The sequence below is a fragment of the Bacillus manliponensis genome, assembly GCF_000712595.1.
Taxonomy (GTDB): domain Bacteria; phylum Bacillota; class Bacilli; order Bacillales; family Bacillaceae_G; genus Bacillus_A; species Bacillus_A manliponensis.
This window is the reverse complement of sequence record NZ_JOTN01000007.1, coordinates 115,344-173,014: the sequence shown is the minus strand read 5'-3', so window position 1 is coordinate 173,014 and position 57,671 is coordinate 115,344. Positions and strand designations below refer to the sequence as shown.

Here is a 57,671-nt window from a genome sequence, read left to right as displayed (position 1 = left end):
AAATGACTCCAAGAACGAGCAACATCTCTAGTAAAGTAAATCCCTCTTCTTTCACGATTCGCCTTCTACCTCAACAAGGCCAGTATCAGGATGGATTGAAATCGTTCTCCCATCTGGACAAGCATCTTTTGTAATATATTTTTTCTCATGCAACTCTTGTACAGTTGGAATTGTATCATGCTCTAATCTATACGTTTCAACTTGTGTTTCTACAGATTTCACAAATGCATCGCATCCTTTTCCTTGAACAGAATCTTTTTGTTTAATCACATTTGGAATAATAAGAAGTAACAAAACAGAAATAACAAGCATAACAAGTAACATTTCTAATAAGGTGAACCCTTTTTCATTTTTCATATTTCATCCTCCTTACATCGTATCCATCATTTGAAACATCGGCATAATCATCGCCAAATACATAAGTACTACTGTAAGACCGATACATGCAAATAAAATTGGCTGTATAATAAACAACGTCTTATTCATTTTTTCTTCTGTTTTTTCCACAATCATTTCACTATAGTCCCTTAGTTCCGCTGCTAAATTTCCATTCGCCTGCCCATGAGTCATAATAAAAGAAAGTTCAAGCTCATAATAACGACGGTTCATCAAAATACAATCCAATTGTTCTCCTTTTGTCAGTAAATCTTTTATATAAATCGCCTCATATTGAAAAAACGGTTGATGCTTCTGTTCACTCATTAACGTTAACGCTTCTAAAACTGAAAGTCCCCCTTGTAACAATGCACTAAGCTGCGTAGCAAAATAATGAGAATTCATCAAACGTAAAAATGAATTTATCATTGGCAACCGCATAAACATATCCATCCTTTTAACAGAGTGCATTTGTTTTATATAGAAAATATAGATAAACACAGCTATGCCCAACAAACTAAGAAACCCACCGATTACATATGGCAAAAGCTCTATACATGTTAAAATCGTATCTGTAAAGGAAGATGTTTCAGTTTGTAATGACTTGTATAATGTTGAAAACTGGGGTAAAAGAACAAGATTAAAAACAAGAAGAATCGCTAATAAAAATACAGATAAAAATAGAGGATAACGTAGCACTTTCATAATATCTTTTTGCCGTTTATCCTTGTGCTGAAGCAATACACTTCCTTGCTGCAATGCAAAAGCTATATCACCATGTTTCTCTGCGTAAAACAAATAACTTAATAAATCGGCGTGAAATGTTAACTGCTGAAATACATCATGTAAACTACGTCCTTTTTTCAACTCTTCAATTACACTGCAAAGCTGCTTTTTCTTTTCTGCCTGCAAGTGTAATTGAAGAAATTCGAGAGCATGTAACAAAGAGTATCCTTTTGTTAATAATTCACCAAGGCGCTTCATTAATAATGCTTGCTCATGCAAACGCCACTTCATTTTGTTAAACATACATATCCTCTTCTAAAAAACCTAAAGCTTTTCCTTTTCGGATACAATCTTGCAAAGTCATATAACAATACGTTACATTTTCCCCTTGTGCCTCACGAATTACTTTTTTCAGCTCATTTCTATATAACACCTCATAAATGCTAGCACGACGCACTTTCCTCATTTTCTTACATAAAGGAGAACATCTCTTTTGACAAAACGGACATTTCAACTCAACAAGCCTTTGCGCAGCAACTGCCAACAATGCTTGTTCAATTTCTTGAAGTGTAACACCGAAATCTAACAGGCGTAGCACTGCTCCCTTTGCATCGTTCGTATGCAACGTCGTTAATACTAAATGACCTGTTAAACTTGCTCGAATTGCTATTTTAGCGGTTTCCTCATCTCTAATTTCTCCAACTAAAATAATATCTGGATCATGTCGTAAAATAGCCTTTAATCCTGCTGCATACGTAATTCCTGCTTTTTCATTAATTTGAATCTGTAATAAACCTTCTTTTCTTTTCTCTACTGGATCTTCGAGGGTTACAATACGGCGTAATCCTTGCTTCTTTGCTACTTCTAATAAAGAATAAATCGTTGTTGTTTTACCAGAACCAGTTGGGCCTGTAAATATTAATAAACCGTGGGAATGATGTAAAAAGGAGAGAAGTTTTGTAGCGGTATTTGGAAATAATGAAAGATGAGAGAGGTGCTCCGTTGAGCCTTGAAGATGAATTCGAATAACAAGACTTTCATAATAAATAGTTGGTAACGTTGATAATCGTAAATACACATCTGCTTCTTTTATTTGCATCTGTAGTGCCCCATTTTGTGGTTTTCTTCTTTCTCCAATATCCATTGAAGCTAGAAATTTAAAATGTGACACAAGGCGTTCTCCAAATTCCTTTGCGATGTAATACTTTGTTACTAAATCTCTGTCAATTCTGAACTGCACAACTGCATCTTCATGACGCGGAATAATATGGATATCTGATGCTCGTAACATACATGCTTCTTTCACTAAATTATCTGCAAACCGTTCGACACTCTTCATGTTTTATCGCCTCCTCACTATGTATATATCATGAGGGCTGTAAAAAGAAAAATCATGATTTTTTCGTTTTCCCAGATAAATTCTATCGCTTTACATATAAAAAAACACCATTAAGTTTGTGAAATTATGAACAATTAATGAACCATTACAGAAAACCATTATTATACAGCTTTATCTATATTATAATGTTAGTATTCTTGATAATGTAAAAAAGGTGGCGATTGTAATGGAACAAACTTTAAAAATAACAGGCGTATTATCCGATCCAACACGCTATTACATTTATAAATATATTTCACAAAAACATAGTGACGTAACAGTACAAGAAATTGCAGATGAATTCAATATTCACCCAAACGTAGCTCGCCTACATCTCTCAAAATTAGAGGATGTAAATATGTTAACATCCGAAACAAAGAAAACAGGAAAAGGCGGAAGACCGAGTCGATTATATGCATTATCTGAAGATGTCATTCAGCTACAATTCCCATTTCGTGACTACCGCACGCTTGCTCAAATCGCATGTAACTCGTTACTAAGCCTCGGAAAAATCGGAGAAGAGGCACTTTATGAAACAGGCAAGCAATTCGGAAAAGAGATTATGACACAACATTTGCATCGTTTAAATATAGATGAAACAGAATTAACAATTGAACAAAAAGTACAAATTGCAAAAGAAGTTTTATCAACAGCTGGCTTATCTCCGGCTTTCGAGTTGAATATAAAAGATGGAAAAGTTTTTTATGAAGTACACAATTGTCCATTTAAAGAAGTAGCCGTTCAACATCCAAAAGAAATGTGCGCAATGCATGGGAATATGATGAAAGGGATATTTGAAGTTTTATTTTCCAATATAGAATTAACAAGACAAGATAACATATTAGACGGTTGCAAATCTTGTAACTATCGACTTTCTATATAAAGTGGAACTTCACTCAGTGGGTTCTTCATCCTCCACTGAGTGTTAGCCTGACCAATCGGGCTTTTGCGGGATAAAAATTAGTTCTCTTTCCTAACGCACAACAACGAAACAATGCAAAATAAAAATAAGAAGTCAGCATAATCCGGCTTCTTATTTTGTAAATGTTTACAATAGTTAGAAAAGTGAATTATAATTAAGGAGAGACTTTAAGTTCATACAAAAAGGGGGGAATCGTATGGATCGTATGTTTCGCGTTCTCGGCTTTTGGACTGGTATTTTTGCGGTCATGTTTTATGTAGGGGATATGGAAGCTGTTTCGTTATTATTTTTAGGACAAACAGGATTTTTCGTACTTTTAAGTTATTTAAAATTAACAGAGCGCATGTATCTTTATGTATTTGGTGCGTATTTAACAGTCTTCTTCATCGGTTTTACATACTACACCACATTCCTTTTCACACCTAGCGTTGGACATTAAAAGCATCTTTATTGCAGGATGAAGTCTTATCGTTAGGCTTCGTCCTTTCTTAATTTATACACTTGCCATAAACATGTAACTTACAACAGCAGAATATATTAGAAACAAAAACAGAAAGACTTCTATCCTTACGTAAGGAGGGAATGAATAATGTATATATTCATTGGCATTTGTTTGTTTCTCATTGTCCTCTCTTTTCTATTCGCACAAAAATTTGCTCCAAACTCCGCCATGATGGTAAGTTTTCAAGGAAAAAAACTAAAAGTACTCCTAACATGGATTACCATCGCAGCAATCCTCACCTTTTCATATGGTATCTACCATAAAGTAACATACCAACTTTCTTATATTGACATCGAAGTGAATAACAACAATTATACGGTATTCGGAAACATCGGAGAATTAGGGTACTATTCTGATTCACTTGTGAAGCAAGGGAAGGAAACAACTATTATGCTTGTTTCTTGGAAAGAAATTAATCACACTAATACTGAATTTCATATTCAATATCCAACTGGAAAAGAAACGGTATGGAAGCCACATATGTCAAAGCTTCATAATGAATCCATACAAGATGTAAAAAGAGCATTTCAAATTAAAAGCATATATGAACTCCCTCCTTATACATTTCAAGAAGCAGGACGTACAAAAATAACTTTAAAAAACGGAAAAGAAAATATCGGAAAGATGACAATTGACGTAAAGAAAGACAAATAACGAAACCACTTTTAATTCCAACCGTCACACTATGTTTTTCTCAATTCAATTATTTTTTCACAAATGCGGTTATCTGTTTATGCTAAAGCAGTTAGCCGCACTTTATTCATTGAGATAAATTTTTCCACATTTTTTAATTCCCTAGTTGACTTATAGGTTTTATTGAAATATATTTGATGTAACAGCTCGGAAAGAGGGGAAACAACATGGACACATTGTTAATCGTGGCTAATATTGCTATTATGCTTGTTTTAGTCGGCGTATTATATTACATGCAGCGTAAATATGTTTCATTTAATAAACGTGTATTTACAGCGCTTGGAATCGGAATTTCTTACGGACTTATTTTACAATTCTTTTATGATCCGACTTCAGATGTTATCGTACAATCAAATAACTGGTTTAATCTAATCGGAAGTGGTTATGTAAAACTACTACAAATGATTGTTATGCCACTTATTGTCGTATCAATTCTTTCAGCATTTACAAAATTAAAACTAACAAATAACCTTGGAAAAATTAGTGGTTTTATTATCGGCATTTTACTTTTAACAACTGCTATTTCAGCTGCTGTCGGAATTGCAGCAAGTGCTGGATTTAACATTGAAGCAACAGATTTACAACAAGGAACTGCGGAAACAGAGCGCCTAAAAGTAGTAGAAGAACGCTTTACATCAGTTGAAGGAGCATCAATCCCACAACAAATACTAGAATTATTACCTGCAAATCCATTTCTAGATTTAACAGGAGCTCGCCCTACATCAACGATTTCTGTCGTTATTTTTACAGCGTTTATTGGAATTGCCTTTTTAGGCGTAAGACGCAAGCATCCAGAACAAGCAGAAGTATTCAAGAAGGGTCTCGATGCTGTGTATGCAATTGTAATGCGTATGGTAACATTAATTTTACGCCTTACTCCATACGGTGTGCTTGCACTTATGACAAAAATGGTATCTAGCAGTGACTTAAATTCCATCTTAAAGCTAGGAAACTTTGTGCTAGCATCTTATGTTGCAATGATTACCATGTTTATCATTCATTTACTACTCATTTCATTAACAGGATTAAATCCTATCCAGTTTGTGAAAAAAGTATTCCCGGTGTTAACATTTGCATTTACATCTCGTTCAAGTGCAGGTGCACTGCCATTAAATATTAAAACACAAAAGGAACAGCTTGGTATTTCTGAAGGGATTTCAAACTTCTCAGCATCATTTGGCGTATCGATTGGTCAAAATGGATGCGCAGGTATTTATCCAGCAATGCTTGCAATGATGGTTGCTCCAACAGTTGGTATCAATCCGTTAGATCCAAAATTTATGCTAACATTAATTGCTGTTATCGCGATTAGCTCATTTGGTGTAGCTGGTGTTGGTGGTGGTGCAACATTCGCAGCACTTATCGTCCTATCTACAATGAATCTGCCAATCGAGATTGTTGCTCTATTAATCTCTGTTGAACCATTAATTGATATGGGGCGTACTGCATTAAACGTAAGTGGATCTATGACAGCTGGGCTTGTTTCTAGTAAATGGCTTGGTGAATTAGATGAAGAAACATATAACAAAGAAAATACCCAATCAGAAGTGGTAGCATAACAAATCCCCCTGGACGTAATCCAGGGGGATTTGTTATATCCGGTCTTTTTAACAATATCCGTTTTGTTCACACCAATCATGAAATTGGCGGACATCAACATCAACTAAAATGATATCTTTTAATTCAACATCAATATCGATATTATTAATGACAATTTTATATATGCTCGTTTGCTCCGAACCAATTCGTTTTATAACTCCCATTTGATTTCGGTATGGCCCATCATTTACATATGCTTTTTGTCCTGTAATATCAAAGTTCATCTCCTTCACCTCTTTTTTCGAACAATAAGACCCCCACTTTACTAAGCTACAGTGGAGGAGCAACTTTATATCATTTCTGTATATATATGATAAAAATATAAAAATGCTACTAAAAACAAACTCGTAAAATGAAAAAGAAAGACCATCACAGTATTATTGTGATGGTCTTTCTTTTTCATTTTATATTCATTTTTGATTTCACTGCTAAACCAGTTACACTTTCTAACAAGTCTATAGCTTCCTCTAACGTCATATGAAAAATAGTTTTGTCTCCTTCTACGTAAGGAAACATTTTAAATCGCTTCTCTATTTGCTTTACAACTTCCGAGGAAAATAATGCACTCTTTACACCAAACTCTGTTTCTAATAATACAATCCAATCTAAAACATGGAATCCTAGGCCATCTAAAAATGAAATTAACTTTCCTTCCGGATTCGCAACAGATAGGACATGACGTTCTAAAGTATAAAAAAGATCTTCTCCTAAAATATCTTCTATCTCCTCATCGTGTTCACGGTTCACAATTTCTTCATAACCGTAATCATCAACAAGCTCCTCTACTTCTTCACCATCTTGAAACAATAGTTGCTGTAATGAAGCGCCTTTCTTAAATTCACTTTGCTGAACTACTTCTAAAAAGCTCGTTTGCCATCCTTGCTCTAATTTCATATATAAACTCCTTTAATTCTTTTTTATCTTTAAATACATATTTTCACGAAAACGTGCTTTTGCTATTCCATTACACTCTCTCACATATAAAGATAAACTAGAAGCACTTTTTATTTCACCATCTATATAAACAGAAGGATCAACAATTCGTTCTTTTCCGCCTCCATAGCAAATATCATACTCATCTTTATTTTCTTCAATCTGAACATTGCCCTGCAGAAGTGTTAATAACTCATGTGTTTTTTCATCTTCACAGCTTTGTAGCCTTTTTATGATTTCCCAATCATCTGTTAAGAAATCTTCTATTTGTATAATTCTTTTTTCTAACGCTCTCTTTAATATACTTATTAATAATGAATAACCATACGCATTTAATGGGTGTAAAAAGAAATCTAATGTTTCTTTATAATACACTTTAACGAACCATTCTGCTGCATAAAGAGAAGAAACACAAATTTGATTCTCCTTCACAATTAACGATGGTAAAAACTGATTTATATCCTCTTTTGAAATCATTCCATATGTATACAAATCTCGAAGTGTATAATCAATTCGATCGGCACAAAGTAAAGGAAGTGGTCGCTCTAACAACGTCCATTTTTCCCATTCCTGAAGTAAAGTATAAGTATAACCATACTTTTTTAATACAGCAGGAATTTCTGAATTTTGAATGACATCTTGAAATATTTCCTCATGATAATTTTCTTCGTCTGTATGTAATACGTGATCAATAACATGTGAAAAAGCTGTATGTGATACATCATGCAGTAAAGCTGCAATTTGTTCTTCTACTGTTCCGCCTAACATTTTCACAAGTAACATAACGCCAATTGAGTGTTCATAACGTGGAACATTCCACTTAGGATTAACAAGAAAACTTGCTCCACCTTGATGAATATTTTTCAAGCGCTGCATTGCTTTCGTTTGAATCAGTTCTTCTAACACACCATCTATTTCGTACTCACCGTATATAGAATCACAGATTTTCATACCTATTCTTCCTTCCTCAGTATATACGAAACAAACTGCTCTAATTCCCCTTGAAACACATTTACTTCTGGCAAATGATAAAATGTCGTTTCTAATTGATTATTTCGATGATACACATATATTTTTTTCTCCCAAGCAATTGCCATACCAAGCTCTGTATGACTTCCGTTTCCTCCATCTAATACAAGTAAAAAAACATCTGATTGTTGAATGGCTTGTTTTTCTGCTACTCCAATTTCGCACAGCGTAGCAGCGTTAGTTGCCCTTTCATTTTTTGTCCAATCATATGTATGTTCCCATCCTGCTTTACGTAGTTTTTTCGATACCTCTTGAACAAGATGTTTATTTTGAAAACTTGATGCTATATAAAACTTCATAGAAAGCTACCCCTTTCGTTTTATATAAACAACTGGGAAATTCCGATTACGTTTACGAGAATGTGAGAGGACAATACGATTTATCTTGCCTTCTTCTCTCTTGCTTCTTGTTTTTGATCATTTTCACGATTTAACATTTCTAACTGAGCTGTAATTTCAGATTTTGCAAGCTCTCTTTCTTGCTTAAACTTCCTTGCAATGTAAACTATGACACTACCAACATATAATATAAAACAAATAATAAGAGTGGTATTTTCATAGAGACTAAGCTCCAACCCGATCACTCCTCATCCCGCGCGTTTTTTTCACCCGTACAATTGGAATTTCCCTGTAAACCTCTGCTATTGTAACATAAAATATGTAAACGTTCGAATATTTCATAACGGCTAAAAGGGCATGATTCTTATCATGCCTTTTTAATCTGATCGATGATTGTTTGTACTGCTTGCTGCCCATTATATTTGTTCATTGCTTGCTTATATTGCTCCTTATTTCTACACAACTCATCAATGCACGAAACAATTGTCTCTTCCGTTAACGCTTCCTCATATAGAACTGTTGCATATCCTTGTTGTTCAAACGACTGCGCATTTAAAATTTGATCCCCTCTACTTGAAGCCTTCGGCAGTGGAATTAAAATCATTGGTTTTTGCAGCGTTAAAAACTCAAAAATTGCATTTGATCCTGCTCGTGAAATAACGAAGTCTGTCGCTGCTAGTATATGCGGTAATTCTTCATGAACATATTCGAACTGCGCATACCCTTTCGTTTCTTGCAATGACTCATCTATATTATCTTTCCCGCAAAGATGGACGATTTGATAATGTGTTAAAAGCTGCGGCAGTGCCTTTCGAAGTGTTTCATTTATTTTCTTAGCTCCTAAGCTCCCACCCATCATTGTAATCACTGGCTTTCTATCATGAAACTGTAACCACTTTAAACCATGTTCACGCTTTCCTTGTAATACATCTTCACGAACCGGAGAACCTGTATAAATCGTCTTTTCAGCTGGTAAATGCCTTTTCGCTTCTTCAAATGTTACAAAAATTTTAGAAGCAAATTTTAAAGAAATTTTATTTGCAAGCCCTGGCGTCATATCTGATTCATGTAACAAAATAGGGACACGGTTGAGCCACCCTCCAATAACAACTGGTACTGATACAAATCCACCTTTTGAAAAAATGACATCAGGCTTTATTTTGCGAATACGTATATAAGCATCCATTACACCCTTCATCACGAGAAACGGATCTTTTATATTTTGTAAATCAAAATATCTACGTAATTTTCCGCTCGCTATCCCGTAATAAGGAATACCTTCCTTTTCAATAATCGTCTTTTCAATTCCACGGTGAGAACCAATATATGAAATATCCCACCCTTCTTTTTGTAAATGCGGCATAAGTGCTACATTTGGTGTAACATGACCAGCAGAACCGCCACCTGTAAAAACAATCTTTTTCATGCTTTGCCCCCTTTATCCCGCTATTTGCGAGCTAACACACAGTAGAGATGAATCCCCCTACTTGCGTGAAGTTTCACTCTATAGCTTATAATACACTAAAATAACGTGCTTTCGGGTGCGCAAATACCATTGCAGTTACCGATGCTTCTGGTTCCATCATAAATCCTTCTGTTAACTTAATTCCTATTTCTTCTGGCTGAATTAAGTGGAATAGTTTTTCTTGGTCTGCAAGTTCTGGGCAAGCTGGATAGCCGAAAGAAACACGTATTCCTCTATATTTCGTCCTGAAACGTTCCTCCATTGTCATATCAGGAGAATCTGGAATCCCCCAGCGATCTCGAATTAACATATGTGTTTTTTCCGCTAATCCTTCGGCCAGTTCAAGCGCCAGTGATTGAATCGCATGACTTCTTAAATAATCCCCTTGTTCTTTCCATCTGTTTGCAATTTCCCGAACACCATTTCCAGCTGTAACAGCTAAGAAAGCAACATAATCCATTTCATCTCCAACCGGTCTTAAATAATCTCCTAGCGTTCGGTACGGCGCCTTTCCTTGCCTTGGGAAAGTAAAACGTTTGAGCACACGTGTATGATCTTTTGGATCATAAATGATAATACTTTCTCCATCGCTTTGCGCTGGGAAAAATTGATACACTGCTTTTGGTTGTAACCAAGATGCACCTTCACGCAGTAAGTCATCAATTAAATCATTTAATTGATGAGCGCGCACATCACCTTCTGCTAATAATTTTTTTACATTTCCCTTTAACCCTAAATGATGCCCAAGCAACATTTGTCTGTTTAGAAAAGGTGCAAGATGAGATACAGGAATATCACGAAGAACAACTCGCTCTGTTGAAGCAGGTATCATTACCGATTCAGGTGGCAATTTTTCAATTACAATTGGTTCTTCTATTTTTTTCTCTTCTTGTTTTACAACTTGCAAATGACGCTCTTTTTTATCTTGCTTCATCTTTTCTCGTTCATCTTCTTTTTGTAATTTATTCATTAAATCTAATCCATTCATCGCGTCACTCGCATATAACACGAGACCATTATATGAAGGAGAAATCCGTGTGTCTGTAAATTTCCTCGTCAATGCTGCACCACCAACAACGATTGGAACATGGATATTAGCCGCTTTTAAATCTTCCGCTGTCGTTACCATTTGCTGAGCGGACTTCACAAGCAAGCCAGATAGTCCGATAATATCCGGTTTCTTTTCTTGTACTTCCTGAATAATTCGATCAGAGCGGACATTGATTCCTAAATTAATAATATCGTAACCGTTGTTTGCTAAAATAATCTCTACTAAATTTTTTCCTATATCATGAACATCACCTTTTACTGTTGCAAGCAGTACTTTTCCTTTTTTCGCACTATCACTCGTTTCCATATGTGGCTCTAAATAAGCGACTGCTGCCTTCATACTTTCTGCACTTTGCAACACTTCAGCAACAATAAGCTCATTATTATTAAACAATCGACCAACTTCATCCATCCCTGTCATAAGTGGGCCATTAATAATATCAAGTGGTTTTCTACCTTCATCAAGAGCTACCTGTAAATCTTTATGTAATCCTTGCTTCGTTCCTTCTACAATGTAATTTGCTAATCGTTCTTCTAACGTTAACTTCTCGCCCACAACCTTTTCTTTTTTCTTTGCATTACGATAAAAGTTTGTAAATGTTTCTAACGTTTCTTGCGTTGTTTCAAATAATAAATCATTGGCAAGTTTCTTTTCCTCTTCAGAAATTGAGGCATATCTCTCTAATTTCTCTGTATTTACGATTGCATAATCAAGCCCTGCCTTTGTTGCGTGATATAAAAAGACAGAGTTTAATACTTCCCTTCCAGCTGGTGGCAAACCAAATGAAATATTGCTCACACCTAAAATCGTTAAACATTCTGGGAGCGCTTCTTTTATAAGACGTATTCCTTCTACTGTTGCTGCCGCTGAACCGATATATTCCTCATCTCCTGTACCAACCGGAAAAACAAGCGCATCAAATATGATATCAGATGGACGTATCCCGTATTCTTTCGTTAATGATTCGTAGCTTCGTTTTGCAATTTCAAGCTTTCGCTCTGCACTTACTGCCATCCCTTGTTCATCAATCGTACCAACTACAATTGCTGCACCGTATTTTTTAATAAGCGGCAACACTTTTTCAAAACGTTCTTCTCCATCTTCAAGATTAATAGAGTTAATGACACCTTTTCCTTGTATGTATGTTAACGCTTTTTCCATAACACGCTCGTCGGTAGAATCAATCATAATTGGAACTTTTAACACTTTCGTTACTTCTGCTAAAAAACTTTCCATGTCTGCAATTTCATCTCGGTCTGGATCAGCCATACAAATATCAATAATATGCGCATTTTTCTTCACCTGCGCTCTCGCAATTTCAGATGCCTCTTCAAACTTTCCATCTGCAATCAACTGCTTAAACTTCCTGGATCCAATAACATTCGTTCGTTCTCCAACAAATAATGGTCGCATTGAATCTTCATATTGAAGCGCTTCAAGTCCGCTAATACCGTGCCCTAAGCGCTTTTCTTTTGCACGTGCTTTTAATGGTGTTAACGCTTCTTTCATCGCACGGACATGTTCAGGTGTTGTTCCGCAACAACCACCAACGATATTAACCCACCCTTCTTCCGCAAACAATTTCACTTTTTGAGCAAGAGAGCTTGGTGATTCATGATAATGACCATTTTCATCTGGGAGCCCTGCATTCGGATAACAAGAAATATAACACTCTGCTAAACTGGAAAGAGAACGAATATGCTCCCTCATAAATTCCGGTCCTGTTGCACAGTTTAAACCAACACAAAGCGGCTTCATATGCTCAATTGACAAATAAAATGCCTCAATCGTTTGACCCGCAAGCGTCGTCCCCATTGGCTCAATCGTTCCTGAGATCATAAGTGGAACTCGTTTCTTTGTTTCCAAAAAGGCCTGTTCAATTCCTAAACAAGCGGCTTTCACGTTACGCATATCTTGACTTGTTTCTACAAGAAGGACATCGACACCACCTCTTAAAAGCGCGCGTGCTTGCCTCGTATACGCTTCAATTAGTTCTTCAAACGTTACACCACCTGTTACGCTAATTGCTTTCGTCGTCGGTCCCATTGCACCAGCAACATATACTTCTTTTCCACTCTCCTTTACAGCTCGTTTGGCGAGTAAAGCAGCTTTTTCATTTAGTTCTTCATCTAAGTAAGACAAGTCATAATCGCTTAAGACAATATTAGTCGCACCAAATGTATTTGTTTCAATAATATCAGCGCCTGCTTCAATATATTTTTTATGAATCTCAAAAATTACATCCGGGCGTGTTTCTACTAAATATTCATTACAGCCTTCATAATCTTCACCGCCAAAATCTTCAGCGATTAAGTCCGCTTCTTGAATCATCGTTCCCATTGCACCATCTAAAATTAAAATTTCTTGCTGGAGTCTTTGTTCTATTGGTCTCATGCATAAATTCCTTCTTTCTCTTTTTGTTTCCGCTTCACATACTTTACAAGGCTTGCTGTCACTTCATATCTTAAAAACGGTGTAATGAGGTAAATGCCGTTGAAATATTTCATTGTCACATCAATTAGTTCTTCAGCAATTCGAATCCCTTCTTGTACGGCAGATTCTTTCGTTTCATGACCGTCCATGCGCTGGCGCACTTCTTCAGGGAGCGTAATACCAGGTACTTCATAATGTAAAAAGTCCGCATTCCGCTTACTAATAAGCGGCATAATTCCAATAAAAATTGGCTCTTCGAGATGTTTCGTTTCTTCATATATTTTTTCAATTAACGCTACGTCGTACACCGGCTGCGTTAAAAAGTATGTCGCACCAGCTGCGATTTTTCGTTCCATTCTTTTCACAGCCGCATTTAGTTTTTTCACATTCGGATTAAACGCAGCCCCAATCGAAAAACTAGTAGCAGGACCAATCGATTTCCCCATAATAGAGCGCCCATTATTCATTTCTTGAATCATTTTAATTAATTCAATGGAAGAGAGGTCATATACAGACGTTGCACCAGGAAAATCGCCAACTCGCGCTGGATCCCCGGTTAACGCTAGCACTTCTTCCATTCCAAGCGTTGACAATCCGAGTAAATGCGACTGCAAACCAATAACGTTATGATCACGACATGTTAAATGCGTTAACACAGGAATATCATGTTTTGTTAACAATGAACCCATCGCCATATTTGAAATGCGTGGAGATGCAAGGGAGTTATCCGCTAATGTAATTGCATCAGTACCCGCTCTTTTCAGTGCTTTTGCTCCTTCAAAAAAACGATTCGTATCTAATGTTTTCGGTGGATCTAACTCAACAACAATTGTTGTTTCTTTTTTTGCTTTCTCCGCCAGAGTAATACGATTTACTACGTTCGAACGCTGGGGAGTTACTATCTTCGGCCGCTCTGCAACTTGTTTCTCTGTAATAGGTACCTTCTTTTCTAAAGCACGTTTTATTGCTTCAATATGAGCTGGCCTCGTTCCACAACATCCACCAAGCAAACGTACTCCCTCTTCAATAAACTTCGGAGCCGTTTCTTCAAAATAAGCAACGCTTCCTTCATACTCATAACGACCCTCAACATATTTCGGAAGCCCTGCATTCGGATATGCAGATATAAAACCACTTTTCGGTATCGATATCATCTTAAGAGACTCAATCATATGAAGCGGTCCTAACTGACAATTTAAACCGACAACATTTGCCCCTACATGAATGAGTTGTTGTAATATGTCATCTATGTAATTGCCGTTTTGCGTCGTTCCTACTTCATGTAACGCAAGCTGAGCAATAAGAGGGATATTCGTTTGTTTCCGCAATGTTTTTACAGCGTGAAGCAATTCGAACTCATCGTAAAATGTTTCTAGTAAAAGTCCATCAACCCCTTCTTCTAGCAAAGCGTTTGCTTGCTCAAGTAACATAAATTCACGCTCGGTATCCGTCGTTGTAATAGCTCCAAGATGTTTCATACCTCCAATCGTTCCAACAACAGCATTCCTTTCTTTCACTGCCGCTTTTGCTAGCTTGACTGCTTCTTTATTAATTTTTTCAACTTTATTTTCAAGGCCATACATACGGAGTTTTCCTTCATTTGCTCCGTACGTATTCGTCTGAATAATGTCGGCTCCCGCCGCTACGTATTGTTTATGAATAGACACAATTCGATTAGGATCGGACAGATTTAACTCTTCAAAGCAACTTTGTAATCCATGTGAATGTAACAACGTTCCTACCGCCCCATCACCAATCACAATACCTTTATTTAGTAAATCTAATAGTTTCACATAACTCCCTCATTTCATTCAATATAAAAACCCCCTCTTCTCCATGAAGAGGGGGACTTTGTTCATCCTCCTCTTATCACGCAGATTACACTCTGCAGGTATTAGCACCGTTTCAAACAACATGTGTTTGAAGGTTGCTGGGTTTCATAGGGCCTTTCCCTCCACCACTCTTGATAAGAGATTTATATGTTATTGTATTAACTTTTACAATCTTTGTTAATTTTCTCATTAATTTACCATAACAAAATAAAGAAGTCAATTAAATTTAAGAAAAATTAAATTATTTAAAATAGAGTTGCAATTCACTTAATATATATTGTAAAGTAAAAAGCATAATTCAAACTGCATACGATACATTCTTATCTAGAGAGGTCTAGGGACTGGCCCGTTGACGCCTCAGCAACCATTAACATTTTTGTTAATAAGGTGCTAATTCCAGCAAACTGAGAAATGATTTGAAAGATAAGAAGAAGACTACATTCGCACGGTAAGCCTTCTTCTTAGAAGGCTTTTTTATTTTATATTGAGGAGGAATTTATCATGTCAACAATTGAAACAAAGCTTGCTCAGCTTGGAAATCGAAGTGAAACAACAACTGGAGCTGTGAATCCACCTATCTATCTTTCTACTGCATATCGGCACGAAGGTCTTGGGAAATCAACAGGATTTGATTACTCCCGAACAGCAAATCCAACTCGCTTATTACTAGAGCAGTCTATTGCTAGTTTAGAAGAAGGAGAGCACGGTTACGCTTGTAGTTCTGGTATGGCAGCTGTTCTTCTTGTTCTATCACTTTTCCGCTCTGGTGACGAATTAATTGTGTCTGAAGACTTATACGGCGGAACATACCGCTTATTTAAAGAACATGAAGAAAAGTGGGATGTTCGATGTACATACGTCGAAACACAACATACCGAACAAATTGAACAAGCGATTTCTAGTAAAACGAAAGCAATTTTTGTTGAAACACCAACAAATCCATTAATGCAAGTAACCGATATTCGCGCGGTCGCTAAAATTGCCAAAAAGCACGGTTTACTTCTTATTGTAGACAACACCTTCTATACACCATATTTACAAAAGCCTCTAACAGAAGGAGCCGACATTGTTATTCATAGTGCAACGAAATATTTAGGTGGACATAATGATGTGCTGAGCGGTCTTGTTATAGCAAAAGGAAAAAAATTATGTGAAGAGCTTGCTCATTACCATAATGCTTCTGGTGCTGTACTAGGGCCATTTGACTGTTGGCTTTTACTACGTGGCATGAAAACGTTAGCTCTTCGCATGAGACAACATGAAGAAAATGCAAAAGCAATCGTTTCCTATCTACAAGAAGAAGATGCCGTTACGGATGTATTTTATCCTGGCAAAGGGGGCATGATCTCATTTCGTTTACGCGATGAGAAATGGGTAGACCCACTGCTACAATCGTTCTCTATCATTTCATTTGCTGAAAGCCTTGGCGGTGTAGAAAGTTTTATTACGTACCCAGCAACACAAACGCACGCTGATATTCCAGAAGATATTCGAATTGCTAGAGGTGTTTGTAATCGCCTCCTTCGTTTCTCAGTTGGAATTGAAAATGCGAATGACCTAATCATTGATTTACAACAAGCATTTGCAAAAGTAAAAGAAGAGGTGAAAATATGAGCTATTCCGTAGATACTCTTTTACTCCATAACCGTTTTAAACACGATGAAACAACAGGTGCTGTGAGCGTTCCCATTTATAATACATCTACCTTTCATCAATTTGATGTTGACTCATTTGGAAAATATGATTATAGTCGTTCTGGAAATCCAACTCGCGAAGCACTTGAAGAAATCATTGCATTGCTAGAAGGAGGTACGAGAGGTTTTGCCTTTTCATCTGGAATGGCTGCTATTTCAACTGCATTTCTCCTTCTTTCAAAAGGCGATCACGTTCTTATATCAGAAGATGTATACGGCGGGACATACCGAGTTGTCACAGAAGTGCTATCTCGATACGGCATTTCTCACACGTTTGTTGATATGACAAACATCGAAAAAGTAAAACGTGCGATACAGCCAAATACAAAAGTATTTTATGTCGAAACACCATCAAACCCACTATTAAAAGTAACAGATATAAAAGCTATTTCTAAACTAGCAAAATCAGTGAATGCGCTAACGTTTGTAGATAATACCTTTTTAACACCGCTACATCAAAAACCGTTAGAACTTGGTGCTGATATTGTACTCCACAGCGCAACAAAATTTATTGCTGGTCATAGCGATGTGACAGCAGGATTGGCCGTAGTGAAAAATGAGGCACTAGCTGAACAAATCCACTTTTTGCAAAATGCATTTGGTGCAATATTAGGACCACAAGATTGTTCTCTCGTATTACGAGGGCTTAAAACATTACACGTTCGGCTTGAACAATCGGTAAAAGGTGCTGAGAGAATCGCTCAATATTTACAACAACATCCTAAAATTAAAGACATTTATTATCCAGGCCTATCATCACATGAAGGGTTCGAAACGCAACGTAAACAAGCATCTTCAGCAGGAGCTGTCCTTTCCTTTACGCTAGAATCAGAGGATGCCTTACGTAATTTTTTAGCTCATGTCAAGCTCCCTGTTTTTGCAGTAAGCCTAGGGGCCGTTGAATCCATTCTTTCTTACCCAGCTAAAATGTCCCATGCTGCGATGTCAGAAGAAGCAAGAGAACAACGTGGTATTTCAAACGCGCTCCTTCGTCTATCTGTCGGTTTAGAGAACGTAGAAGACTTAATACAAGACTTTGAGCATGCACTAGCACATGTAGAAGAACCCGTTATTTCTTAACGGGTTTTACTCACGTTCAATTAATAACTTGAGGTTCCCTTCATTGATGCCTCGTTGACAAAAATTAAAGTTGGCTCCTGTCATTCTTTTTGAGCGATCAACGTTTTGTCCTAAATGATACCTCGTATGCTCGATGCCATGATACAATGCGTGCATATTAATTTCCTGGGACATATTGTCGATTACTTTTTCAATTACTCTAGAAAAACAACTTATAATCAACTACACTTCCACCTGCATCGTATCGTATGCAAATGTAACATGTAAGCCTTCTTTTCTTAGCTGTGTTTCTATTTCTTTTAACTCATCATACCCCATATGATCGACTTCTTCTATATGCGTAATAATGGTATGTTTCGCATGTAATTGTTTTGCTACCTCTAACGTTTCTTCAAATGTCGCTTCTCGTATTTTTTCAATAAAAACTCTCTCTCTTTTTCGTTCTTTCGTTTTCCAATCAAACTCAAGAATACCCATCGGTAACACTGCTACATCAAGGTTACCAATGAGATGTGCTGGTGGTTCCCATTTATATAGTTCATCAGGTGCAATAAATACCCGCTTTTCTTTTTCTTCTAACAAAAATGCATATACATACTGTTCATGAAGCTTAATTGGTGTTACTTTTATATTATTTTTTATAAATGACTGTCCATCTTTTAATACAATTATATCAATCCATCCTTGTTGATTCATAAACTGTAAGTGATCCCAAGAGCCTAAAAATTGTTTCATATCTTCTGCTACTTGTTCTGGTACATATACAGCTGTTCCCCACGCTTTATTTGTTTCAAACGCCATCGTTTCCCAAATCCGTCTTCCCATCGTATGATCTGGGTGCCAATGTGAATAGAGGCCTGCCTCTACTTTTGAAATAGCGGCACGCTCTAACTGCAAGCGTATTTCTTCTGGTGTATCAATTAATAGCTTTAAATCATGCACAAACACACTTGGGCCCATTCTGCTATATGGAAGACCTTTTTCTCTTGCCTCTTTACTAACACTACTATAACTCCCAGGTCTTGGTATTGGTGTTGCACCCGCTGTTCCTAAAAATTCTAGTTTCATGCCCTCTCCCCTCTCTAGTTTTTATTACATTCGCGAAAAAAATGTCGAATCCTTTTTTCTTATTTTTCTAAAAATTCACTTTATGTATTTGAAAAAAATTACAGCACATGATAAAATCGTGTTATAAGTTTAGATAGATACCTTAAAGTGCACAAGGCCTTCTCTTTATAAAAAAACGCCTAAAATTATCTAGTTTATTTACATCACGTTCTCTTTTCTTACATTTTGTTTACTGTAGAACATTTTTTTTGCGACAACTGTTTTCTTTTTATTAAAATTTTGGTATGAATAGTAATGGTATAACAGCATGCATGGAGGTGGAAAGAACATGTTAGAAACCTTTCAAAAGGAATTAGAAATGTATGAAAACAATGCAGAACTATTGAAGGTTCTTGCACACCCAGTTCGTTTATGTATCGTAAAAGGTCTAATCGAGCGTGGAGCAAGTAACGTTTCAACAATGTACACAGGCTTAAATATGCCACAATCCACAATTTCACAACATTTAGCAAAGCTAAAAAGCGCTAAAATTGTTACAAGTGAAAGAAAAGGATTAGAAATCTACTATAAAGTAGAAAATGAAACAATTGTTCAATTAGTTCGAGTGTTACTAGGATAAGGGTCGTATCAAATTAAAAAATAGGACGTACTTTATATTTTTCATCTCATATCTTTAATATAAACATATCACCATGGGAGAAAATATAAATACTACATATCCTAAACAAAAGTCGTATTACATAAAACAAGGCGCAGACAAATATCTGCGCCTTGTTTTATGTAAACATTTCAAAATGCGGCATTCCTTTTTTTTGAACGATAATCTGAAAGGAATCACTTATACCACCTTGCAAAACAATAGAGCGAATTGCACGATTTTGTTTTTGTACTTCTGAAAAAGGATTTAAGTCTTCATGCTGAACTAATTGTTCTAAAATATTGGCTGCCAATAAAAAATCTCTTTGATTCGTATGCCATATCGTCTGTAACCCTAACTCTTCAGCTGTAACCTTTAGTTCATCTACATGAATATGAGACGTTATGTCCATCTCTCCTGGGTATTCAAGCGGATCATATATCAGTCGATGCTTATAATACCCACGTAAACTTCCTTCAGCATGAACAGGATGCCCCCATTCTTCATTCGTGTAACCATAGTCGATTGTAATGAGTAGCCCTTCATGCAACCAATTCATTAACCGATTTACATAACCACTCATGATTAACGGTACTTCAAATCGTTGCCCATCCTTTAGTTCTATATTATGTTTTTTCAAATAACGCAAAATATCTTTACGTTGCAATGGACGAAGTACTTCCTTTAAACAATGTTCTCCATCATATGTCACCCGAACCTCATGTAAGAGACCATCTTTTTTTGTAACGACTTCTACCGGAAAAGCATCAAATAACTCATTAGAAAAAACAATCCCCCTAAAAGAGCCACCTAATCCTTCATATGTACAATGTTGTACAACATTACAAAACGAGGAAAGCTTCTCATTTTGCAGCTTTTGATGAAAAGGACTCACTTCTATAATAGAATATCGTAACTTCGCAAACGTATCTTTAGAAATCCCTTCCCATTCTGTTAAAAAATCATACGCAAACTTCCCTGTTCCTCCGCCAATTTCACAAATATGAGGTGCAACGGCCCCGTCCTCTACAAGCCTACTAAACAAACGAGCAAACGTCTTAGCAAAAACAGATGATATGTTACTGTTTGTGAAAAAGTCACCTTGTCCTCCAATTTTAGGACGTTCTTTCATGTAATATCCATACTTTTCGTCATATAGAACAATGTTCATATACGTACTATATGAAATAGAACCGTCAACTTCTTCCTCCATCGCTTTCTTTAATAAACACCGCATATTGTCGCATCCTCTATCGTAAAAATGGATTATTTTCTTTTTCAAATCCAATCGTTGTTTCCGGTCCATGTCCACATAGTACACGTGTATCATCTGGCAATTCAAATAACCTTCCTTCAATGCTCATAATAAGCTCTTCGAAACTGCCACCTGGTAAATCTGTACGCCCAATACTCATTTGGAATAACACATCTCCAGAACATACTGCATTTGCTTCCTTACAATAATACGAAATACTCCCTGGTGAATGCCCTGGTGTTTCAAACATCTCAAATGTGAACGAACCAATTGTTAATGTCCCTTCTTCTTCAATTAAATGTTCTGCAGGATTTACTGTAATACTTTCACTCATCATAAATAACTGCGAACCGTTATACGCTGCATTTCCTAGCCATTCTTCCTCTTCTTTATGAAGATAAACCGGAATTTGAAATGCGCTGCGCACTTCATCAACAGCACCTATATGATCAAAGTGAGCATGCGTTAATAAGATAGCAAGCGGCTTTAACCCTCGTTCTTTTACATAATGAATAACTTTTGTCCCTTCACTTCCCGGATCAAAAATAACACATTCATTTTCATTGTTACTTAAAATATACGCATTTGTTTGTAATGGCCCTAAAGGCATTTGAATCCATCTCATGTTTCGATCTCCTCCACTTCTTTCATTCTCTTTCATGATACACCACTTTCTTCTCTTAAGAAAAGCACGTATGTTACCTCGACAATCAATTATAAAACATGTAAAATTATAATTGAAAAAATATTTCAAAAACTCAAACGAAAGAATGAGGAGACAGAGGGGGATATGTATGGGTCTTGTTATTATTTTTGCGTTAGTCACTCTGTTCGCTGTAATTGCTTCCCTTAAAACATTGCGGGCAAAAGACATGCTCGGTGCAGGTCTTTCTGTCGCAACTGTACTTGTGTTTGGCTGGTTTACAGTAATGACCGTATTAAATAGCGGTTATCCACCAGCTCACTAAATTCACTTACATACAACATGAACAAACATACAAAAAAGGAAGGGGTTATTCCCCTTCCTTTTAGTTAACTTTACATATATATTTTCTTACAAGCCACGCACCGCCAATTACACCTGCATCGTTACCAAGTGTTGCAATTGCAAGTTTTGTACTTTTGAATGCACGAGAAAAGGCATACTGTTCAAAGTAACGCTGAATCGGTTGAATTAACGCATCTCCTGCTTTTGATACACCGCCGCCAATTACAACTTTCTCTGGGTTTAATGTGCTGGATAAGTTTGCTACTGCTAATCCTAAGTAAGAAGCAACTTTTTCAACGATTTGCGCTGCTAACGCGTCACCTTCAGCAAGAGCGTCAAATACATCTTTAGATGTCAGTTGTCCTTCTTGCTTTAAAACAGAGCGTAGAACGCTATCTTCATCTGTCTCTTGTAGCTTCTTCATTGCAACACGGACAATACCTGTTGCAGAGGAAACTGTTTCTAGACAACCACTTTTACCACAGTTACAAGGGAAACCATTTTCTGTTACAACTGTAATATGACCGATTTCACCGCCTGCACCACTTGCGCCGTGAACGATTTCACCATTTGCAATTACACCGCCACCAACACCTGTCCCAAGTGTCATACAAACTATGTCTTTCGCTCCTTCTCCAGCACCTTTCCACATCTCACCAAGCGCCGCGATATTTGCATCATTATCTACAACAACTGGTAATCCTGTTTCTACTTCAAGTAAGTCCTTTAACGGATAGTTTTTCCATCCTAAATTCACAGCTTCATAAATCATACCAGTAGTTACTTGAACAGGACCCGGTGCACCCATTCCGATTCCAACTAATCTATGTTTCAATTCACCTAAATCTTGTAATTTCTTATCAATTGCCTTAGCAATATCAAGCGTAATATGTTTTCCTGCTTCCTCTTTGTTCGTTGGGATTTCCCATTTATGTAAAAACTCACCGTACATATTAATAAATGCTAACTTAATTGTTGTCCCGCCAAGGTCAACTCCTACTAACCATCTCTCTTCCATTCTCTTCCCCGTCCTTCCTCTACTTCTTTTGCTCTTCTTTTTGAACTTCTTGTTTTAATAAAAATAGAGCAATTTCATAATCTTTTTGTTCAATAAGTTGTGATTGATGAAGTTCTTTTATCTCTTCTCCCATCAACTGTAAATCAGCAATACGGTTTCCTGTATAAATAATCGTTCCAAATCGCTTTAAAAATTGTTGAATATCGTAAATAGATTTCATCATTTTCACCTTCTATATTGACTTATTGTAGTGAAGACTACAAATAAGAAAACGTTCACATTTTTTATTATAATAAACCGAAAAAAGATTCGTCAATTTTAAATTGTCTATACAAGTCGCAAATTACAAATCGTTTCTTTTTCTGTAATAATTTTTTGTACTGGCTGGTCAAATGGCTCTGTTGGAATATAGGGAACAACTTGAAATTGGAATACTAAAGATAAAGTATTTCCTTCGTAGTTCTCTAAATAGCGATCATAATATCCTCCACCATATCCAATGCGAAATCCATCTCTCGTAAATACAACGCCAGGTACAACGAGTAAATCTATTTGCTGCGACTCTACTATTTCTGTTATAGCAGGAATTGGCTCACGTAACTTCATATACACGGTTTCTAGTTGGTCAAAGTTTGTGATGCATCGAAATGTCATCTTTCCTGTTCCACGTTCACACTTTGGAACAGCAACTTTCTTTCCTTCTTTCCATGCCCTTTCAATAATAGAATCTGTATGTACTTCCTTTCCCATTGAAAGCGTAATACCAATTATTTTTGCCTCTTTCCATTCTTTTTGCTTATATAAAGAAGCTTCTATTTTTTCCGATAAAGTTATATGGTCATCTTTTGATAAAGAATGCAAGTTCTGTAACATAATTTTTCGTAATTGCTGTTTTTCTTCTCTCAAAATAATTCCCCCTAATATAAAAGAAACAGTAGGAAATATTCCTACTGTTTACTTTGTTTCACGGTGTAACGTAGCTTTCTTGTCACGCTTGCAATATTTTTTAAGCTCAAGACGCTCAGCGTTATTACGTTTATTTTTCTTAGAGATATAGTTACGATCTCCGCATTCTGTACATGCTAGAGTAATGTTTACACGCATTCTTATTTCCCTCCAGTCACTAATAACTTAAATCAGACTTCACTATAATAACACTTTTAAAATAAAATTTCTACACCTTTTGGTATTGTCGAATCTTTTCTACAATATTTTTTATATTTTCTTTCGCAATAATGGGAGTTTTTGCATGAGAATACACAAAAAATTTCGGTTGACTCACATCAGAAACGATATAAGACCACTCTTCTTCTGCATGTGTAAACTTAATTCCCTCTAACACTTCAAACTCTAATTCCTTTGTATCACGGAGTAACATTCCTAATACTTTCCCTTTTTCATTCCATGAACATCTAACTTCTTCACATAACAAATAAAGAGGTGGAGATTTCATTAACATGTTTGGTAATATTTTCTCCTCAACACTTACTAGCTCCAATAATTTTCCTATACGAAATAAAATATCTTGCTTCCATCTCATCTTTAAGGACTTTTTTTCTTCGTCACGAACATAGAAAAGGTGATAGCAGTCACCTATTTTTAATGATAGCGGGTAAAAGCAAGCTTCTTTTTCCAACAATACATCAGGAACTTCAATTTCTTCACAATTTGTATTTTGATATACATTTCCGTATAAATCATAAAGCTCAAATGTTTTGCCTTCATCCCGAAACATAATCGCCATATGCGACTGACTCGATTTCATTAACAATTTAATATGTTCCTTTTGATCTGTAGCATATACCCAAGTTACTGTGCAACCAAGTTTTTGCAAAAATTCCAACAATAGTGGTTGCAGCGTTTCATCCCACTTATTAATCAAAAGATGAAATCTACTTTTTCGTATCGCTTCCACATCTACACAATCAAGCGCTTCATTCACATAAGATTGTGCAGAAATATATGCTATTTCGTTACTTCCAAGTTTTTTACTTTCAACATAACGAAACGATTCGGCAGTATATAAATTCTCAATTTCCTTTTGCTTTTTATGTGTAAGTCCCATTCCATTTTCATCACATAACTCAATTACAATTTTTTCATCATTACCTCTATAAATAAACACACCACCAGCTACGTTCATCTTCTCAACAGCATAACGAAAACAAGCTTCATGAGCTTCTTGACATTCAATCGTATTAAGTCCTACTGTATGAATCGCATGTAAGAAAATATGTTTAAACATTTGTGCATCTGCATGTGAACTACTTCCAATGAGTAGTTTCTCACACTCCCCAAATAAGGATCCATAGGCCATTGCTAACTTCACAACAACTTGAGGGGTAATATCAAAGTTACTTCTACCTAACATTCGGCTTTTCTGTAAAAAGGATGAGACATTTTCATACTCAGCAACCCCAGATGAAGCAACAATCGCACCGCTATGAATCACTTTTTCAGGCCATACCTTTCCTTTTGCTTTAATCACTGTATTTCGGCCAATACGGCAACTATCTGCGACGACACTTTTTTCAAACAATGTCACACCATCTTCAACAATAGTACTTGCTCCAACTGTTGTACCAATAAGCTCACATCGTTTACCAACGTGAGTATTAGATAACACAATACTTTTTTGCATATGAGTGTAAGCAGAAATAATACTATGCTTACCAACGATAGAATACGGTTCAATTACTGCTCCTGTTTGAATGATAGAACCTTCACCAATAAAGGCAGGGCCGTGTATTTTTGTGCCCTTTTCAATTGTGACATCATTTCCAATCCATACCATTGGTAATACTTCTGTATATGGAATAGGTACATGGACTTTTTTAGCAAGCAAATCAAATTGTGCTTTTCGATATTGAGAAAAAGTCCCAATATCAAGCCAATATCCATCTGCAACATAACCGTACATTACTTCTTTATTTTCTAATAGAGGAAATACGTGCTGACTAAAATCAAAAAACATATGAGGTGGAATATAAGAAAAAATCTCGGGGTCCATAATGTAGATACCTGTATTCACTGTATTAGAAACAACTTCATTCCAACTTGGCTTTTCAATATATTTTACAATTTCATGAAATTGATTCATAACAACAGAGCCAAAAGGTAGTGGATTTGTTACCTCTTTTATAAACATCGTTACAAGCTTTTCACTACTTTGGTGAAAATCGATACCTGCCGACAAATGAAAATCTGTTAGTGCATCACCACTAATGACAACGAACGGCTCATCTAAAAAGTCTTCTGCCTGTTTTACGCTTCCAGCTGTACCTAAAGGAGGAGAATCTTCAAAGTAATGCAGCTTCACCCCCCACTTACTACCGTCACCAAAATAATTTTGAATAATTGAACTCATATATTGAACTGTAACAGCAATTTCAGTAATCCCATGACGTTTTAAAAGTTCGATACTATATTCCATTACTGGTTTTTGAAGCAATGGCAGCATCGGCTTCGGAAGGTTACATGTTAATGGCCGTAAACGTGTCCCTTTTCCTCCCGCTAAAATAACCCCCTTCATATATATTCACCCCCCCATTTTATGATGCTGAACTACATTCTCATACACGTTCACTGTCGACTTTGCAATTTTATCCCAATTATAATACGTCAGTACGTCTTCATAACCTTTACAAGCAATTTGACAAGCAATTTCATACTCTTCTATTACATACGTTAACTGATGTGATAAGCTGTACGGACAACCAGCCTCTATATGAAAACCATTTACACCATCTGTAATAATCTCTCGTAGTCCACCAACACTTGAGACAACAACTGGTTTTTTTGCTAACATCCCCTCTAATGCAACAATTCCAAAAGGTTCATACAAACTTGGAATTAATAACACATCACAGCACTGTAAAAACGCACGTTGCTCCTCCTCAGAAATATATCCACAAAACATAACATGTTGCTGTAATCCTCTTTCCTTTACAATTGAGCGATATTGTTCTAGCATTGGGCCTTTTCCAGCAATGATAAACAAAAGGTTAGGATAAAGGAACGTTAAATGTGGTGCTACTTCAATAATTGTATAAAAGCCTTTTTCACTAACAATCCGTCCAATTGAAAAAATTAAAAACCGCTGTTCACACTGAATTCCTTCCAGCATCTTATATGTTGGTACAATTTCATGAAAAAAGTGCTCATCAATTCCATTCGGTAGCACTGTTACCTTTTCACTCTGTATCGCTAACACTTTCACAACTTCATCTTTCATAAATTGACTGCAAACAATAATAAACTGAGAAACCTCTGCCAATTCTTTTTCCTTCATGTGTATGTTATATTGAAGCGATGTATGAATTCCATTGTTCCGTCCATGCTCCGTTGCGTGAATTGTTGTCACAATTGCCAAACACTTTTTTTGTTGTAATTCAATTGCACACTTCGCTACAAGCCAATCATGAGCATGCACAACATGAAATTCATAGCGCTCACAAAGATCTAAAGCATATGCAACCATCTCTTCATTTAAATGATTCACCCACTCATAAAATGCATTCTTATCGTAAAGATTCCTCACTACACGATGAACATGAATGCTCTCTATTTCCTCATAAAACACCTGTGCCTTATCATGAACCGTTATAACGTGAACTTCGTGACCGTTACGAGTAAGCGCTCGAGATAACTCATATACGTGCCGTCCGAGTCCTCCAACTATCATCGGTGGATATTCCCAAGCTAACATTAAAATACGTAAAGGCTCCATATATTCCTCTTTTCTCTTCTTTGTAAGAAGGGTAAAGTGAAGCATACTATTAAAAGTAAACGTTTCCAAAATTCTCCTGATACATTATGGTCAATCTTATCACCGCTACAGAAAAGAAACAACGAGCTTTTTTTGTCATATTTTGGCTAACAAAAAAAGAAGGTGATACATATCTCCTTCTTTTTCAACCTACTATTCATTTAATAAATAATGTCTTCCTTTTACAACGTAAAAAACATTTTCTACAATATTTGTAACATGATCCGCTACACGCTCAATATATCTTGCAATAAATGATAACTGTGTAATTTGCGTAATTGTTTCCGGATGTTCAGGAACAAACGAAATAAATTCACGAATTGCATTTCCATATACTTCATCAACCATGTCATCCATTTCCGCAACCCGTTTCGCATCCGTCAAATTCTCTTCCTGATACGCTTTTAATGCTAACTCTAACATATCAAAGGCAACTCGAAACATTTTCTCAACTTCTTGCAATGATACAGCTAACTCTTTTTCACCAATACGAATTGTTGATTTTGCAATATTTACAGCATGATCTGCAATACGCTCTAAATCTGTCGCTGTTTTAATAGAAATAAAAATTCTTCTTAAATCTCCGGCAACAGGTTGCTGCTTTGTAATAAGCATTAATGCAAAATCATTAATTTCCTCTTCTAAATCATCCATACGATAGTCATTGTCAATCACTTCAAGTGCTTTCTCAACATTTTGTGTACGAAGCCCTTCCATCGCTACTGTTAGTGCATGTTTTGCTAAATTTCCAAGCTCAATTACTTGCTGCTGCAATGTTTGTAAGTCATATTGAAATTGTTCGCGTACCACCTTTATTTCCCCCTTATTGATTCGTACATATGATATGACCTATTTTAAGATAACGATATTTATTCCATTCATATGACGGACAACAAAATTAATATTTTTCCAAAAAACTCTTTAAGCATTATTAACCAAATCGACCTGTAATGTAATCTTCCGTTCTCTTGTCTGTTGGTGTTGTAAATAGTTTGTTTGTATCTGTATATTCAACTACTTCCCCACTCAAGAAGAATGCAGTCTTATCAGAAATACGTGCTGCCTGCTGCATATTATGTGTCACAATTACAATACTAAAATCTTTCTTTAATTCTTGAATTAACTCTTCCACTTTTAACGTAGAAATTGGGTCTAATGCTGATGTCGGTTCATCCATTAAAATAACATCTGGCTCGATAGCTAAACAACGCGCGATACATAGACGTTGTTGTTGTCCTCCCGATAATCCGTATGCATTATCATGCAAACGATCCTTTAATTCATCCCAAATCGCCGCACCACGTAAACTTTTCTCAACAATTTCATCAAGTGTTTTCTTATCACGAATCCCGTGAATTTTCGGACCGTACGCTACATTTTCATAAATGGACTTCGGAAATGGATTGGGCTTCTGAAATACCATTCCAACATGTGTACGAAGCTCTTCTACAGGATAACCTTTATCAAAAATATTACGATCACGGTATTTAATAGCCCCTGTCGTACGTACAATTGGTACTAGTTCTACCATGCGGTTTAATGTTTTTAAATACGTTGATTTACCACAACCACTCGGACCAATAATTGCTGTTACTTCATTTTCATAAATACTTAAATTCACATCTTTTAACGCATGATCTTCCCCGTACCATAAATTTAAGTTTTGTGTATCAAATACAATATTTTTTGGTGCTGCCTCTTTTTTTCCCTCATTTTTCACTTGCACGTTTACTACTGATACCATTTTGAAATTCCCCTTTCATCCAGTTCCTTCTTATTTCCGATTTCGCAGCCAAATTGCCACAGCATTTATACAAAATAACAAAGTAATTAGTACAATAATCCCTGCCGCTGCTACATGTTGAAATTCTTCTTGTGGTCTACTCATCCAATTAAAAATTTGAATTGGCAAAACTGTGAATCTATCAAACATATCAAGAGGTACATAGTTCGCAAAAGCAAGTGCGCCAATGACTAATAAAGGCGCTGCCTCCCCAATTGCTCTTGATAAAGCTAAAATACAACCTGTTAAAATACCTGGTGTTGCAGTTGGGATGACAATACGATACATCGTTTGCCATTTCGTCGCTCCAACTCCATAAGAAGCTTCTAACAAAGATTTTGGTACAGAACGAATCGCTTCGCTCGCTGCAACAACAACAGTTGGTAAAACAAGTAACGTCATTGTCAAAGCAGCTGCTATTATACTTTCACCGAGTCCAAATCCATATACAAAAATTGTTAATCCAAGTAATCCATATACAATCGATGGAACACCCGCTAATGTTTGAATATTCATCTCTATCATTCTTGTAAAAAAAGATTGCCTTGCGTAATGCTCTAAATATAACGCTGTTCCTATTCCTAAAAATAGAGATAGCGGTGCGACAGCACTCATAAATAGAATCGTTCCTGACAAAGCAGCTGCAATCCCTGCTTCTTTCGGATTGCGCGAAGCAAAGTTTGTTAAAAATTCAAGAGATAAATAACTCTTACCTTGCATAAAAATTTGAGATAATAAAACGATGAGTATACAAATTGAAAATACTATAACGGCATAAAAAATAATTTGTTGTATTCGATCTTCAAAAAATCGTGAAGACATATTCTCTTTTACTTTCCGTTCGTTTATAAGCCGCATATTACGTCGCCTCCTTGAAGCGACGCATAATATACTGAGCAATTATGTTCATAACGAGCGTAAAAATAAACAACGTCGCTCCTACTGCATACATGCTATAGTACGTTGTTGTACCGTAAGGAGCATCCCCTAAACTAACTTGCACGATGTACGCTGTTAACGTCTGAATGGATTCAGTGGGATGTGCTGACAAATTTGGCGTGGCCCCACCTGCTATTACCACAATCATCGTTTCTCCAATTGCCCTTGAAGCTCCAAGTACAATTGCAGAGGCGATACCTGTTAAAGCGGTAGGGAGCACAATCTTTCTCATCGTTTCAAAGCGAGTTGCTCCGATTGCATACGATGCTTCTCTTAACCTGTTTGGCACAGCCCGCATTGCATCTTCAGATAAAGATGCAATCGTTGGAACAATCATAATTCCCATCACAATCCCTGGACTTACTGCATTAAAAAACTGCAAATTTGGAATTATCTTTTGCAGTAATGGCGTCACAACCGTTAAAGCAAAGAACCCATATACAATGGTCGGAATTCCAGCCAATAGCTCCAGTAATGGCTTCAAAACCTTCCTTACGCCATTCGAAGCGTATTCACTTAAAAAAATTGCACAACCAAGTCCAATGGGAACAGCTACTAACATCGCAATTACTGTAACAAGTATTGTTCCATATATGAGAGGTAACACGCCAAACTTTGGAGTTTCAAAGAAAGGAAGCCATTCTTTTTCAGTAAAAAAAGATACAACAGATACTTTCTGAAAAAAAGCAATCGTTTCATTTGCCAACGTTATAACAATCGCAATTGTTACAATGATGGAAACACTAGCAATTCCCTTGAGTAAAAAAGGAACCATTTGATTGATTCGCTGCGCTTGTCTTCGTTTGACTTTATTTCTTTCAATCAAATGTTGAATAGAAATTGTAACGTGACTCCTTTTGTTACGAGTCAAAGATGAAAACCCCTTTCCATCCATACATTATTTTTCTATTTCTGTTAACATTCGCAGCTGTTCATTATATTTATGTTGCGGTAATCTCACATAACCAACTTCTTCAACTAAATCTCCGCCATGCGTGAGCATAAACGAAAGATAACGAGCGACACTAGCTTTTTTTTGCACTGCTGCATCATTCGCATATACATATAACGGTCTCGAAAGCGGACTATACTTACCAGATTGAATTGTCTCTTTCGTTGGCAATACACTGTTTATAGAAACAGCTTTTACTTTATCTTTGTTCGCCACATAATAGGCATATCCAACAAAAGCAATCGCATTTTTATCATTTTGAACCCCTCGAATTAACACATTATCATCTTCTGATAGTGTAACTCCTTTTGTAATAGGGTTCTTTTCTAGTACAATACTTTGAAAATAATCGTATGTTCCAGAATCAACACCTGGTGCATAAAACGAAATGCGTTCACGTGGCCACTTCGGGTGAATGTTAGACCATTGTTTCGCTGACCCATTTTCTTGCCACAGCGCTTTAAGTTCCTCGAGCGATAAATTATCTACCCATGTATTATTACGGTTCACAATGATAGTAAGACCGTCATATGCAAGTTGAAATGGTGTATATGTTATTTGATTTTTTTTTACAAATTGTTCTTCTTCTTCTTTTATAGGACGAGAAGCATTATTTAAATCCACTTCTCCTTTTCCAAAACGATGAAATCCTCCACCTGTTCCTGATATACTAATTGAAATTTTCACAGATGGATCATACTTCGTATACTCTTCAGCAACAGCTTCCATAATTGGAAAAACTGTTGAGGAGCCGTCAACCCTCACTTCCTTTATAGCTCCAGCATGTACAACTGAACTACAAAAGAAACTAAAACAAGCTGACATCGCTAGAAGCATCGCTCTTGCACTGCGCTGTTTCACGTCATGTTTCCTCCTAGGAGTACCCTGATAACAGGATTACACATATAAGAATAATACTGAACTATTAATGCTGTTTTAATGATTTGTAAAAGTTTTGTAAATAAAGTGAAACTTCACTCAGTGGGGGGGCTTCATCCCCCACTGAGTGTTAGTTGAACCAATCGGGCTTTTACGTGCTTCTCCCACCTAAACTTCTCTGCATCCTCTAAGTTTTGAGCTGGGAGAAGCACGTTAATGCGGGATAAACTGCATATTAAAAAGGAAGAACCTTTTTCTTTTAGGTGGAAGAGGGCATCTGGCCATGCATTGTAACGGTCAGGGCCTTTGACTGTCTCTCCCTTTGTTTAAACACAAGTAGGAAATGGGCTCGTTACTCTTATTCTCTTCATAACAGTAACTTTGCTTTGTAAAAAGCGAAATTCTCTTTATCAAACAGCTTGTACACCTCTTACTCTCACCATATGCAATAACAATAAAAAAAAGCACACTATCTTCATCGATAGTGTGCTTCGTTTTTTATATTTTTATTCTTCTGTTGTACTTTCGCTATTTTCAGCTTGTTCCGTACCACCGTTTGCTCTTTGTTCTTTTAGTTCGAAGTAAGCATCCATAATCCCTCGGCCAATTTTTTTATTGACTGCATTTTTATCACTAGATACCCAAGGTACAACAACTGAAAAAGCAACTTCTGGATCGGAAGCTGGCGCATAACCAACTAACGTTAAATTATATGTTATCGGAAGTTCTCCACCATTTCGCTCTCGGACAGTTTTATCAGGTCCAGCATACGTTGCCTCTGCTGTTCCAGTTTTTCCAGCTGGGTCATACGTTGCACCTGCAAAACCACCATTCCCATATCCTGTTCCTTTTTGTGTCTGGAATACCATCTTAAATCCTTCTTGAACACGACTAATATCATCACTACTCATGTCTACACTATTTAAAACAACTGGCTCCATTGAATGAACAACTTTTCCAACTTCATCTGGATTTGTTGTTGCTTCCCGAATTTCTTTAATTACTTGTGGCTGCATACGATATCCACCATTTGCAATTGTAGATACGTACTGCGCTAATTGAAGAGCTGTATACGTATCAAACTGTCCAATCGATAAGTCTAACAGTTTCCCTGGTTCGCTTGGGTTTTGCTGTCCTTTAAAACCAGCTACTTCATTTGGAAGGTCAATACCTGTTGGTACTCCTAATCCAAATTGGTTAAAGTAGTAACGCATGTCTTCATATGCTTCTGATTTTACTTTCAGCGGTCCCCCTTGTACATATGGTACACCTGCCATACGTAATGCCGTTTGGAACATATACACGTTTGATGATTGCTGAAGCGCTGTTAAATCATTAACAGGTCCAAGAGGTTTCCAAGACCCTTTTTTCAAACCACCTTTAAATGTCATTGGAGTATCATAAATTGACGTTCCATGTGAAATAGCATCCGTTTCAAATCCTGCTAATACTGTTGCACCTTTTACAACAGATCCCATTTCATACGAACTTGTCATCGTTCCAAGCGCATAGTCTTGTATTTTCGTTTCCCCATCTTCAGTGACAAATTGCTTTCCTGCCATTGACAGTACTTCACCGTTTTTCGGATTCATCATAACAACAAACGCTCGGTCCATATACGGAGCAGAAGATTTTGTAGCTCTTAATTCTTTCTCAAGAATCTCTTCTACCTTTGCTTGCAACTCCATATCAATTGTTAACTTTATGTTGTCACCACTTTGTCCTTTTGACAAGTAAACCGTTTCAAGAATATTACCTTCTGCATCCGTAATATTCTTAACCTCAGCTTCGGTACCGTGCAGCATATCATCATATTGCTGCTCAATATAACTTTTTCCAACGCGGTCATTACGGTTGTAGTCACGCACAAGATAATAATCTAATCGTTCATGTGGTAAACCTTCTTCCGAACTTGTTACACCACCTAGAACTGTGCGTAACATTGGATCATATGGATAATGACGATCCCAGTCAACCGTCGTATCAACACCTGGAAGTTTTGCTAAGTTTTCACTTACAACAGCATATTCTTTTGGAGTCACATCTTTTTTAATGATTTGCGGTGTCATAGAATAGCCGCTATCCATCTTACTTTTAATTGCTAATACTTCTAAGTCATTTGCAGTTAACTCATTTAACTCTTCTTCTGTAATACGATCACGTTGACGCTGTGCCAACTCTTTCTCATCAATTTTCTCTGCTTTTAAATCTGTTTGATCTTGCTTCGTAATTTTCTTTTGGGCACGCTCTTCATTTAAAGAAATCCAGTAATCTTTTTTGTCGCGTTCCGTCAATTTTTCTGGCGAAACTTCAATCAATTTTGCAAGTAGTTTCGCAGTTTCTAAACGATCTTCTGACGTCGACCCTTTCATTCTCGTAAATGTAATCGTTCGAAGTGGTTTATTATCTACAACAAGGTTACCGTTTCGATCTTCTATTTTCCCACGTGGCACTGGTGTACTTACTGTTGAGTTTTCTTTTCGCTCCACTTCATTTCGATAATCTTCACCGTGTACAATTTGTACCATTCCTAGCCTAACGATAACAGCTGAGAACATTAAAAATACACAGAAAAACAATACATTTAACCGAAATGGAACGTGGGTCTTTTTTTTCTTCTTTTTCTTACTCATACGCTCCCCCCTCTACTAACAGTTATGTAATTTGAAAGGGACACCTATTTAGGTGTCCTATTGACTGTTACATATGTCCTCTCATTTTAACATAAAACATAGTAGAAGTTAACCTTCTCCTTCCGTCTGGTTTTGTGTCGTTTGAGCGACCGTTAAGCCTGTTTTTTCTAAAGGTTCGTCATCATATGTGACATTTCGAATTGCAAAATAAATAAGAAAATGTCCTGCTCCTAATATAAGCAGCAAAAATGGTAAACTCTTCTCAGCCGGAAATAATGATACTGCGATTAAGAAGCTACCAACTGAAACAATTCGGCCACCATTTAACCATAGTTCACGCACAACAACATACTCGACGCGCCATTCTCTCGCATTTTTCGCTCTTCCGATAACGTCATACGTCATCGAACCGTATGGAACGAGAAGGATTGGATAAGCAATCGCAATACAAGCTGCATAAATTAACAACTTTACATACGTCACATCAAAAACAACTAAAAATACAACTGCATACAAAATGATACCGCCTACTAAAATTGCTTGTTTGCGCCACTTCTTTTTTAACGTCCTTGCCACGATGTAATAACAAATAAATGAAATGGCAGAATTCACTAATCCGTATTGTCCTAAAGCCATTTCACTGCCTGATGCTAAATATACATAAACAGAAACAACAAATAAAAATGTCCCTTCGCGTAACCCTTGGCAAAAGTGAGCCCTCGTAATTCGCGCCCAGTTTTTATCATATTCCCGTTCTTTCACTACCTTTACAATCTCATATTGACCTTCACATTCACGTTTTGTAAGAAAAAAACTTACGACAACTGCAATTGTAAACAAGGTTAACGAAAGGAAAAATACAAACGTATAACCATCCCATTTTTTCATATATGAAATGATATAACCAGCTGCTATTGGTCCAATCATTCCAGAAAAAGAAGTAAGCAATCCAAGAAATCCATTGAAAAAGTCACGTGTTTCTGGCTCTGTAATTTCAAATGTAAGCAAGTTAAATGAAAGCCAGTAAAATCCGTACCCCGTACCTAATAAACCACCTATTAAAAATAGAAAATTCGAGGAGTTTTCTCCCGCTACAAGTACCGTAATAAAAAAAAGGGCTAACGTTCCTACCCCAATTCTTAACAGAATCGATCGATCAATTTTCTTGGCCAGCTTGCCTGCTACTATAAATGTGAGTGGCTGTAATATAACAATTGCTAAGTTATACACTCCAATACTAAAAAAATCTTTTGTTTGCTTCCATAAATAAATGTTCACAAACGTATTGGATAACGCAATCGCTAACGTATATAATCCACCGACCGTAAGCAATAATAGTAAATCGCGATTCACCTCTACATCGCCAATTAAATGTTTCCACCTCATAGCATAACTCTCCTTTACTACATGTTCTAGTCTTCCAAAGACAAGCACAATTATGTAAAAGAAAGTCAATAAAAAAGCTAGGAGACATTCTCCTAGCTTTTCAAGTAATGATTACTATTTTGCGTCTTGGTAACGTTTTTCAACTGCATTCCAATCTACAACGTTCCAGAATGCACCGATGTAGTCAGGACGACGGTTTTGGTAATGTAGGTAATAAGCATGTTCCCAAACATCTAGACCTAAAACAGGTGTTTTACCTTCCATTAATGGAGTGTCTTGGTTTGGTGTGCTTGTTACTTCTAATTCACCGTTGTTTACAACAAGCCAAGCCCAACCAGAACCGAAGCGAGTTGCACCAGCTTTTGCGAACTCTTCTTTGAATGCATCGAAGCTACCAAATTTCGCTTCAATTGCAGTTGCAAGTTCACCTACTGGTTGTCCACCACCGTTTGGTGAAAGAATTGTCCAGAATAAAGAGTGGTTTGCATGTCCGCCGCCGTTGTTACGAACAGCTGTGCGAATTGCTTCTGGTACTTCGTTTAAGTTTGCCACTAACTCTTCAATGCTTTTTTCAGCTAATTCAGCATGACCTTCTAATGCTGCGTTTAAGTTTGTCACATACGTGTTGTGATGTTTTGTATGATGGATGTTCATTGTTTCTTTGTCAAAGTGAGGCTCTAAAGCATCATACGCATAAGGTAAATTTGGTAATTCGTGTTTTGCCATTGTTACATTCCTCCCATTATATGTATTGTCAATACAATTGACATACACATTCATTTTACCCTAATTATAACAGGGTGAAAACAAATTTAATTGCCACCATTAACGTAGCAAATTTCCCATCTCTTTTCAAATAAAATGCCTATGTTTGCGTAAAAAAACTCCCTTCTATATAAGGAAGTCTTTTTCGCATTATGTAATATATGAAATGGATATGGACCCTGTAGGACTCGAACCTACGACCGGACGGTTATGAGCCGTCTGCTCTAACCAGCTGAGCTAAGGGTCCATGACTTTATTGGCGATTAAAATAAAACGATATTTTACTGTTCTTTATCAATATGTATTGTTCATATCAATTGTGACTCGTACTTTTTACTACACAAAACGATTCTCTTAAAAAGGGTTTTAAGCAATTTCTGGACCTATCAAACAAAATCAGCCCTACTCTTGTTTAAACATGGCGTGTGGCCAAAAAAGGCTCTGACCGCTACTACACATCGCGTGACCCTCTTTACCCTCAAAAAAGAAAAAGGTTTTGAAGTTTTTTTAATTTTCATTTATCTAAATTTACCATATAAAAAAGAAATATGTCAATTTATATTTCCCTACACTTGTAGTCATTGTAAAACGTACGTTACAATGGAATTATTACATAGAACAGATTAAAAAAGGAAGTGAATGCATGTCCATATTTACACAACTACTTAAAAGCTTATACTCACCAAAAGAGATGGCATTGTTCCGTTTTCAAAAAATGGGAAAAACTATTCTTTACATTATGTTACTAACTCTGCTTGTGACAATTCCAAAAGCTGTTGCAGTTGGTGACTTGATTAAAGAAGGAACTCATGTTTTGAATCAGATGATTGATGAAGAAATGCCTGATTTTAAAATAGAAGATGGTAAGCTTACTGCTGATATTACAGAACCAATTGTACAAGAAGAAAATAATTTTACATTTGTACTAGATCCAAACGCAACAGATATAAGTAATTATAAAAAGCAAGACGGCATCTTTATTTTACAAGATAAAATGATTGTTGTTGACCAACAAGGGGAACAACCTTTTTCATATAGTGAATTTGGAATTACAACGTTAGAAAAGAAAGACTTACAAGATTTCGTTTCTACTATTGATGGTATTTACCCAATTTTAACATTTGTCATCGGCATACTCATTTATTTATTCTGGTTCATGTTCTCATTTATCGGTATTTCATTATTAGCGTTCATCGGCTCAGCTATGAACGGAAAGCGTAAATTATCGTATAAACAAAATTGGATTTTAACAACTTATAGCCATACGATTCCGATCGTCTTCTTTATGATTATGGACTTCTTAAAAGTTGCTGTTCCTGGTAGCTTCTTTATCTTTATTGGTGTAGTTCTAATCGTTCTTTACTTAACAATAAAAGAAATTCCACAACCAAAAGAGAAAATCGAACAATAATATATGCTTGTCCAAAAAAATGCCATAATGGCATTTTTTTTTTGGACAAGCATATATTTCTTTGTAAGGAGGGAAAACAAATGAAAAAACGATTAGGCATATTACTATTTATCATCACAGTCAGTTATATTTTGTATTATGATATGAGAGTTGGAACATTACCGATGTTAAGTACATATTCCAAAGCAAAAGAAACAGTAGCCACTGTCAAAAAAGATGTAAAAGAAACAAATAAAGCATATAAATCTATTGAGGTAAAAACAGGAGATACCGTCTTATCTATTACAGAAGAAATTAACAAGAAGAAAATCCCTTCTATTGATCAAGTTATTCATGACTTCAAACAATTAAATAACAACACCTCCCCTTCTAGCATTCAAATCGGAAAGTCCTATAAATTCCCAGCCTATCAATGACGACATATATAATCCTTGTCAATCATATAAAAACGCTGATACAATAGAAAAAGTGAAACTGGCAATATCAGTTTCCGCTAGCCAGCATATGGCTATAATTTAAGAAACTTCTTTCATAAGGAGAGCGATCAATTCGTGAATGAAATGACTCATCGTACAAAAACACGTCCTGTTAAAGTTGGAAATTTAACAATCGGCGGTAATAATGAATTAATTATACAAAGTATGACAACCACAAAAACGCATGATGTAGAAGCAACTGTTGCTGAAATTAAGCGTTTAGAAGAAGCTGGTTGTCAAGTCGTCCGCGTAGCCGTTCCTGACGAACGTGCTGCAAATGCGATTGCAGACATAAAAAAACAAATTAACATTCCATTAGTTGCGGACATTCACTTTGACTATCGTCTTGCTTTAAAAGCAATTGAAGGCGGTATTGACAAAGTTCGTATTAACCCAGGTAACATCGGTCGCCGTCATAAAGTAGAGGCTGTTGTAAATGCTGCGAAAGAGCGAGGTATTCCAATCCGCATCGGTGTAAATGCAGGTTCACTTGAGCGCCATATTTTAGAGAAATATGGCTATCCAACAGCTGATGGTATGGTGGAAAGTGCGCTTCATCACATTAAAATTTTAGAGGACCTAGATTTCCATGATATTATCGTATCAATGAAAGCGTCCGATGTAAATTTAGCAATCGAAGCATACGAAAAAGCTGCACGTACTTTTGACTACCCATTACATCTTGGTATTACAGAATCTGGTACATTATTCGCCGGAACTGTAAAAAGTGCTGCCGGCCTTGGCGCAATCTTAAGCCGCGGCATTGGAAATACACTACGTATTTCATTAAGTGCTGACCCAGTTGAAGAAGTAAAAGTTGCCCGTGAGTTATTAAAATCATTTGGCCTTGCTTCTAACGCTGCGACGTTAATCTCTTGCCCAACTTGCGGTCGTATTGAGATTGACTTAATCAGTATTGCAAACGAAGTAGAAGAATACATTTCTAAAATTAAAGCACCTATTAAAGTTGCAGTGCTTGGCTGTGCTGTAAACGGACCTGGTGAAGCTCGTGAAGCTGATATCGGTATTGCAGGAGCGCGCGGAGAGGGACTTTTATTCCGTAAAGGTGAAGTTGTTCGTAAAGTACCTGAAGAAACAATGGTTGAAGAGCTGAAAAAAGAAATCGATAAAATTGCTGCAGAATATGCTGCTAAGCAAGAAAAGTAAACAATAAAAAAGCTTGTTGGTTATATAACCAACAAGCTTTTTTATTGTGCACACTTTGGACAACGACCGTATATTTCAAACTTATGTCCCGTTACTTCATATCCTGAGAAATCTTTGTTCATTACATCCATTGGACATGCGGTAATTTCTTTCGTTCCCCCGCAGTCTAAACAAATAAAATGATGATGATGTTCTGTAACGGAGCATTTAAAACGAAAATGTTTCTCTCCATTTAATTCTGTTTGCTCTAGCACACCAATCTCTACAAATACTGTTAAATTACGGTATATCGTATCAAAACTTAAACCAGGATAATCATCCTTCATATGTTCCAAAACGTCTTTTGCCGTTAAATAACGATTGTGAACAGCAAAGACACGAAGCATCTCTTCGCGCTTTCCAGTATGTTTATACCCCTTCTCTTTCATAAGGTGTAAAGCTTCTGTCAGATTCATAACTATCCCTACTTTATGCAGTTTTTTTCTTCTTCCATAAGATTGCACCAATTAAAATAAGAACCGATAACATAACAATTGTTCCGCCCGGAGCTAAATCAAGCTGATAAGCAGATAACATTCCACCAATTACAGCGATTTCTCCAAAAATAATAGAAAAGAGAATTGTTTGTTTAAAGCCTTTTGCAATGCGAATACTAGCTGCAACAGGCAAAGTCATTAATGATGAAACAAGCAGTATTCCGACGACACGCATTGAAACCGCAATAACAAGCGCGACTAGGACAATAAAGATAAAATGAAGCCATTTTGCTCTAAGTCCGGTTGCTACTGCATACTCTTCATCAAATGATAATAAAAACAGCTCTTTATATAATAAAATAATTGTCGCTGTAACGATAATTGCGACAATACCAATAATCAATAAATCACCGCTCGTTACCGCACTCACACTACCAAACAAGTAACTAAACAAATCTGTATTAAATCCATCTGCAAGTGAAATGAAAATTACACCAACACCAATTCCTGCTGATAAAATAATCGGAATGGCTAACTCTTGGTAATGCTTATATACAGTACGTAACCTTTCAATTAGTAGTGCGCCACCAATTGAAAAAATCATCCCCATGTATAGTGGATTTAAAAAACCACCAACAAAAATCGTTTTTTCTAATAATAAGCTCGCGGCAATACCTGATAATGTCACGTGACTAAGAGCGTCGGCAATAAGAGAAAGACGACGAATCACAACAAACACACCAAGAAGCGGAGCAACAAATCCAATTAAAACACCTGCATATAAAGAATTTCGTAAAAAATCATATTGTAAAAAATCTTGTATCATCGTACCCCTCCATGATGCTCATGATCATGCTTCAGGCGATGAACATGATGTCCATATAATAATGACATTTCTGCATCTTCTAGCTCTTGGAATGCTTCAACATTTCCGTGGAAATGTAAATGTTGGTTTAAACAAGCAACGTGTGTAACCTTTTCTGTGACAGCTCCCATATCGTGTGTGACAAGAATGAGTGTAATCCCTAAGTGTTTATTTAAATGCTCTAACATGTCATAAAAACTCTCTACATTTTTCACATCGATCCCGACAGTAGGCTCGTCTAAAATTAAGAGCTGCGGATTACTTACAAGTGCACGTGCAATGAAAACACGCTGCTGCTGTCCACCAGAAAGCTCTCCAATATTTCGGTCTATAAAATCACTCATACCAACATTGGCAATCGCTTCTTTCACTTTCTCCTTATCCGCTTTCGTTAAGAAACGAAATAAACCTTTTTTTGAAACAAGCCCCATCGAAACAACCTCAAACACAGTTGCTGGGAAACCAGAGTTAAAACTGTTTGCTTTTTGAGAAACATATCCAACTTTATTCCAGTCTTTAAACTTTTTGCTATCAATGCCAAATAACCGAATATTCCCTTCCTTCGGTTTCAAAATGCCTAATATGCATTTTAATAATGTCGATTTCCCTGAACCATTTGGTCCTACTAAACCTAAAAAAGCTCCATTCGGAACCTGTAAATTAATATGTTCTAGCACATTTCGATCTTCATAACGAAACGTGAGGTCTTCTATTTCTAATATATATTTCATGTTCTCTCACCTATTCAATTCAGAATGATTCCGATTTACTACTGTTTGCATTATATTATACTTCGGTAAGGGTTGTAAACCAATTTACATACTTACTTTATACAAACCTCTTTATTATAACAAAAAGCAGAGAAAATCTCTCTGCTTTTAATGAATTGCTGATTTAAATTTTGCACCTTTTACTTCTTGTGTATTCATAATTGTAATAAAGGCCTTTTCATCAACTTCATGTACAAGTGCTTTTAATTTCGTTACTTCTAAACGAGTAACAACTGCATAAATCACTTCTTTTTCTTGATCTGTATAACCGCCTTTACCTACAAGTTTTGTTGTTCCCCGTCCTAGGCGGTGTAAAATGGCATTTGAAACTTCTTCATAATAATCTGAAACAATAATAACAGCCTTTGTTTCATCTAAACCTTGAATCACAATATCAATTGTTTTGAAAGCAATATAATACGTCATAACAGAGTACATCGCCTGTTCAACCCCAAACACAAATGCTGCCCATGTAAAAATAAATAAGTTCACAAACATCACAAACTCACCGACAGAAAACGGGAGTTTCTTCGTTAATAAAATACCCATAATTTCTGTTCCATCTAATGAACCACCATGGCGAATAACAATACCTACACCAACACCTAAAATAAGCCCACCAAATACAGTTGCTAAAATCGGATCCGTTGTAAAGGGATCTACGCCATGCAGCAGCGATTCAATGAACGCTAAACAAACAATACCAAAGATTGTAGATAACATAAATGTCTTACCAATTTGTTTATACCCTGAATACATAAACGGTAAGTTGAGGACTACGACTAAAGTGGAAAAACTTAACCACCAAACAGTTGGCGTTAAATAATCTAATATGAGGGAAACACCTATAATACCGCCGTCAATAATTTTATTTGGCATTAAAAACAATTCGATTGATACCGCCGCACAACCAGCACCAAAGATGATCATTATTAAGCGATATAAAATATGAGCTGCACTTTCTTTTTTATGCTGTTTTTTCTCCATAATACCTCCCTATATTGTTTTTTATGTATTTTACTTCTTCTATTATAACATAGCTCTACTTTCCCTAAGAGGAAAACCCTTTTCACTGGAATATATACAAGCTGTCCCTACATATATTCGGATATACATGTCATGAAAGGGGACTACAATATGAATATAATTCAACAGCTCGTCAACAAAAAATTAAACAACATGACACCAAAAGAATTGTTAAAATACAGCAAAGAATATAAAGTATCCATTACACCTGAACAAGCCGAACAAATTGTTACCCTCATTCAAGGAAAAAACATTAATATTTATGATCCAGATTCAAGGTTGCTGTTATTACAGCAAATAGCAAAAGTAACTTCATCAGCTACAGCGCAAAAAGTAAATACGTTATTTCAACAACTACTAAAATAAGGAGGGGATCCCCCTCCTTACTGTGCTTTTATCTTCTCTAAAATACCTTCATCAAACGTACCGTTCTTGAACATTTCAATTTCGAATTTATATGGTGCTTTTTTGTCGTTTTTATCTTCACCTACATACGGCGTTTCTAAAATTTTCGGCACATGCTGTAATTGTGGGTGATGGACAATATGATATAACGCTTTATATCCAATATGACCAAATCCAATATTTTCATGGCGGTCTTTCCCTGCTCCACGTACATTTTTACTATCATTAATATGCAACACTTGTAGACGGTCAATCCCAACAATTTTATCGAATTCGTTTAATACGCCATCAAAGTCATTTACAATATCATAGCCCGCATCATGTGTATGACACGTATCAAAGCAAACGGACAACTTTTCATTAAGCTTAACTCCGTCAATAATTTTCGCAATTTCGTCAAAACTACGGCCACATTCCGTTCCTTTTCCGGCCATTGTTTCTAATGCAATATGAACGCGCTGCTCTGGTGTTAACACTTCATTTAAACCTTCAATAATCTTTTTAATTCCTGCATCAGCTCCTGCACCAACATGCGCTCCTGGATGAAGGACGATTTGCGTTGCTGCACCTAACGCTTCTGTTCTTTCAATTTCCATGCGAAGGAAATCTACACCTAACTGAAACGTTTCTGGTTTAATTGTGTTCGCAATGTTAATAATGTAAGGAGCATGTACAATGATTTCTTCAATCCCATTTTGCTCCATATGTTTACGACCAGCTTCTATATTTAAATCTTCAATTGGTTTTCTTCTCGTATTTTGCGGTGCTCCTGTGTAAATCATAAATGTTGTTGCACCGTAAGAAACAGCCTCTTCACTTGCTGCTAATAACATTTTCTTTCCACTCATTGAAACGTGAGATCCAATTTTCAATATAACCACCTCTTCTTCATGCAATAGGTATAATAATAGCATAATTTGTAGAAATGTGAAGCAAAGTGCTCCAAAAGAAAAAAGATAAGGAAATCCCTTATCTCTTTTTACCACTATACTTTTTCTTCACTTTTTCACGCTGTGCTTCTAGCTTTTTCTTATAACCCGGTTTCACTTTTTTCGGCTTTTTCACAACTTTTGTTGCCATAACCTCAAGTTCCGCGTTACCTTGCTTTTTACGATTTTTACGACGATGACGTGGTCCTAAATCTACCCACTCATCTCCTTTTAAATCTACGTGATGGAACTCAATGTTACGTTGCTTCTCTAAACGATCTAAAGCTTCTTCATCTGCTGGATGATATAGTGTTGCTGCAATACCAGAATAGCCGGCACGAGCTGTTCGGCCTACACGGTGAGTAAAGAAGTCTAAATCAGACGGAAGTTCGTAGTTAATTACGTGACTGATCCCTTCAATATCAATTCCACGTGCTGCTAAGTCAGTTGCTACAATGTATTGGAATTCTAAATCACGAATTTGCTTCATCATTTTTTTACGCTCACGCGGCGATAAGTCTCCGTGAATACGACCAACCTTTAAACCACGCTCTGCTAAACCATCTGCTACTTCATCAGCCATTTTCTTTGTATTTGTGAAGACGATTGCTAAATATGGCTGATATTGAAGTAACATATCTTTCACTAACGCAATTTTATTGCGATGTTTTGCTGGAATTAAATAGTGCTCTAAATTCACAGCTGTAACTTGTTTTGGATTGATATGAATATGTTCTGGATTTTCCATATATTTCTTCATGAATGGCTTTAACTTTTGTGGAATCGTAGCTGAGAATACAAGCATTTGTAAATTTTTTGGCATACGAGCCGCAATTTTATCTACATCATGAATGAACCCCATATCTAGCATTAAGTCCGCTTCATCAACAACAATAGCAGAAGCCTTATGCACAAATAAAGCTTGCTCTTCCACTAAATCTTTAATACGACCTGGCGTCCCTACAACGACGTGAGGTTGTGTTTTTAACTTCTCAATCGAACGTTGTTTATCTGTTCCTCCAATAAAGCAACGAGCTGTGATCATACGATCTTCTTCACAAAACTTTGTTAATTTCACGACCTCTTGGTGAATTTGCTGCGCTAACTCACGAGTTGGAGCTGTAATGACAAGCTGCACTTCTTCTTTACTCGCATCAATTCGGTTTAAAGTTGGAATTAAATACGCATGCGTCTTACCCGAACCTGTTTGAGATTGTCCAATAACACTAACTCCCTTTTTTACAACTGGGAAAATCTTTTGTTGAATTTCCGTAGGCTCTGAAAAACGTAATTCACGAATCGCATCTATTAAAAATGGTTTAAAATCATATTGTGTAAATGTTTGTTCTGTCATATGTTACACCTTCTTTCTTATTTCTACTGCGGTCACAAATCAGTCAAGTTAACATTATATCGAAATCCTGGCGTAAAATCTATCTTTAGTTTTTGTTTACAACGGAAAAGCACTCTTTTTACGACTGGTAGAGCTTTCATCCATACATTATCATAGTCATACAAAACACAAAGAAAGAAGAAAAAGACCAGTCTCATTTTACATAAGTTGTATAAGTTTTTTCAACTAACAACGAAAGTGGACTTTATGTATAATAACTAACCTTCTCCCTTACAATTGCATACTGTAGTGTATATACCTAATCTGAGAAAGGAGGATTTCTCTTATGTATCAGAACTCTCCTATACAGCCAATGCACATGCAGCAACAACCGCGTTATATGCCCTACCCTAATTATAGCATGCCACCATTTGTTCCAAAAAAGAAAGGTTTATTAGCAAAATTATTTAAAAAACATGACCCCGCAGCACCATTTATGCAAATGATGCCACCTTATAGACAGCTTAGTCAACACCCTTACATGCCATATCAACAACAGCCACAATATTTAGGTGGTCAACAAATGATGCAACAACCTCAAATGATGAGATCCGAGACTAAAATGATAAATCACAACGAAACAAGGGGAAGTGCAGAAGGCACTTCGAGCGGGATTGGTACCTTTTTCTCAAATTTAATTTCAAATCCAACCGGCATGTTAAACAACGTCGAAAAAGTTGTTCAAGTTGCCCAATCCGTTGGTCCAGTTGTCGAGCAATATACACCTCTCGTTCGTAGCATTCCAAGCTTAATGAAAATTTTCACGTCGAGCAATGATTCGGCAGAAGAAGCTACGGAAACGAAGCAAGATGTGACAGAAGAGCCTAAAAAAGAAAAAACTTCTGTAGCTCCTTCTCCTAAGGCTCCGACTAAGAAGAGGAAAAGAAAGAAGACACCTGTCACAGAAATAGAGGTAAAAGAAGAACCCATTGTAGCTCCTATTCCTACATCAAAGCCAAAATTATACGTATAACATTTCTTTGTCATCTGTCCTCTCCTCCTTTATAATGGTAAAAGGTTTACTTTACAAAACGATTCCTTGAATAAAGGAGAGGATTGATTTCATGAAGATTGTTAAAATTTCCCCTCGCGGCTACTGCTACGGAGTTGTCGATGCGATGGTTATCGCGCGCAATGCAGCGCTTGATAAAACATTACCAAGACCAATCTACATTTTAGGTATGATTGTGCATAACAAACACGTTACAGATGCATTTGAAGAAGATGGCATCATTACGTTAGATGGTCCAAACCGCTTAGAAATTTTAGAACAAATTGATTCTGGTACTGTTATCTTTACAGCACACGGTGTATCTCCAGAAGTAAAGAAACGTGCAAAAGAGAAGGGTTTAACAACCATTGATGCGACATGCCCAGATGTAACAAAAACACACGATTTAATTGCTGAGAAAAAAGAAGAAGGCTACCATATTATCTATATCGGAAAAAAGGGACATCCTGAACCTGAAGGTGCTGTTGGTATTGCTCCGGAGATTGTTCATCTCATCGAAAAAGCAGAAGACCTAGACACACTTGAAATTCCAACAGATAAAATTTTAGTAACAAACCAAACAACAATGAGCCAATGGGATGTACAGCTTATTATGGAAAAAATTCAAGAGAAATTCCCAACAGCTGAATTCCATAAAGAGATTTGCTTAGCAACACAAGTTCGTCAAGAAGCTGTTGCTAAACAAGCAGGCGTAGCTGACTTAACAATTGTTGTTGGCGATCCAAAAAGTAATAACTCTAACCGCTTAGCACAAGTATCACAAGAAATCGCAAGTACAACAGCGTACCGAATTGCGGACGTAAGTGAAATTCAGTTAGAATGGCTACAAGGCGTTGAAACAGTTGCAATTACAGCAGGCGCTTCAACTCCAACACCAATTACAAAAGAAGTAATTGCTTTCTTTGAGCAATATGATCCAATGAGTCCCGCTACTTGGGAGCGTAAACGAAAGGTTCCACTTCAAAAGATTTTACCACGTGTAAAACAAAAGAAATAAAAAAATCCGTTACTTCAAATTGAAGTAACGGATTTTTTTACATAAACGTAAATGGATCTGTATGGAGAATAGAAGCATGAATATTTACGGCTAATTTCTTCTCATCTACTTTTTGCTGCAATTGTTTTTGCACACCTTGTTTCATCACTTTTTCTACATTGTGACCTGGGTCTACAATATTTAATCCAAGCATCATTGCATCATGTGCAACATGATAGTACATATCACCTGTCACGTACACGTCTGCTCCTTTAAATTTCGCTTGATTTATATATTTATTTCCGTCCCCACCAAGGACGGCTACCTTTTTTACTGTATCATGTAATGCACCAACAACACGCACACCTTTTACATCAAGCGACACTTTTACATGCTCTGCAAATTGTTCTAACGTCATTTCATTTTTTAAATAACCAATTTTTCCAAGTCCTAATGTTTCTCCCTTATTCTCAAGCGGATAAACATCGTAAGCCACTTCTTCATACGGATGAGCAGCCACCATTGCTTTTATTACTTTACGTTGCAGTGAAGCAGGAATAATTGTTTCTATACGTACTTCTTGAACACTTTCTAACTGTCCTACTTGCCCGATATACGGGTTTGTCCCATCTTCAGGTCTGAATGTACCTGTGCCTTCGCTATTAAACGTACAATGGCTATAATTGCCGATATGACCTGCTCCTGAATTTCCAATCGCTGCTCTTACAGCATCAGCATGTGCAGCTGGAACAAACACAACTAATTTTTTCATTTCTTCTGCATACGTCGGCACTAATACTTCTGTTTTTTCTAGCTCTAATGCCTCTGCGAGTAAATCATTTACACCGCCTTTAGCAATATCTACATTCGTATGAGCTGCATAAATTGCAATATCTTGTTTTATACACTTCTCAATAATTCTGCCGTACGCTTGATCTGTTTGAATCGCCTTTAAAGGACGGAAAATAAGTGGGTGGTGAGCAATAATTAACTTTGCACCTTTTTCAATTGCTTCATCTACTACTTCTTCTGTCACATCCAAAGCAATTAATACGTTTTCAACCGATTTGTTTAATGCACCGATCTGCAAACCGACTTTATCACCTTCCATTGCTAAATGCTTCGGATACATACTTTCAAATAAAGTAATAATTTCATGCCCATTTGGAATTTTACTCACGCTAAAACCTCCTCTACCATGCGAATTTTATGCAATATTTCTTCTCTTTTCACTTTTGTTTCTTCTGTTTCTGTCGCACGTTCTAATTGCGCTAAAATATTTTTAAAGTTCTTCACTTCATTCGTCCACTTCTCAGCAAACACTTCGCTTTTTCCTTTCATTAAAAATGGACCCATTAAAAGCGCTTCTTCTTTTTGTATATTATAAGGACGAAGTGTATCTCCTCGTTCTCCAACTAATATTTCATAAATCTTTCCGTCTTCTTTTACGATTTTCTCTTTTATTAATTCCCAACCATTTTCAATAAACCATTCACGGATATGGTGAGCTGCGATGTTAGGTTGTAAAATTAAACGCGTAACACCTTCTAACTTTTCTTTGCCGTCTTCTAAAATATCGCGAATTAAAGCTCCGCCCATCCCAGCAATTGTAATGGCATCTACTTCTCCTGGTGAGATAACAGCTAGGCCACTCCCTTTACGTACATCAATTTTGTCTTTTAAACCACATTGTGCAACTGTAGCTTGCGCTGAGCAAAATGGACCTTCTACAACTTCTCCTGCTACCGCCTTTGATGCAATGCCTTGTAAAATTGCGTAACAAGGTAAATACGCATGATCAGATCCAATATCTGCAACTGTAGCACCAACTGGCACTTCAAGAACTACCTCTTCTAACCGTTTTGATAACTTTACTTCATTCATTCTCTTTAATTGCTCCTTCACTTTTCAGTCTTCCTTCATGATAATGAATTTACAGTAGTAGTTGCAAGGCTCAAAGCAATTTTTTATAAAAGAAAAAACCCTTTGGTTCTCCAAAGGGCATTTATGTATACGTTATTTTTTCTTCGCCAACCAATCAGCAACTTTCGACGCTTGTTCAGCTGGTACTAAACCAGGAGGCATACTCCCTTTTCCGTTAATAAGAATATCTTGGATTTCTTCTTTAGAAAGCTTGCTACCGATTTTTTGTAAGTTCGGTCCTGTCGCTCCTTGTAATTGGTCACCATGACAGCTTATACAACTTTGTTGTACAATTTCCTCAGGCGTTGCTGCTTGCGCTGATTTCCCCCCATTTTTCTCTGTCTCAGCTAGTTCTTTCGATTTATAAAGCCCTTCAAATGAAAATATGAACATACAAGCGATACCGATTACAGCAATAAGAGCAAATGGAATTAATGGATTGCGTTTCATTTTTCTCTTTCCCCCTCTATGTCCCTCAATAGTTTGATGATTCAGTCATTTATATTGTACTTGAAAACAACCTACCAGAAAAGACAAAACTGAAAGAATTGAAAAAACATTCTATTAATAAGATTTATCAGTTTTTATTTCTCAAGATTTTTTATTATGAAAATAGGCAATCATTCCTTATTGAAGTTCTCATTTTTTTGCTAAATCTCTTCTTTTCCCAACATAAATAGTTATATTATTCATATATTATTGTAAAGAATAAACGAAATTAATCGAAAAATCCAAAAATGAGCATTTGCAAATCAAAAGACAATTCTGTAAAATAAATTACAAGAATTGTAACCGCTACAAACAGCTATTTTTTAACAAAAGATAACAAAAAAAGTTTACTTCATAAATATGAAGTAAACTTTAAAGAACAGTCTATTCTAAGAAATCTTTCAGACGCTTGCTGCGGCTTGGGTGTCTTAATTTACGAAGCGCTTTTGCTTCAATTTGACGAATACGCTCTCTCGTTACGCCGAATACTTTCCCAACTTCTTCAAGCGTACGAGTTCGTCCATCATCTAAACCAAAACGAAGACGAAGTACATTTTCTTCACGATCTGTTAGCGTGTCTAATACATCTTCTAACTGCTCTTTTAACAGTTCATATGCTGCATGATCTGCCGGAGATGTAGCTTCTTGGTCTTCAATGAAGTCGCCTAAATGTGAATCATCTTCTTCACCAATTGGTGTTTCTAAAGAAACTGGCTCTTGTGCAATTTTTAAGATTTCACGCACTTTTTCAGGAGCAAGATCCATTTCTTCACCGATTTCTTCTGGAGATGGCTCGCGACCTAAGTCTTGTAATAATTGACGTTGTACACGAATTAGTTTGTTAATCGTTTCAACCATATGAACTGGAATACGAATCGTTCTTGCTTGGTCAGCAATTGCACGTGTAATCGCTTGACGAATCCACCACGTTGCATACGTACTAAATTTAAAGCCTTTTCGGTAATCAAATTTTTCAACAGCTTTAATTAGACCCATGTTTCCTTCTTGGATTAAGTCTAAGAATAACATACCGCGACCAACATAGCGTTTTGCAATACTTACTACAAGACGTAAGTTTGCTTCAGCAAGACGGCGTTTCGCTTCTTCGTCGCCTTCTTCAATACGCGTTGCAAGACGAATTTCTTCTTCGGCAGATAATAAATCAACGCGTCCAATTTCTTTTAAATACATACGAACAGGATCGTTAATTTTCACACCTGGTGGTACACTTAAATCATTTAAGTCGAATTCTTCTTCAGTCTTTGTTAGCTGATGAGTATTTGGATCTTCATCGCTGTCACCTACTAAATCGATTCCTTGTTCACCTAAATATTCATAGTATTCATCCATTTGGTCGGATTCGATATCGAATCCATTCATGCGTTCTGCAATCTCTTCATATGTAAGAACGCCACGTTTTTTTCCGAGCTCAGTAAGTTGTTCCTTTACTTGCTCAAGAGTCATTTCAGTTTCAATTTGTTTAGAACGAGCTGGTTTTTCAGCCATTTGTTCCCCTCCTAATGCGAGATACAAACAATCATTATAATAAATTTTTATCCAAAAAGCTATTTTCTTGCTTTTCGTTTTTGTAAAGCTTCTTGAATTAGCCTTGCAGCTGCTACATGATCTTCTTTCTCCACTTGCTTTAGCATAAACATATTTTCCATATGTTTTAACTTTTGCTTATGACGCTGCAATGCTTCAAGGTTACCTTGAAGTAATTCTTCCGTATACTCCGGATTAATCATTTCATCAGTTGAAATGTTCGTTACAATACTTTTCAAACTTTCATCAGTGAGCCAACTTAAAAAGTTTCCGACTGAAGGTTCATTTCCCTTTTCATAATATGCGTATAACTCATATAAAATCCCTTTATGTTCTTCTGTATGAAAATCTTCTATATGTGACTCTATACGTGAAGCAACGTCTGTACTTTGCAACATATGATAAATGAGCTCTCTTTCCGCTCTTTCAAATCCAGAAAATTTTGGCTTAGCATGAACAAATTGAGAAGGCTGTGAAATTTGTTTCGTTTGTTTTTGCTGTATCTTTTGTTCTTTGCGATATTGGTGCAATTGCTTTAAAAGTGTTTCCATTGAGTAAGCAAACTCTTGTGATAGTGATTTCAAATACGATTCAGCCTGCATCGCATCTTGCAATAACGCCAACTCTTTCAAAACACTTTTGACGTAAACTTCTTTGCTCGACTCATCTTGCAAATTTTTCCCTAAACGAAGGTAATTTATTTTAAATCCTATAAAACTGATGCTTGCATTGACGAGCCTTTCAAAAGCCACTGTTCCATGTTGTTGCACGTAATCATCGGGATCCAGCTTATCGGGCATTGCAACCACTTTAACTTCACAACCGACTTTCCGTAACAGTTGTCCCGCTTTCATCGTTGCTTCTTGTCCAGCTTTATCACCATCATAGCAAAGAACAACAGTTTCAACATTACGCCGCAGAAGTTTTGCCTGATTTTCGGTTAGAGCAGTCCCCATTGTTGCAATGGACTCTCCAATACCACTTTTTACAGCTGCTAATACATCCGCATATCCTTCGAAAAGAACAACCCGTCCTTTTTTTCGGATAAACGCTCGTGCCTCATGAAAGTTATACAATATTTTACTTTTTTGGAAAATCATCGTTTCGGGGCTATTTAAATATTTCGGAGTATCGTCTCCTAATGCCCGCCCACTAAATGCAGCTACTTTTCCTTGTAAAGTATGAATCGGAAACATAATCCGTCCGCGGAAACGATCGTGGTAACTACCATCTTTTTCGCTACGAATAAGCAAGCCTGCTTGTTCCATAACCGATAATGAAAAACCTCGTTTTTGCAAAATTTTCGCTGCTGCATCCCAGAATGGTGTTGCATAACCAATCTCAAATTTTGCAATCATTTCTTCTGTAATACCTCGATTTAGTAAATAGGAAAGTGCCTCTTTTCCTTCTTCTGTATTTACTAAAAGATGGTGATAGTATTTTTTCAGTAGCTCATGAGCTTGTAACATAATGACACTATCATCAGATATGTCCTCTTTTTGTTCTTGTACCGGCGCATAGTCAGCAACTTGAATACCGTTTCTCTCACCAAGTTTTTGGACCGCTTCTGTAAAAGAAAGCCCATCCATCTTCATAAGGAAAGAAAATACGTTTCCTCCCTCTCCACATCCGAAGCAATGAAAAATTTGCTTATCTGAGGAAACAGAAAATGACGGTGAATTTTCACCATGAAACGGGCAAAGACCAAAATAATTTCGCCCTTGCTTTTTAAGTTGAACATACTCGCCAATCACTTCTACAATATCAGATGATGTGCGAATTTGTTCTACAACTGCCTCAGGAATTCTGTTCCCCATTCATTCCATCTCCGTGTCGTGTTTTGTATTCGATACAAATTAAAAGATTCCTTTATTATTCGACAATATTTTTTCTAAATTTGACAAAAAATATTGTCTATCTTGCTTAGAAAACGCTTTGGGACCTTTCGTAAATGTCCCTTGCCTGCGTAATTTCGCAGATACATACCGATTATATAAAATTGTATCCATACGATCTTCTGTCACCGTCGTACCGCGTGGAGTAAGGACATATACCCCTTTTTGTACGAGAAGCCCAGCAAGGCCCATATCCTGCGTGATAACGAGATCTGCTTTTTTCGCTTCCTTGTAGATATAAAAATCTACTTCATCTTGTTCAGAATCTACGTATATCCAATTCCCTTCCTGTCTTCTTGACTGGTGAGCGTAGGATGCGATAAAAAAAATCTCTACATGAAATTTTGCGCCGACTTGCACAATTTCATCCTTCACAGGACATGCATCTGCATCAACAAAAATCTTACTGATGTTTTGCATATTTCTCTATTCTACATCCCTTCTGCGAATCCTTCTTAATGTGCATTTCTTATTCAGATTTTTGTCGATTTTACGTAAAAGTATGCCTTTTCCGTAAACCCTATCCTTATTGTATTCTGAAAAATTAAAGTCTAAACGTAAAATACACGTTTTATCACAATTTTTTATTATAATATATTTTTTAAAGGTTGGCTACATCACTTTAGAATTTTCTCATATCATTAAAAAAGCACATTCACCATTGGTAAATGCGCTAAAACATTTTCTGGTTTTGCACAGCATTGACGATGATATTTGCCGTTTCTTCAATCGCCTTATTTGATACATCAATAACTTGGCAATCAATTTTACTTACAACGCGCTCAAAATGTTTCATTTCCTCTTCAATACGGTTAATATTCGCATAACTTGCTCCGTCACTTAATCCTAATGATTTTAAACGCTCTTTACGAATATGATTTAACTTTTCTGGCGTAATCTTCAGACCAAAGCATTTTTCTTTTGGAACAAGGTATAGCTCTTCAGGTGGATCCACTTCTGGTACAAGCGGTACGTTTGCTACTTTCAAACGTTTATTATGTGCTAAGTATTGTGAAAGTGGTGTTTTTGATGTACGTGATACACCGATTAAAACAATATCTGCTTTTAAAATACCACGTGCGTCTCTGCCGTCATCATATTTTACCGCAAATTCAATTGCTTCAATCTTCTTAAAGTATTCTTCATCTAACTTACGAACAATACCAGGCTCATACCTTGGCACTTGTCCTGTAATCTCTTCAATTTGATCAATAAGAGGACCAATAATATCATAAGCCTCTACACCTTCTTTTGCGGACTCTTCAAGCAAATAACGACGCATTTCAGGCTTTACTAATGTAAAACAAATTAGTCCATTATTACTCTTCGCAATAGAAATTACTTCCTTTAATGTACCCGTATCTTCTACATATGGAACACGTCTAATATCGAGAGCAAATGGAAACTGTCCCATCGCTGCTCGAACAACTAAATCCGCCGTTTCTCCAACCGAATCGGACACGACATATACGATTTTATTATTCATTGCACTACCTCACTTTGCACAAATTACAATCATTCATGGTTCACTAAATTTACAAATGCACGCGTAATATTTGTTTTTGTAATTCGGCCAATAACTTCTAATCCTTGCTTTGTGTCTTTCACAACAGGAACAGCATCAATCTGCTTTTCTATTAAATTCATGGCAACGTCATACAAACGATCCTCTCTGCGGCACATCGTAATATTAGGCATCCTTGTCATAATGATATTTACTGGTAACGACGTTAAATCCTGCTTCCCTAAACTCGCTCTTAACAAATCTTTTCGAGAAACAACCCCAACTAATAACGTATTTTCCTCTACGACAAACAACGTGCCAATATCTTCTAAAAACATCGTACAAATGGCATCATATACAGAAACATTTTTATCGATCACAACTGGCCTAGATTGATAATCTTGCACTTTAATTTTTTTAACAGCCTCTGATAATAACTGACCACCAGTTTTTCCTGTATAAAAATATCCTACACGCGGACGAGCTTCTAAATAACCCGCCATCGTTAAAATTGCTAAATCCGGACGAAGTGTTGCTCTCGTTAAATTTAACTGATCTGCGATTGCTTCCCCTGTAATTGGACCATTATCTTTTACGATTTGAATAATATGTTCTTGACGTTTATTCAGTTCTATCGGAATCACCACCTTTATTGCACAACAAAAAAGTTATACTATCTTTTAAATATTATATACTAAATGCATGAAAATTGAAAAACTGTCATACATTTTTCTTTTTCCAATCGAGAAAAACACCTTACTATATAAATACAAGTTAAAAAACTCTCCCCTTCCTTTTCGATAGAAGGGTGGGTTCCTCCATGTGCAGTAGCGGTCAGTGCCTTTTCCTACCGGGCGCCGAATTACAACAAATGGATGAAGTGAGTACGTTTGCCATTCTTATATACGTGGCAGCTATTTTAGTCGTAAACAGTCAAGTTGGAAATATATACTTCTTTGCTTCACCAAATTTCACGACAAGCAAAATAGATTTATATAAAGTGCAACTTCACTCAGTATGTAAAAAGGACCAACTTAGGTCCTCATTATATTTTAAATTTGTCGAGTTGGCTAAGAAAACGCCTTGATTTTAAGTATATTCCACAATATTCATCATAATACATGTTTAACACCGTACTCATTTGCTTCTTTGTTTCATCTTTTACTGATACATTCCCAAGCCTTCCTAAGTCAAAGTGATAAAATAAACGAAGTAACTTGTGAACAGCTTCTCCAACAGGAATAGCATGCGAGTCTTGTGGCGCATGTTGTTTACACAGAAAACCGCCTTCTCGAACAGAGAAGGCGACAAATTCTGTTTCTTGGCGACAAATTGCACATGTATCAAAGTATGGATGGAGACCTAATACCGGCAGCATTTTTGTTTGATAAATTAATGCTAGCACTTCAGGATCCGTTCCTTCACTCATATAATGCAATGTCTGGTTCAACATTTCAAATAAATATGGATTATGCTTTTTATCTTCTGTTGATTTATCAGTTAATTCGACAATAAATGTCGCATATGCAGTTAAAAATATATCTTCACGAATTTCTTTCATAGAAGAAATAATCTCTCCCTGCTGCAATGTTCCTAATCCAGACCCCATTTGAATGAGAAAATGACCGTGAGTTAATAACTGTGAAATAGATGAAAGCCTACTTTTCGGCTTTTTTGCTCCTCTAGCCATTGCGCTCACTTTACCAAATTCCCGAGAGAATATCGTTACAATTTTATTTGTTTCTCCATAATCTGTTGTCCGAATTACAATTCCCTCAATTTTTTGAAACATGTTCGTCACCATCCAAGGTTTGAACAAAATGGGTCAAGAAATTGGAGAGTCTAGATGCGCTAGCTCTTCATCATGTTGGTCCATCTCATCTTGCATGTCTTTTTCCATTTCTTTTAAAAGTAAATACGTTTCAACACTTCCAGTTTTAGAAAAAAACTTCCAGGTAAAATCTAACATAAGAATCCACCTTTCTCAATAAGCATAGCATGTAATCCAATTTCTTTTGTTGTTATTAAAATGACCCATTTTGCCCGTTTTCATGTGAGAAATTTTTTGCTAATTCTCACCTTTTTAACAGATGCTTTATATTCTTATCTGTAAGAAGTCAATCTTACATGTACTCATCTTCACGGAAACCAAGATCGCGTAGCTGAGACATCTTATTGCGCCAATCCTTTTGTACTTTTACCCAGACTTCTAAAAACACTCTAGATCCTAGCAGCGCTTCAATATCCATACGTGCTCTTTTTCCAACTTCTTTTAACATCTTACCTTG

The 57,671-nt window shown here is 36.5% G+C and carries 61 protein-coding genes, 1 tRNA gene and 2 riboswitches (2 of these 64 cut by a window edge); of the genes, 14 read left to right on the top strand and 48 right to left on the bottom strand.

Going from position 1 to position 57,671, the window contains the following annotated elements:
* The 4 genes in view from comGD to comGA are tightly spaced (at most 12 nt apart) and all read right to left on the bottom strand, a layout consistent with a single transcriptional unit that may run on beyond the window.
* Positions 1 to 55, bottom strand: partial view of a competence type IV pilus minor pilin ComGD gene (gene comGD, locus BAMA_RS10710; RefSeq protein WP_034638886.1) — the beginning only. 380 nt of this gene lie to the left of the window's left edge; the window shows 55 of its 435 coding nt (coding positions 1–55); it begins with the start codon at positions 53 to 55; its stop codon lies off the left edge, out of view.
* Entirely contained in the window at positions 52 to 357 is a 306-nt protein-coding gene (comGC, locus tag BAMA_RS10705) for a competence type IV pilus major pilin ComGC (protein WP_034638885.1), read from the bottom strand. Before comGC ends, comGD begins: the two co-directional genes overlap by 4 nt.
* 12 nt (positions 358 to 369) lie before the next feature.
* Positions 370 to 1,404, bottom strand: a complete 1,035-nt coding sequence (comGB, locus tag BAMA_RS10700) for a competence type IV pilus assembly protein ComGB (RefSeq protein ID WP_034638884.1) — start codon at positions 1,402 to 1,404, stop codon at positions 370 to 372.
* Positions 1,397 to 2,440 (bottom strand): competence type IV pilus ATPase ComGA, encoded by a 1,044-nt coding sequence (gene comGA / locus BAMA_RS10695; protein ID WP_034638883.1) that lies wholly within the window; start codon positions 2,438 to 2,440, stop codon positions 1,397 to 1,399. The genes comGB and comGA overlap by 8 nt, the downstream gene beginning before the upstream one ends.
* 226 nt (positions 2,441 to 2,666) lie before the next feature.
* Here comGA and BAMA_RS10690 point away from each other — a divergent pair, with 226 nt between their 5' ends.
* The 4 genes from BAMA_RS10690 to BAMA_RS10675 all read left to right on the top strand — a co-directional run bounded on the left by BAMA_RS10690 (position 2,667) and on the right by BAMA_RS10675 (position 6,155).
* A complete protein-coding gene (locus BAMA_RS10690; protein WP_034638882.1) occupies positions 2,667 to 3,362 on the top strand; it encodes a helix-turn-helix transcriptional regulator in 696 nt (231 codons plus the stop codon).
* A 235-nt stretch (positions 3,363 to 3,597) separates the two neighbouring features.
* Positions 3,598 to 3,840, top strand: coding sequence for a DUF2626 domain-containing protein (locus BAMA_RS10685; RefSeq protein ID WP_034638880.1), 243 nt, complete (start codon positions 3,598 to 3,600; stop codon positions 3,838 to 3,840).
* 150 nt (positions 3,841 to 3,990) lie between these two features.
* Positions 3,991 to 4,557 carry a hypothetical protein gene (locus BAMA_RS10680; protein ID WP_034638878.1) on the top strand — a complete coding sequence of 189 codons (567 nt, stop codon included), beginning with the start codon at positions 3,991 to 3,993 and terminating at the stop codon, positions 4,555 to 4,557.
* 206 nt (positions 4,558 to 4,763) lie between these two features.
* Entirely contained in the window at positions 4,764 to 6,155 is a 1,392-nt protein-coding gene (locus tag BAMA_RS10675; protein ID WP_034638877.1) for an L-cystine transporter, read from the top strand.
* A gap of 48 nt (positions 6,156 to 6,203) precedes the next feature.
* On the opposite strand, the gene BAMA_RS10670 is transcribed toward BAMA_RS10675, so the two are convergent.
* The 8 genes from BAMA_RS10670 to BAMA_RS10635 all read right to left on the bottom strand — a co-directional run bounded on the left by BAMA_RS10670 (position 6,204) and on the right by BAMA_RS10635 (position 15,237).
* Positions 6,204 to 6,419: a DUF3912 family protein gene (locus BAMA_RS10670; RefSeq protein WP_034638876.1), complete on the bottom strand. Its 216-nt coding sequence runs from the start codon at positions 6,417 to 6,419 to the stop codon at positions 6,204 to 6,206.
* A 175-nt stretch (positions 6,420 to 6,594) separates the two neighbouring features.
* A complete protein-coding gene (locus BAMA_RS10665) occupies positions 6,595 to 7,089 on the bottom strand; it encodes a hypothetical protein (RefSeq protein WP_034638874.1) in 495 nt (164 codons plus the stop codon).
* Between the two features lie 12 nt (positions 7,090 to 7,101).
* Entirely contained in the window at positions 7,102 to 8,079 is a 978-nt protein-coding gene (locus BAMA_RS10660; RefSeq protein WP_034638873.1) for an HD domain-containing protein, read from the bottom strand.
* Positions 8,080 to 8,081: 2 nt separating this feature from the next.
* The gene (locus tag BAMA_RS10655) at positions 8,082 to 8,456 is read right to left on the bottom strand and encodes a nucleoside 2-deoxyribosyltransferase (RefSeq protein WP_034638872.1); all 375 of its coding nucleotides are present in this window, start codon (positions 8,454 to 8,456) and stop codon (positions 8,082 to 8,084) included.
* A gap of 80 nt (positions 8,457 to 8,536) precedes the next feature.
* Positions 8,537 to 8,731, bottom strand: a complete 195-nt coding sequence (locus BAMA_RS10650) for a DUF3966 domain-containing protein (protein ID WP_084157963.1) — start codon at positions 8,729 to 8,731, stop codon at positions 8,537 to 8,539.
* A gap of 131 nt (positions 8,732 to 8,862) precedes the next feature.
* Positions 8,863 to 9,921 carry an undecaprenyldiphospho-muramoylpentapeptide beta-N-acetylglucosaminyltransferase gene (locus BAMA_RS10645; RefSeq protein WP_034638869.1) on the bottom strand — a complete coding sequence of 353 codons (1,059 nt, stop codon included), beginning with the start codon at positions 9,919 to 9,921 and terminating at the stop codon, positions 8,863 to 8,865.
* A gap of 85 nt (positions 9,922 to 10,006) precedes the next feature.
* A complete protein-coding gene (metH, locus tag BAMA_RS10640) occupies positions 10,007 to 13,405 on the bottom strand; it encodes a methionine synthase (protein WP_034638868.1) in 3,399 nt (1,132 codons plus the stop codon).
* Positions 13,402 to 15,237: a bifunctional homocysteine S-methyltransferase/methylenetetrahydrofolate reductase gene (locus BAMA_RS10635; RefSeq protein WP_034638867.1), complete on the bottom strand. Its 1,836-nt coding sequence runs from the start codon at positions 15,235 to 15,237 to the stop codon at positions 13,402 to 13,404. Before BAMA_RS10635 ends, metH begins: the two co-directional genes overlap by 4 nt.
* Before the next feature lie 70 nt (positions 15,238 to 15,307).
* Positions 15,308 to 15,417: riboswitch (SAM riboswitch) on the bottom strand.
* 176 nt (positions 15,418 to 15,593) lie between these two features.
* Positions 15,594 to 15,706: riboswitch (SAM riboswitch) on the top strand.
* 71 nt (positions 15,707 to 15,777) lie between these two features.
* Here BAMA_RS10635 and BAMA_RS10630 point away from each other — a divergent pair.
* Positions 15,778 to 16,890, top strand: a complete 1,113-nt coding sequence (locus BAMA_RS10630) for a methionine biosynthesis PLP-dependent protein (protein ID WP_034638865.1) — start codon at positions 15,778 to 15,780, stop codon at positions 16,888 to 16,890.
* A complete protein-coding gene (metC, locus tag BAMA_RS10625) occupies positions 16,887 to 18,050 on the top strand; it encodes a cystathionine beta-lyase (protein WP_034638864.1) in 1,164 nt (387 codons plus the stop codon). The genes BAMA_RS10630 and metC overlap by 4 nt, the downstream gene beginning before the upstream one ends.
* A 6-nt stretch (positions 18,051 to 18,056) precedes the next feature.
* On the opposite strand, the gene BAMA_RS10620 is transcribed toward metC, so the two are convergent.
* Positions 18,057 to 18,272 carry a hypothetical protein gene (locus tag BAMA_RS10620; RefSeq protein ID WP_051758921.1) on the bottom strand — a complete coding sequence of 72 codons (216 nt, stop codon included), beginning with the start codon at positions 18,270 to 18,272 and terminating at the stop codon, positions 18,057 to 18,059.
* Positions 18,273 to 19,118, bottom strand: coding sequence for an MBL fold metallo-hydrolase (locus tag BAMA_RS10615; RefSeq protein WP_034638862.1), 846 nt, complete (start codon positions 19,116 to 19,118; stop codon positions 18,273 to 18,275).
* Positions 19,119 to 19,446: 328 nt separating this feature from the next.
* Between BAMA_RS10615 and BAMA_RS10610 the strand changes: the two genes are divergently transcribed.
* Entirely contained in the window at positions 19,447 to 19,737 is a 291-nt protein-coding gene (locus BAMA_RS10610) for an ArsR/SmtB family transcription factor (protein WP_034638860.1), read from the top strand.
* 157 nt (positions 19,738 to 19,894) lie between these two features.
* On the opposite strand, the gene BAMA_RS10605 is transcribed toward BAMA_RS10610, so the two are convergent.
* Together BAMA_RS10605 and BAMA_RS10600 are read right to left on the bottom strand one after the other, a co-directional pair.
* The gene (locus tag BAMA_RS10605) at positions 19,895 to 20,992 is read right to left on the bottom strand and encodes a class I SAM-dependent methyltransferase (RefSeq protein WP_034638859.1); all 1,098 of its coding nucleotides are present in this window, start codon (positions 20,990 to 20,992) and stop codon (positions 19,895 to 19,897) included.
* 13 nt (positions 20,993 to 21,005) lie between these two features.
* Positions 21,006 to 21,635: an MBL fold metallo-hydrolase gene (locus BAMA_RS10600; RefSeq protein WP_034638958.1), complete on the bottom strand. Its 630-nt coding sequence runs from the start codon at positions 21,633 to 21,635 to the stop codon at positions 21,006 to 21,008.
* Between the two features lie 169 nt (positions 21,636 to 21,804).
* Here BAMA_RS10600 and BAMA_RS23980 point away from each other — a divergent pair, with 169 nt between their 5' ends.
* On the top strand, positions 21,805 to 21,978 hold the full coding sequence (locus BAMA_RS23980) for a DUF2759 domain-containing protein (RefSeq protein ID WP_034638858.1): 174 nt from the start codon (positions 21,805 to 21,807) through the stop codon (positions 21,976 to 21,978).
* 60 nt (positions 21,979 to 22,038) lie between these two features.
* Here BAMA_RS23980 and BAMA_RS10590 read toward each other — a convergent pair whose 3' ends face one another.
* From BAMA_RS10590 to BAMA_RS10520, 15 genes are all read right to left on the bottom strand, one after another.
* Positions 22,039 to 23,016 carry an ROK family glucokinase gene (locus BAMA_RS10590; protein WP_034638857.1) on the bottom strand — a complete coding sequence of 326 codons (978 nt, stop codon included), beginning with the start codon at positions 23,014 to 23,016 and terminating at the stop codon, positions 22,039 to 22,041.
* A 19-nt stretch (positions 23,017 to 23,035) separates the two neighbouring features.
* Positions 23,036 to 23,236: a YqgQ family protein gene (locus tag BAMA_RS10585; RefSeq protein WP_034638856.1), complete on the bottom strand. Its 201-nt coding sequence runs from the start codon at positions 23,234 to 23,236 to the stop codon at positions 23,036 to 23,038.
* Between the two features lie 107 nt (positions 23,237 to 23,343).
* Complete coding sequence (locus tag BAMA_RS10580; protein ID WP_034638855.1) at positions 23,344 to 23,922, bottom strand: 5-formyltetrahydrofolate cyclo-ligase; 579 nt, start codon at positions 23,920 to 23,922, stop codon at positions 23,344 to 23,346.
* Between the two features lie 48 nt (positions 23,923 to 23,970).
* Positions 23,971 to 24,120: a 50S ribosomal protein L33 gene (gene rpmG, locus BAMA_RS10575; protein WP_034638854.1), complete on the bottom strand. Its 150-nt coding sequence runs from the start codon at positions 24,118 to 24,120 to the stop codon at positions 23,971 to 23,973.
* A 70-nt stretch (positions 24,121 to 24,190) separates the two neighbouring features.
* The gene (locus BAMA_RS10570; protein ID WP_034638853.1) at positions 24,191 to 26,548 is read right to left on the bottom strand and encodes a sugar phosphate nucleotidyltransferase; all 2,358 of its coding nucleotides are present in this window, start codon (positions 26,546 to 26,548) and stop codon (positions 24,191 to 24,193) included.
* Between the two features lie 6 nt (positions 26,549 to 26,554).
* A complete protein-coding gene (locus BAMA_RS10565) occupies positions 26,555 to 27,745 on the bottom strand; it encodes a glycosyltransferase family 4 protein (RefSeq protein WP_051758920.1) in 1,191 nt (396 codons plus the stop codon).
* 192 nt (positions 27,746 to 27,937) lie between these two features.
* The gene (gene phoU, locus BAMA_RS10560) at positions 27,938 to 28,594 is read right to left on the bottom strand and encodes a phosphate signaling complex protein PhoU (RefSeq protein WP_034638852.1); all 657 of its coding nucleotides are present in this window, start codon (positions 28,592 to 28,594) and stop codon (positions 27,938 to 27,940) included.
* 121 nt (positions 28,595 to 28,715) lie between these two features.
* Positions 28,716 to 29,528, bottom strand: coding sequence for a phosphate ABC transporter ATP-binding protein PstB (gene pstB / locus BAMA_RS10555; protein WP_034638851.1), 813 nt, complete (start codon positions 29,526 to 29,528; stop codon positions 28,716 to 28,718).
* A gap of 30 nt (positions 29,529 to 29,558) precedes the next feature.
* A complete protein-coding gene (gene pstA / locus BAMA_RS10550; protein WP_034638849.1) occupies positions 29,559 to 30,425 on the bottom strand; it encodes a phosphate ABC transporter permease PstA in 867 nt (288 codons plus the stop codon).
* 1 nt (position 30,426) lies between these two features.
* On the bottom strand, positions 30,427 to 31,377 hold the full coding sequence (pstC, locus tag BAMA_RS10545) for a phosphate ABC transporter permease subunit PstC (RefSeq protein ID WP_157405986.1): 951 nt from the start codon (positions 31,375 to 31,377) through the stop codon (positions 30,427 to 30,429).
* Between the two features lie 27 nt (positions 31,378 to 31,404).
* The gene (locus BAMA_RS10540) at positions 31,405 to 32,283 is read right to left on the bottom strand and encodes a PstS family phosphate ABC transporter substrate-binding protein (RefSeq protein WP_235184444.1); all 879 of its coding nucleotides are present in this window, start codon (positions 32,281 to 32,283) and stop codon (positions 31,405 to 31,407) included.
* 560 nt (positions 32,284 to 32,843) lie between these two features.
* Positions 32,844 to 34,970 (bottom strand): peptidoglycan D,D-transpeptidase FtsI family protein, encoded by a 2,127-nt coding sequence (locus tag BAMA_RS10535; protein ID WP_034638842.1) that lies wholly within the window; start codon positions 34,968 to 34,970, stop codon positions 32,844 to 32,846.
* A 108-nt stretch (positions 34,971 to 35,078) separates the two neighbouring features.
* On the bottom strand, positions 35,079 to 36,356 hold the full coding sequence (locus BAMA_RS10530) for an MFS transporter (protein ID WP_034638840.1): 1,278 nt from the start codon (positions 36,354 to 36,356) through the stop codon (positions 35,079 to 35,081).
* 114 nt (positions 36,357 to 36,470) lie between these two features.
* On the bottom strand, positions 36,471 to 37,082 hold the full coding sequence (gene sodA / locus BAMA_RS10525; RefSeq protein ID WP_034638838.1) for a superoxide dismutase [Mn]: 612 nt from the start codon (positions 37,080 to 37,082) through the stop codon (positions 36,471 to 36,473).
* Between the two features lie 212 nt (positions 37,083 to 37,294).
* Positions 37,295 to 37,368, bottom strand: a tRNA-Ile gene (locus tag BAMA_RS10520).
* Between the two features lie 396 nt (positions 37,369 to 37,764).
* On the opposite strand from BAMA_RS10520, the gene BAMA_RS10515 reads away from it, so the two are divergent.
* The 3 genes from BAMA_RS10515 to ispG all read left to right on the top strand — a co-directional run bounded on the left by BAMA_RS10515 (position 37,765) and on the right by ispG (position 40,175).
* Entirely contained in the window at positions 37,765 to 38,532 is a 768-nt protein-coding gene (locus BAMA_RS10515; RefSeq protein ID WP_034638837.1) for a DUF1189 domain-containing protein, read from the top strand.
* Positions 38,533 to 38,612: 80 nt separating this feature from the next.
* The gene (locus tag BAMA_RS10510; protein WP_034638835.1) at positions 38,613 to 38,948 is read left to right on the top strand and encodes a hypothetical protein; all 336 of its coding nucleotides are present in this window, start codon (positions 38,613 to 38,615) and stop codon (positions 38,946 to 38,948) included.
* 144 nt (positions 38,949 to 39,092) lie between these two features.
* Positions 39,093 to 40,175, top strand: coding sequence for a flavodoxin-dependent (E)-4-hydroxy-3-methylbut-2-enyl-diphosphate synthase (gene ispG / locus BAMA_RS10505; RefSeq protein WP_162176062.1), 1,083 nt, complete (start codon positions 39,093 to 39,095; stop codon positions 40,173 to 40,175).
* A gap of 41 nt (positions 40,176 to 40,216) precedes the next feature.
* Here the strand turns inward: ispG and BAMA_RS10500 are convergent, their stop codons facing one another.
* The 4 genes from BAMA_RS10500 to BAMA_RS10485 form a co-directional block, all read right to left on the bottom strand.
* Complete coding sequence (locus BAMA_RS10500) at positions 40,217 to 40,630, bottom strand: Fur family transcriptional regulator (protein ID WP_034638832.1); 414 nt, start codon at positions 40,628 to 40,630, stop codon at positions 40,217 to 40,219.
* 13 nt (positions 40,631 to 40,643) lie between these two features.
* On the bottom strand, positions 40,644 to 41,477 hold the full coding sequence (locus BAMA_RS10495) for a metal ABC transporter permease (RefSeq protein ID WP_034638831.1): 834 nt from the start codon (positions 41,475 to 41,477) through the stop codon (positions 40,644 to 40,646).
* Complete coding sequence (locus tag BAMA_RS10490) at positions 41,474 to 42,247, bottom strand: metal ABC transporter ATP-binding protein (protein ID WP_034638830.1); 774 nt, start codon at positions 42,245 to 42,247, stop codon at positions 41,474 to 41,476. Before BAMA_RS10490 ends, BAMA_RS10495 begins: the two co-directional genes overlap by 4 nt.
* 147 nt (positions 42,248 to 42,394) lie before the next feature.
* Positions 42,395 to 43,273, bottom strand: a complete 879-nt coding sequence (locus tag BAMA_RS10485) for a YitT family protein (RefSeq protein WP_034638829.1) — start codon at positions 43,271 to 43,273, stop codon at positions 42,395 to 42,397.
* Positions 43,274 to 43,423: 150 nt separating this feature from the next.
* On the opposite strand from BAMA_RS10485, the gene BAMA_RS10480 reads away from it, so the two are divergent.
* Positions 43,424 to 43,678 carry a DUF2624 domain-containing protein gene (locus tag BAMA_RS10480; RefSeq protein WP_034638827.1) on the top strand — a complete coding sequence of 85 codons (255 nt, stop codon included), beginning with the start codon at positions 43,424 to 43,426 and terminating at the stop codon, positions 43,676 to 43,678.
* A 17-nt stretch (positions 43,679 to 43,695) separates the two neighbouring features.
* On the opposite strand, the gene BAMA_RS10475 is transcribed toward BAMA_RS10480, so the two are convergent.
* Both BAMA_RS10475 and BAMA_RS10470 read right to left on the bottom strand, forming a co-directional pair.
* Positions 43,696 to 44,592: a deoxyribonuclease IV gene (locus tag BAMA_RS10475; protein WP_034638956.1), complete on the bottom strand. Its 897-nt coding sequence runs from the start codon at positions 44,590 to 44,592 to the stop codon at positions 43,696 to 43,698.
* A gap of 94 nt (positions 44,593 to 44,686) precedes the next feature.
* Entirely contained in the window at positions 44,687 to 46,000 is a 1,314-nt protein-coding gene (locus BAMA_RS10470; RefSeq protein ID WP_034638826.1) for a DEAD/DEAH box helicase, read from the bottom strand.
* A 325-nt stretch (positions 46,001 to 46,325) separates the two neighbouring features.
* Here BAMA_RS10470 and vrrA point away from each other — a divergent pair, with 325 nt between their 5' ends.
* Positions 46,326 to 47,012: a VrrA/YqfQ family protein gene (gene vrrA, locus BAMA_RS10465; protein WP_034638824.1), complete on the top strand. Its 687-nt coding sequence runs from the start codon at positions 46,326 to 46,328 to the stop codon at positions 47,010 to 47,012.
* Between the two features lie 91 nt (positions 47,013 to 47,103).
* The gene (locus BAMA_RS10460; RefSeq protein WP_034638822.1) at positions 47,104 to 48,048 is read left to right on the top strand and encodes a 4-hydroxy-3-methylbut-2-enyl diphosphate reductase; all 945 of its coding nucleotides are present in this window, start codon (positions 47,104 to 47,106) and stop codon (positions 48,046 to 48,048) included.
* 37 nt (positions 48,049 to 48,085) lie between these two features.
* On the opposite strand, the gene BAMA_RS10455 is transcribed toward BAMA_RS10460, so the two are convergent.
* The 11 genes from BAMA_RS10455 to era form a co-directional block, all read right to left on the bottom strand.
* Positions 48,086 to 49,207, bottom strand: coding sequence for a Nif3-like dinuclear metal center hexameric protein (locus BAMA_RS10455; RefSeq protein WP_034638820.1), 1,122 nt, complete (start codon positions 49,205 to 49,207; stop codon positions 48,086 to 48,088).
* Entirely contained in the window at positions 49,204 to 49,911 is a 708-nt protein-coding gene (locus BAMA_RS10450; protein ID WP_034638954.1) for a tRNA (adenine(22)-N(1))-methyltransferase, read from the bottom strand. Before BAMA_RS10450 ends, BAMA_RS10455 begins: the two co-directional genes overlap by 4 nt.
* A gap of 132 nt (positions 49,912 to 50,043) precedes the next feature.
* Positions 50,044 to 50,400, bottom strand: coding sequence for a cytochrome c550 (gene cccA / locus BAMA_RS10445; RefSeq protein ID WP_034638818.1), 357 nt, complete (start codon positions 50,398 to 50,400; stop codon positions 50,044 to 50,046).
* 423 nt (positions 50,401 to 50,823) lie between these two features.
* Positions 50,824 to 51,945: an RNA polymerase sigma factor RpoD gene (gene rpoD, locus BAMA_RS10440; protein WP_034638817.1), complete on the bottom strand. Its 1,122-nt coding sequence runs from the start codon at positions 51,943 to 51,945 to the stop codon at positions 50,824 to 50,826.
* A 59-nt stretch (positions 51,946 to 52,004) separates the two neighbouring features.
* Complete coding sequence (dnaG, locus tag BAMA_RS10435; protein WP_034638816.1) at positions 52,005 to 53,801, bottom strand: DNA primase; 1,797 nt, start codon at positions 53,799 to 53,801, stop codon at positions 52,005 to 52,007.
* 39 nt (positions 53,802 to 53,840) lie between these two features.
* Positions 53,841 to 54,299: a YaiI/YqxD family protein gene (locus BAMA_RS10430; protein WP_034638815.1), complete on the bottom strand. Its 459-nt coding sequence runs from the start codon at positions 54,297 to 54,299 to the stop codon at positions 53,841 to 53,843.
* Between the two features lie 253 nt (positions 54,300 to 54,552).
* A complete protein-coding gene (locus tag BAMA_RS10425) occupies positions 54,553 to 55,365 on the bottom strand; it encodes a pyruvate, water dikinase regulatory protein (protein ID WP_034638813.1) in 813 nt (270 codons plus the stop codon).
* Between the two features lie 29 nt (positions 55,366 to 55,394).
* Positions 55,395 to 56,027 carry a transcriptional regulator CcpN gene (gene ccpN, locus BAMA_RS10420; RefSeq protein WP_200874675.1) on the bottom strand — a complete coding sequence of 211 codons (633 nt, stop codon included), beginning with the start codon at positions 56,025 to 56,027 and terminating at the stop codon, positions 55,395 to 55,397.
* A gap of 401 nt (positions 56,028 to 56,428) precedes the next feature.
* The gene (gene recO / locus BAMA_RS10415) at positions 56,429 to 57,175 is read right to left on the bottom strand and encodes a DNA repair protein RecO (RefSeq protein WP_034638811.1); all 747 of its coding nucleotides are present in this window, start codon (positions 57,173 to 57,175) and stop codon (positions 56,429 to 56,431) included.
* 33 nt (positions 57,176 to 57,208) lie between these two features.
* The gene (locus tag BAMA_RS23975; RefSeq protein WP_084157961.1) at positions 57,209 to 57,352 is read right to left on the bottom strand and encodes a YqzL family protein; all 144 of its coding nucleotides are present in this window, start codon (positions 57,350 to 57,352) and stop codon (positions 57,209 to 57,211) included.
* A 154-nt stretch (positions 57,353 to 57,506) separates the two neighbouring features.
* On the bottom strand, positions 57,507 to 57,671 hold the final stretch of the coding sequence (gene era, locus BAMA_RS10410) for a GTPase Era (RefSeq protein ID WP_034638810.1). It continues 744 nt past the right edge of the window; 165 of the gene's 909 nt are visible here — the last part of the coding sequence; the start codon falls outside the window, past its right edge; it ends in the stop codon at positions 57,507 to 57,509.

Bases quoted from the DNA above. Each gene is read 5' to 3' on its own strand.
- pstA (WP_034638849.1), bottom strand. From the start codon at position 30,425: ATGCGGCTTATAAACGAACGGAAAGTAAAAGAGAATATGTCTTCACGA.
- BAMA_RS10690 (WP_034638882.1), top strand. From the start codon at position 2,667: ATGGAACAAACTTTAAAAATAACAGGCGTATTATCCGATCCAACACGC.
- BAMA_RS10510 (WP_034638835.1), top strand. From the start codon at position 38,613: ATGAAAAAACGATTAGGCATATTACTATTTATCATCACAGTCAGTTAT.
- BAMA_RS10460 (WP_034638822.1), top strand. From the start codon at position 47,104: ATGAAGATTGTTAAAATTTCCCCTCGCGGCTACTGCTACGGAGTTGTC.
- BAMA_RS10535 (WP_034638842.1), bottom strand. From the start codon at position 34,970: ATGAGTAAGAAAAAGAAGAAAAAAAAGACCCACGTTCCATTTCGGTTA.
- BAMA_RS10655 (WP_034638872.1), bottom strand. From the start codon at position 8,456: ATGAAGTTTTATATAGCATCAAGTTTTCAAAATAAACATCTTGTTCAA.
- BAMA_RS10615 (WP_034638862.1), bottom strand. From the start codon at position 19,118: ATGAAACTAGAATTTTTAGGAACAGCGGGTGCAACACCAATACCAAGA.
- metC (WP_034638864.1), top strand. From the start codon at position 16,887: ATGAGCTATTCCGTAGATACTCTTTTACTCCATAACCGTTTTAAACAC.
- BAMA_RS10480 (WP_034638827.1), top strand. From the start codon at position 43,424: ATGAATATAATTCAACAGCTCGTCAACAAAAAATTAAACAACATGACA.
- BAMA_RS10485 (WP_034638829.1), bottom strand. From the start codon at position 43,273: ATGGAGAAAAAACAGCATAAAAAAGAAAGTGCAGCTCATATTTTATAT.
- pstB (WP_034638851.1), bottom strand. From the start codon at position 29,528: ATGGTATCAGTAGTAAACGTGCAAGTGAAAAATGAGGGAAAAAAAGAG.
- BAMA_RS10675 (WP_034638877.1), top strand. From the start codon at position 4,764: ATGGACACATTGTTAATCGTGGCTAATATTGCTATTATGCTTGTTTTA.
- BAMA_RS10515 (WP_034638837.1), top strand. From the start codon at position 37,765: ATGTCCATATTTACACAACTACTTAAAAGCTTATACTCACCAAAAGAG.
- vrrA (WP_034638824.1), top strand. From the start codon at position 46,326: ATGTATCAGAACTCTCCTATACAGCCAATGCACATGCAGCAACAACCG.
- BAMA_RS10430 (WP_034638815.1), bottom strand. From the start codon at position 54,299: ATGCAAAACATCAGTAAGATTTTTGTTGATGCAGATGCATGTCCTGTG.
- BAMA_RS10425 (WP_034638813.1), bottom strand. From the start codon at position 55,365: ATGAATAATAAAATCGTATATGTCGTGTCCGATTCGGTTGGAGAAACG.
- BAMA_RS10645 (WP_034638869.1), bottom strand. From the start codon at position 9,921: ATGAAAAAGATTGTTTTTACAGGTGGCGGTTCTGCTGGTCATGTTACA.
- BAMA_RS10585 (WP_034638856.1), bottom strand. From the start codon at position 23,236: ATGAAATCTATTTACGATATTCAACAATTTTTAAAGCGATTTGGAACG.
- BAMA_RS10500 (WP_034638832.1), bottom strand. From the start codon at position 40,630: ATGAATCTGACAGAAGCTTTACACCTTATGAAAGAGAAGGGGTATAAA.
- BAMA_RS10590 (WP_034638857.1), bottom strand. From the start codon at position 23,016: ATGGAAGAGAGATGGTTAGTAGGAGTTGACCTTGGCGGGACAACAATT.
- BAMA_RS10470 (WP_034638826.1), bottom strand. From the start codon at position 46,000: ATGACAGAACAAACATTTACACAATATGATTTTAAACCATTTTTAATA.
- recO (WP_034638811.1), bottom strand. From the start codon at position 57,175: ATGTTTCAAAAAATTGAGGGAATTGTAATTCGGACAACAGATTATGGA.
- rpmG (WP_034638854.1), bottom strand. From the start codon at position 24,120: ATGCGTGTAAACATTACTCTAGCATGTACAGAATGCGGAGATCGTAAC.
- rpoD (WP_034638817.1), bottom strand. From the start codon at position 51,945: ATGGCTGAAAAACCAGCTCGTTCTAAACAAATTGAAACTGAAATGACT.
- BAMA_RS10490 (WP_034638830.1), bottom strand. From the start codon at position 42,247: ATGAAATATATATTAGAAATAGAAGACCTCACGTTTCGTTATGAAGAT.
- dnaG (WP_034638816.1), bottom strand. From the start codon at position 53,801: ATGGGGAACAGAATTCCTGAGGCAGTTGTAGAACAAATTCGCACATCA.
- BAMA_RS10540 (WP_235184444.1), bottom strand. From the start codon at position 32,283: ATGTCAGCTTGTTTTAGTTTCTTTTGTAGTTCAGTTGTACATGCTGGA.
- BAMA_RS10630 (WP_034638865.1), top strand. From the start codon at position 15,778: ATGTCAACAATTGAAACAAAGCTTGCTCAGCTTGGAAATCGAAGTGAA.
- BAMA_RS10600 (WP_034638958.1), bottom strand. From the start codon at position 21,635: ATGAGATGGATTCAAATGCCTTTAGGGCCATTACAAACAAATGCGTAT.
- BAMA_RS10495 (WP_034638831.1), bottom strand. From the start codon at position 41,477: ATGATACAAGATTTTTTACAATATGATTTTTTACGAAATTCTTTATAT.
- BAMA_RS23980 (WP_034638858.1), top strand. From the start codon at position 21,805: ATGGGTCTTGTTATTATTTTTGCGTTAGTCACTCTGTTCGCTGTAATT.
- BAMA_RS10665 (WP_034638874.1), bottom strand. From the start codon at position 7,089: ATGAAATTAGAGCAAGGATGGCAAACGAGCTTTTTAGAAGTAGTTCAG.
- cccA (WP_034638818.1), bottom strand. From the start codon at position 50,400: ATGAAACGCAATCCATTAATTCCATTTGCTCTTATTGCTGTAATCGGT.
- BAMA_RS10570 (WP_034638853.1), bottom strand. From the start codon at position 26,548: ATGAAGGGGGTTATTTTAGCGGGAGGAAAAGGGACACGTTTACGGCCA.
- BAMA_RS10565 (WP_051758920.1), bottom strand. From the start codon at position 27,745: ATGGAGCCTTTACGTATTTTAATGTTAGCTTGGGAATATCCACCGATG.
- BAMA_RS10530 (WP_034638840.1), bottom strand. From the start codon at position 36,356: ATGAGGTGGAAACATTTAATTGGCGATGTAGAGGTGAATCGCGATTTA.
- BAMA_RS10685 (WP_034638880.1), top strand. From the start codon at position 3,598: ATGGATCGTATGTTTCGCGTTCTCGGCTTTTGGACTGGTATTTTTGCG.
- comGC (WP_034638885.1), bottom strand. From the start codon at position 357: ATGAAAAATGAAAAAGGGTTCACCTTATTAGAAATGTTACTTGTTATG.
- ispG (WP_162176062.1), top strand. From the start codon at position 39,093: ATGACTCATCGTACAAAAACACGTCCTGTTAAAGTTGGAAATTTAACA.
- sodA (WP_034638838.1), bottom strand. From the start codon at position 37,082: ATGGCAAAACACGAATTACCAAATTTACCTTATGCGTATGATGCTTTA.
- BAMA_RS10610 (WP_034638860.1), top strand. From the start codon at position 19,447: ATGTTAGAAACCTTTCAAAAGGAATTAGAAATGTATGAAAACAATGCA.
- BAMA_RS10450 (WP_034638954.1), bottom strand. From the start codon at position 49,911: ATGAATGAAGTAAAGTTATCAAAACGGTTAGAAGAGGTAGTTCTTGAA.
- BAMA_RS10680 (WP_034638878.1), top strand. From the start codon at position 3,991: ATGTATATATTCATTGGCATTTGTTTGTTTCTCATTGTCCTCTCTTTT.
- BAMA_RS10670 (WP_034638876.1), bottom strand. From the start codon at position 6,419: ATGAACTTTGATATTACAGGACAAAAAGCATATGTAAATGATGGGCCA.
- comGA (WP_034638883.1), bottom strand. From the start codon at position 2,440: ATGAAGAGTGTCGAACGGTTTGCAGATAATTTAGTGAAAGAAGCATGT.
- BAMA_RS10605 (WP_034638859.1), bottom strand. From the start codon at position 20,992: ATGCGGTGTTTATTAAAGAAAGCGATGGAGGAAGAAGTTGACGGTTCT.
- metH (WP_034638868.1), bottom strand. From the start codon at position 13,405: ATGAGACCAATAGAACAAAGACTCCAGCAAGAAATTTTAATTTTAGAT.
- BAMA_RS23975 (WP_084157961.1), bottom strand. From the start codon at position 57,352: ATGTTAGATTTTACCTGGAAGTTTTTTTCTAAAACTGGAAGTGTTGAA.
- BAMA_RS10660 (WP_034638873.1), bottom strand. From the start codon at position 8,079: ATGAAAATCTGTGATTCTATATACGGTGAGTACGAAATAGATGGTGTG.
- comGB (WP_034638884.1), bottom strand. From the start codon at position 1,404: ATGTTTAACAAAATGAAGTGGCGTTTGCATGAGCAAGCATTATTAATG.